The sequence below is a fragment of the Leifsonia sp. C5G2 genome, from assembly GCF_013359685.1.
Classification (GTDB): Bacteria; Actinomycetota; Actinomycetes; order Actinomycetales; family Microbacteriaceae; genus Leifsonia.
This window is the reverse complement of record NZ_JABFMV010000008.1, coordinates 1-53,534: the sequence shown is the minus strand read 5'-3', so window position 1 is coordinate 53,534 and position 53,534 is coordinate 1. Positions and strand designations below refer to the sequence as shown.

Genomic DNA, 53,534 nt, shown 5'->3' with positions numbered 1-53,534 from the left:
TGATAATCCTTTGTCTCTGAGTCTGAAAGTCGTCTACGCGCTTACTGCGCGACCTGGCCGAGCGTGTACGGCTTCGGCTGCTGGGCGGCGTGCGGGTGCTCGCTTCCGGTGTAGACCTTCAGCTTGCGGAGCTGGGCGCGACCGATGGAGTTCTTCGGGAGCATGCCGCGGACGGCCTTCTCGACGGCGCGGATCGGGTTCTTCTCGAGCAGCTCCGAGTAGGTGGTGGCCTTGAGGCCGCCCGGGTAGCCCGAGTGGCGGTAGGCCTTCTTCTGGAGGAGCTTCTGACCGGTCAGGGCGACCTTGTCCGCGTTGATGATGATGACGAAGTCACCGGAGTCCATGTGCGGGGCGAAGGTCGGCTTGTGCTTGCCGCGGAGGAGGGCGGCGGTGTGGCTGGCGAGACGGCCGAGCACGACATCGGTCGCGTCGATGACGACCCAGTCGCGCTGGATCTCGTCTGCCTTCGGGGAATAGGTGCGCGTCACAGTAGTGGCTGCTTTCTGTCTCGAACGGAGGTGTTCGTGAATCCCGCTCCGATGGGGGTTCGTCTCTTGGGAAGAGGGAACCGATGCCGGTGGAGGGCTCACGTTCGCGTGTCACGCCGCAGGAGGCGCGGACACCAAAGATCAATAGTACGGGAGTGCGGTGTACGCGGTCAAACCGGGTGGATTCCACTCATCCGCAGGGCTGAAATCGCGGCCGATCGAGCACGGAGACCCGGCGGTTCACCCTAGCGTGACCGGTATGAGATCGCTCCTGCTCCGCAGCCGCTGGCTGCTCGAACCGGCAATCGCCGTGGTCTTCTTCGTCTTCTGGGCGTTCGCCCTGGTCGGCAGGAATCAGCTGGGGCCGGGCATGCTGCGCGCAGAGGGCCCGTTCTGGGCGGCGCTTCTCCTCCTGGCATGCGCGATCGGCGTGTCCCGTCTCAGCCCGATCGCCGCCATGGCGATAGGAACAGCCGTCCTCATCGGCCAGCTGCTGTTCCCGGTCGGCATCTTCGACGACCCGCTGGTCTACCTCGGCTACGTGATCGTCGCCCTGGTCGTCGCCGCGTCGGTGCGCGGCCGTATGCGCGTGGTCGCGTTCGCCTTCGCGGTGGGCGCCGGAATCTCGGCCGCGGGACTCATGGCATGGGCATTCGGCATCGGGCGCGGGGATCCCGCAGCCAGAGACCTCTTCTTCGTCCTCTGCGCCGCTGCGGGCGCGATGGCCTGGCTGGTCGGGACGCTCACCGGGGTCTGGTCGCACTCTCACCGGAAAGAGCTGGAGCTCGAGCGGGCCACGGGCCGCCTGCGTGTTGCGGAGGCCGAAGCGCTGGTCACGAGCGAGCGTGAGCGCATCGCGCAGGACGTGCACGACATCATGGCGCACTCCCTCTCGGTGATCCTCGCGCAAGCCGATGGCGCCCGCCTGCTCGCCGAGGAGCGGCCGGCGGCGGTCGCGCCGTCCCTCGGAACCATCGCCGACACCGCGCGATCGTCGCTCACGGAGGTGCGCATGCTGATCGAGACGCTTGTCGGCTCCCCGACGGGCATCGAGCATCCCGGTCTCGGCGACCTCGACGACCTCGTCCGGCGGCTGTCCGACTCCGGACTCTCGATCTCGGTGGAACGCTTCGGCGGCGACGGCGACTTGACGCCCGCCCAGCAGCTGGCCGTCTACCGGATCGTGCAGGAGGCGCTGACCAACGCGTTGAAGCACGCGGGCCCCGGCGCCGCCGCCCGGCTGGCGCTGGACATGCGCGAGGACGGCCTCGCACTGTCGGTCGCCTCCCGACCCGCCGACCCCGCCCGCACGCCGCCCGAGCCGAACACTGCAGGCCGAGGACTCGTCGGCATGCGCGAGCGCGCCCGGCTGGCGGGCGGCTGGCTCGACGCCGGACCCGACGACGACATCCCCGGCGGCTACCTCGTCACCGCCTACCTCCCGGCGGCCGGCCGCGCGGCGGTGACCGCATGATCCGGGTCGCGGTCGCCGACGACCAGCCCCTGTTCTGCGCCGGCCTGCAGATGATGATCGAGTCGCAACCCGACCTCGCGTTCGCCGGCGCCGCCCTCGACGGCGCGCACGCCGTCGAGCTGGCACGGGAGGCACATCCCGACGTCATGCTCATGGACATCCGGATGCCGAACGTCGACGGGATCGCCGCCACCCGGGCGATCCGCGACAGCGCCGCAGCCGCCCTCCCCCGCATCGTCGTCCTCACCACCTTCGAGCGCGACGACGCGGTCGCGGCCGCGCTCCGCGCCGGAGCGGACGGCTTCGTGCTCAAGGACGCGACCCCCGACCTCATCCTCTCGACGATCCGTACGGTCCACGAGGGCACGTCCGTCATCGCCCACAAGTCGACGAGCGACCTGTTCCGCAGCATCGCCCAGCGCCGTCCCGAAGCGATCGCCCCGCTCTCCATGCGCGAGAAGGAGGTGTTCCTGCTTGCGGCACGCGGGCTCGGCAACGCGGAGATCGGCCGGACGGCGTTCATCTCCGAGGCGACCGTCAAGACGCACATCCGCAGCATCCTGGCGAAACTGGACCTCGCCACCCGGGTGCAGCTGGTCGCGTTCGCCTACGAGAACGGGCTCGTGCGCTGACCCGCGCCGGAGGCGACGTCAGCGCTGCCCGACGGGGAAGACGACGCCCGCCTGCTGCTCCGACACCTCCCAGACCCGCGCGGCCTCCGCGTCGTCGCGCAGCGGCGCGTACAGGGTCTGCTCCGCAGGCACCCCGCCGAGGTGGCCCGGCCCGCTCGGCCCGTACATTCGGCCCCCGACGGCATCCGGCCCGGTGGCCGCCAGCAGCGCCGGGAGGGCAGCGGTCTCCGGGGTCCCGACGAGCACCCCGCGCGCGGAGAGCCAGCGGATGACGCGTACGGCCCCTGTGTCGGACGAGCGTCCGTACCCGGGCTGCGCGGCGAGCAGGTTCGTGGGGGCGACACCGGGATGCGACAGGTTGCTCACGATGCCCCACCCGTTCGCGGTACTGCGGCGGTCGAGTTCGAGCCCGAACAGGCCGAGCGCGATCTTCGAGGCGCTGTAGGCGCGCTGGGCACGATAGCGGCGCTCGCTCGCGAGGTCGTCCCAGTCGATGGAGCCGCTCCTCGCGGCGACGCTCACCTGCGAGGTGACGCGCGCCCTCCCGTCCCGCAGCAGCGGCAGGAGGGCGCCGACGAGCGCGACGTGGCCGAGGTGGTTGGTGCCCCACTGCAACTCGAAGCCGTCGACCGTGGTGCGGCGTTCGGGGGGTGTCATCAGACCGGCGTTGTTCACGAGCACGTGGATCGGGTCGCCGTCCGCCCGCATCCGGTCACCGAAGGCGGCGACGGACTCGAGCGAGGCCAGGTCGAGGTCGCGGAGCACCAGGGCCGCGTCCGGCGCCGCCGAGCGGATGCGCTGCACGGCCGCCTCGCCCTTCGCGCGGTCCCGGACCGGCAGCACGACCTCCGCGCCCGCGGCAGCCAGCCGCGTCGCGATCACGATCCCCATGCCGTCGCTCGCGCCGGTGACGACCGCGCGGCGTCCGCTCAGCGGCGGGATCTCGATGTCGATGCTGCGTGCCATGCCCGTTCTCCTTCTGTCGGTGGTTCCACCCTGAACCTCGCGGCCGCGCCGTAGCCACGGCCCGACGATCCGTGGCTGCGGAGCACGCGGGGCGGTAGACATGAGGGGTGATCGATCGCATCGGGCTCGCCGGGTTCCTCCGCACGCGGCGCGAGCTGCTGCAGCCGGAGGACGTCGGACTCCCGCGCGGCAGCAGGCGACGCACCTCCGGTCTGCGGCGCGAGGAAGTCGCCGCGCTGTCCCACATGTCGGTCGACTACTACGCGCGGCTGGAGCGCGAGCGCGGTCCGCAGCCGTCGGAGCAGATGCTCGCGTCGATCGCGCAGGGGCTGCACCTCTCCCACGCGGAACGCGATCACCTGTTCCGGCTCGCCGGCCACACGCCTCCGGACCGCGGCTCCGAGAGCGAGCACGTGAGCCCGGGTCTGCTGCGGGTGCTCGACCGCCTCGACGACACCCCGGCGGAGATCGTGACCGAGCTCGGCGCGACGTTGCGGCAGAGCCGGATGGGCGTGGCCCTCACCGGAGACACGGCGTCCCTCCGGGGACCGGAGCGCAGCCTGGGCGTGCGCTGGTTCACCGATCCGGACGCGCGCCGGCTCTACGCGGAGCGAGACCACGACTTCCTCAGCCGGATGTTCGCATCCGGTCTTCGCGAGATCGCCACGACCCGGGGACCGGACTCACGGGCGGCCGCTCTGGCCGAGTACCTGGGCGCACGCAGCGAGGAGTTCCGCCGACTCTGGGCCGCCCACGAGGTCGGGCTGCGCCCGACGGAGGTGAAGCACTTCGTGCATCCCGAGGTCGGAGAGCTGGAGATGCACTGCCAGCAGCTCGTCGACCCCGGTCACGCGCATTCGCTGCTCGTGTACACGGCGGTGCCGGGCAGCGAATCCGCCGACAAGCTGCGGCTGCTGTCGGTCATCGGGGCGCAGACGCTGAGCTGACCGGCCGGGCTACAGCTCGCGGAGGGCCCGGGTTCGCTCCGCGCGCAGGGCCAGCTCCGGACCCTCCGGGTAGCCGACCTCCATGAGCGTGAGCCCGCGGGCCGGCATCACCTTGAACGCGCTCGTGCGGCGCTTCTCGTCGCGCAGGCCCACGAGGTCGCCCGGGCCGAGCTTGCCCTCCCCTACCTCGACGCACGCACCGACCAGCGCGCGCACCATGCTGTGGCAGAACGCGTCCGCGGTCAGGTCGGCGAGCAGCACGCCGTCCGGGTCGCGGCGCCAGGCGAACGCCTGCAGGGTGCGGATGGTCGTCGCCCCCTCACGCGCCTTGCAGTAGCTGGCGAAGTCGTGGAGCCCCAGGAGCCCGTGGGAGGCGATGTCCATCGCGTCGGCGTCGAGATCGGACGACACCCACGCGGTGCGGTGACGCTGCAGCGGGTCGCGCAGGGCGAGGCGGTCGGCGACGCGGTACTGGTATCGCCGCCACAACGCCGAGAAGCGGGCGTCGAAGCCGTCCGGCGCGACGGTCGCGGCGAGCACGACCACGTCGGACACCGGGCCGAGGACGCCGTTGAGCCGTCGGCCCAGCGCCTCCTCCGCCGACAGCGGTGGGCGCTTGCCGTGCGGCTTGCGCAGGATCGCCTCCTGAGCCTCCGTCAGGTCGACGTGGGCGACCTGACCGACCGCGTGCACGCCCGCGTCGGTGCGGCCCGCCACCGTCAGCTGCGGTGGTTCGCCCGCACGCCGGAAGATCGTCGCGAGCGCGTCCTCCAGCGTCCCCTGCACCGTCCGCAGCCCCGGCTGGCGGCCCCAGCCGTTGAAGTCGGTCCCCTGGTAGGCGACGTCGAGGCGGTAGCGGGTGGTCCGTGTCTCAGTAGGCACGGACGAGCCCCAGCTCCTGCTGTGTGGTCGCGAATCCCATCCCGGTGTAGAGCCCGAGGGCGCCGGTCGGATTCTCAGCGTCCACGTCCAGCACGACCTTGTCGAGTCCGCGTGCCGCCGACGCGAGGAGCACGTGGCGCAGCAGGGTCGGCGCGATGCGGCGCCCGCGGAAGGGCCGGATCACCGCGACCGTCGACACGTACGAGCTGGAGAAGCCCTGCCCCGGCCAGTCGCCCTCGGCGACGTCGGTGAGGAGCACTCCGGCCGGCTCGTCGCCGACGAACGCCACGAACGAGAGGTCGGCGACGAAGGAGCCGGAGACCAGCCCGGCGAACTGCTCGTCCGTCAGCGGCTGGCTGCCCCAGTGGTCGCGGAACGCGTCGTTCCTCACCCGGTGCGCCTCGGCCGACAGCTCCGGGCGGTACGGCTCGATCCGTACGTCGCCGACCGGCGTCACCTCCGGAATGGGCTCCGAGAGGTCGCGCTCCATGGTCTGGAAGTACCGCACCACCTCGAAGCCGCTCGCCTCCAGCAGCCGCTTGCGGTCCGGCGCCCGCCCGTCCGCGTATCCGACCAGCCAGCCGGGGAGCGTCTTGTCCGACGCGGCCAGCTTCTGCTCCCCGCGCGCCCGCTGCCACGCCAGCAGCTCCCGGCCGATCCCGCGCCCGCGGAACTCGGGATGGACGCCGCCGTTCAGGAACTCGCGCACCAGCGTCTCCTGCCGGGGCGGCTCCATGACGATGCCCGCCGCGGCGATCCGGCCGTCCGCGGTCAGGGCGAGGAGGGTGTCCGTCTCGAGGTCGATGAAGCTGTAGCCGAGCTCCTCCTCGAGCTCGTCACGGGTGGTCAGGTAGTTCGGATGGTCGGCGGCGTCGATGGCACGGACCACCTCCAGCACCGCATCCAGGTCGGCGAGGGTCGCCGGCCGCCACTCCGCGATCTCGGGATGCGACGGTCGGTGCGTCGGCGGGGCCGTCACGCGCTCCCGGAGCGGGGCGAGGACGGCGTCGTCGGTCGAGGTCATGCCTCCACCATAGAAGAACCGCCGCCGGCGGCGTCGCCGCCTTCCGCAGGACCGAATCGATACGAATCTCCGTCGCGGCTGTCTTCCGTCGGAGATTCAGCACGCCTCTGGCCGAATCTCCGACGGAACGGCGTCAGAGCTGCGGGAACGACGAAGGCCCCGCATCGCTCGGATGCGGGGCCTTCGTGCGTACGGGCGAAGGAGGTTACGCCTTCTCGGCCTCGGCCTCTGCGTCGGTCTCGCCTGCGGCGTCGGCGTCGGCGGTGGCGTCCTCGACGACCTCCGCCTCAGCGGCGGCGGTGTCGGTCGACGTCTCGTCAGCCGACGTCTCGTCAGCGCTGGTCTCCTCGGCGGCCGGCTCCTCGACCGGGGCGGCGGCCTTCGGCGCGGCGGACGACTTGGACGACTTCACCTTCGGGGCGACGGGCTCGAGCACGAGCTCGATCTGCGCCATCGGCGCGTTGTCGCCCTTGCGGTAGCCGAGCTTGGTGATGCGGGTGTAGCCGCCCTCACGCTCGGCGACCAGCGGCGCGATCTGCGTGAACAGCTCGTGCACGACGGTCTTGTCCTGGATCACGGCCAGGACGCGACGGCGGGCGTGCAGGTCGCCGCGCTTCGCGAACGTGATCAGGCGCTCGGCCACGGGACGGAGGCGCTTCGCCTTGGTCTCGGTGGTCTTGATGCTCTTGTGCGTGAAGAGCGCAGCGGCCAGGTTGGCGAGCAGCAGGCGCTCGTGCGCCGGGCCGCCCCCGAGGCGGGGGCCCTTGGTGGGCTTAGGCATGATCGGTTATCTCCAGTGTTGAAAAGGTCTGATGGCGTAGTCGGGGGACGTGCCTCAGATGGTGGTGGACTCGTCCTCGTCGTACCCGCTGTAGAAGTGGGCGCCGTCGAACCCGGGGACCGAGTCCTTCAGCGACAGGCCCATCTCCGTCAGCTTGTCCTTGACCTCATCCACCGACTTCTGACCGAAGTTGCGGATGTTCATGAGCTGCGTCTCCGACAGCGAGACGAGCTCGCTCACGGTGTTGATGCCCTCGCGCTTGAGGCAGTTGTAGGAGCGGACCGACAGGTCCAGGTCCTCGATCGGCATCGACAGCTCGGAGCTGAGGACGGCGTCGACCGGCGCGGGGCCGATCTCGATGCCCTCGGCCGCGCTGTTGAGCTCGCGGGCCAGACCGAACAGCTCGACCAGCGTGCGGCCGGCCGACGCGATCGCGTCGCGCGGGCTGATCGCGGGCTTGGTCTCGACGTCGACCACGAGGCGGTCGAAGTCGGTGCGCTCGCCGGCACGGGTGGCCTCGACGCGGTAGGTGACCTTGAGGACCGGCGAGTAGATCGAGTCGATCGGGATCTGGCCCGCCTCGCTGTACTCGTTGCGGTTCTGCTGGGCCGAGACGTAGCCGCGGCCGCGCTCGATGGTCAGCTCGACCTCGAACTTCGCCTTGTCGTTGAGGGTCGCGATGACCAGCTCGGGGTTGTGGATCTCCACACCGGCCGGAGCCGAGATGTCGGCGGCGGTGACCTGACCGGCGCCGGTCTTGCGGAGGTACGCGGTGATCGGCTCGTCGTGCTCGCTCGAGACCACGAGACCCTTGATGTTCAGGATGATCTCGGTGACATCCTCCTTCACGCCCGGCACGGTGCTGAACTCGTGCAGCACGCCGTCGATGCGGATGCTGGTGACCGCAGCGCCAGGGATGGAGGAGAGGAGGGTGCGACGCAGGGAGTTGCCGAGGGTGTAACCGAAGCCCGGCTCCAGCGGCTCGATGACGAACCGCGAGCGGAACTCGGAGATGTTCTCTTCGGTGAGCGTAGGACGCTGTGCAATGAGCACTGTTGATTCCTTCCGGCTAAGTGTCCGCTATATGACACTTGCTTCTACTGAGGTGGGGGTGTCACGCCGTCAGGCGGCGGCCCGTGGGGACCGCCGCCTGCGGCGGACGTGAAGAGAACTTAGACGCGGCGACGCTTCGGCGGGCGGCAGCCGTTGTGCGCCTGCGGGGTGACGTCGTTGATCGAGCCCACCTCGAGGCCGGCGGCCTGGAGCGAACGGATCGCGGTCTCACGACCCGAGCCCGGGCCCTTGACGAAGACGTCGACCTTCTTCATGCCGTGCTCCTGCGCCTGACGCGCAGCCGACTCGGCCGCGAGCTGTGCCGCGAACGGGGTCGACTTGCGGGAGCCCTTGAACCCGACGCCGCCGGACGAGGCCCAGCTGATCACGGCACCGGTGGTGTCGGTGATCGAGACGATCGTGTTGTTGAACGTGCTCTTGATGTGGGCCTGGCCCACAGCGATGTTCTTCTTTTCCTTCTTGCGCGGCTTACGAGCGGCCGACTTGGGTGCTGCCATTTATCTACTCCTGCAATCCTGGTTGTCGGCCTAGCGAGCCTTCTTCTTACCGGCGACCGTGCGCTTCGGTCCCTTACGGGTGCGCGCGTTCGTCTTGGTGCGCTGGCCGCGGACCGGGAGGCCCTTGCGGTGGCGGATACCCTCGTAGCTGCCGATCTCGACCTTGCGGCGGATGTCGGCGGCGACCTCGCGACGGAGGTCACCCTCCACCTTGAAGTTGCCCTCGATGTAGTCGCGGAGAGCGACGAGCTGGTCGTCGGTCAGGTCCTTGACGCGGATGTCGCCCGAGATCTCGGTCTCGCGCAGAGTCTGGAGGGCGCGGGTGCGACCGACTCCGTAGATGTAGGTGAGTGCGACCTCCACGCGCTTCTCGCGCGGGATGTCGACGCCTGCTAGACGTGCCATGTGTTGGCTTCTCCTGTGATGAGTGGAGGTCTGCAGCGGTCCCGGTGCCCCGGCCTCCTCCGAGGGTGTCCCCCGCTCCGGTCTGGCCGGTTCGGGATCTGGGATCGCCTGTTCTCTATTCGGTTATGACGCTGCGTTCAGCCCTGGCGCTGCTTGTGGCGCGGGTTCTCGCAGATGACCATGACGCGGCCGTTGCGACGGATGACCTTGCACTTGTCGCAGATCCTCTTGACCGAGGGGTTGACCTTCATTGTGATTCTTACCTTCGTTCGCTGTCCTCGTACCTCGCCAGGGGCAACCCGGTGGCGTGGCCGTTACTTACAGCAGACCCTTACTTGTAGCGGTAGACGATCCGGCCGCGGGTCAGATCGTAGGGGCTCAGCTCGACGATCACGCGGTCCTCCGGGAGGATGCGGATGTAGTGCTGACGCATCTTGCCTGAGATGTGGGCAAGAACCTTGTGACCGTTGGTCAACTCGACGCGGAACATCGCGTTGGGGAGAGCCTCGATCACGGATCCTTCGATCTCGATGACACCGTCTTTTTTGGCCATAGCCTCACTGTCGCTAAAAGTCGTGGTTTGCTGGTCGTGCGTTGATCGGCGGAAGGCACGTGGAAAACGTGCCTAAGACACCAAGGATCTATCTTATGCGAAAGGGCGCGTTTTCGCCAATCCGCGTGTATCATCTGCGCCCGCTCTGAGCGAACGGGCTCCCGCCACGAACCCGGTCACGGGATCGGGGTGGGCGTCACGCCGAAGGGCGCGAGGCCGGCGGCCCCGCCGTCGGCGGCGGTGAGCACCCAGATCCCGCCCTCGTGCACGGCGACGCTGTGCTCCCAGTGCGCCGCGGCCGAGCCGTCCTCCGTGGCGACGGTCCAGCCGTCGTCCTTCACGTAGGTCTCCTGGTCGCCGAGCACCACCATCGGCTCGATGGCGACCACCAGCCCGGGACGCACCTCGGGCCCCTTGGCGCGCACGCGGTAGTTGAACACCGGCGGCTCCTCGTGCATCTTCCGGCCGATGCCGTGACCGATGTAGTCGGTGAGGATGCCGTAGTCGCCCTGGGAGAGGATGTGGTCCTCGATCGCCTCGCCCACCTCGTTGAGGTGGCGGGCCGACGCCAGGGTGGCGATCCCTCGCCACAGCGACTGCTCGGTCACGTCGGAGAGACGCTGCCGCTCCTCCACCCGCTCCGGGTGCGCCGGGTCGGGCAGCACGAAGGTGCGGGCCGCATCCCCGTTCCAGCCGCCGAGGATCGCGCCGCTGTCGACCGAGAGGATGTCGCCCGGCTGCAGGATGCGCGCGCCGGGGATCCCGTGCACGACCTCGTCGTTCACCGAGGCGCAGATGGTGTGGTGGTAGCCGGGCTCCAGCTGGAAGTTCGACGCGCCGCCCGCGTCGACGATCGCCCGCTCGGCGAGCGCGTCGAGTTCCAGGGTCGAGATGCCGGGCGCGACGGCGGCGGCCACGGCGTCGAGGGAGGCGGCGGTCGCCAGCCCGGGCGCGACCATGTCGCGCAGCTGGGCGGGCGTCTTGTAGATCGACCTGCGGAGGATCATCGAGCGGCGGCGGCCGTCAGGCCACGGGCTCGCCGGCGGAGGCGCCGGCGACCGGGTGGATGCCGCGCTCGGCCAGAGCCGCCGCGATGCGGTCGGCGACCTCGTCGATTCCGCCGAGTCCGTCGACCGGGACCAGCAGCCCGCGCTCGCGGTACACGTCGATGAGGGGCGACGTCTCGCGGAGGTAGACCTCCTGGCGGTGACGGATCGCGTCCTCGGAGTCGTCCGCACGGCCCTGCTCCTGGGCGCGCTTGGTGAGGCGCTGGACGATCTCCTCCTGATCGGCGGTGAGCTGGACGACGGCGTCGAGCTTCTGGCCCTTGCCGGCGAGCAGTTCATCGAGGTAGTCGACCTGGGCCAGCGTGCGGGGGTAGCCGTCGAGCAGGAAGCCGTTCCTGGCGTCCTCCTCGTCCAGACGGTCGGCCACGAGCTGGTTCGTCAGGCTGTCGGGGACGTAGTCGCCCGCGTCCACGATGGCCTTGACCTGCTTGCCGAGCTCGGTCTCGTTCTTGATGTTGGCCCGGAAGATGTCGCCCGTGGAGATGTCGGGGATCCCGTAGGTGGTGGTGATGCGGGAGGCCTGAGTGCCCTTGCCCGCTCCGGGGGGACCGACGATCAGCATTCGGGTCAACGCAGAAGCCCTTCGTAATGCCGCTGCTGGAGCTGGGAGTCGATCTGCTTGACCGTCTCCAGTCCGACACCGACGATGATCAGGATGGACGTGCCGCCGAACATGAAGTTCTGGCTTGCGCCGATCAACGCGAAGGCGACCAACGGGATCAGCGCGATGATACCGAGATAGAACGAGCCGGGCAGCGTCACGCGGGTGAGCACGTAGTCGAGGTACTCGGCCGTCGGGCGGCCCGCGCGGATGCCGGGGATGAAGCCGCCGTACTTCTTCATGTTGTCCGCGACCTCCTCCGGGTTGAAGGTGATCGCCACGTAGAAGTACGTGAACCCGACGATCAGGAGGAAGTACAGAAGCATGTAGAGCGGGTGGTCGCCCTTGGTCAGGTAGTTCGTGATCCAGGTGACCCACGGCGCCGGGGCCTTGCCCGCGGCCGGCTGGTTGAACTGGGCGATCAGAGCCGGCAGGTACAGCAGCGACGAGGCGAAGATGACGGGCACGACGCCGGCCATGTTCACCTTGATCGGGATGTACGTGTTGTTGCCGCCGTAGGTGCGGCGACCGACCATCCTCTTCGCGTACTGGACCGGGATGCGCCGCTGCGACTGCTCGACGAACACGACGCCCATCACGATGAGCAGTCCGATCGCGATGACGACCAGGAGGATCTCGATGCCCTGCGACTGGCCGACCGCCCACAGCGACGACGGGAACTGCGCCGCGATGGAGGTGAAGATGAGGAGCGACATGCCGTTGCCGATGCCGCGCTCGGTGACGAGCTCGCCCATCCACATGATGAGGCCGGTGCCGGCGGTCATGGTGATGACCATGAGCATGATCGCGTACCAGGAGTCGTCCGTGATCAGCTGCGTGCACTGCGAGACGGCAGTGGTGCCGAACAGCGCGCCGCTGCGGGCGACGGTGATGAGGGTCGTCGACTGGAGGACGCCCAGCGCGATGGTGAGGTAGCGCGTGTACTGCGTCAGCTTGGCCTGGCCGGCCTGGCCCTCCTTGTAGAGGGTCTCGAAGCGCGGGATGACCACGCGCAGCAGCTGCACGATGATCGACGCGGTGATGTACGGCATGATGCCGAGCGCGAAGATCGAGAGTTTGAGCAGGGCGCCGCCGGAGAACAGGTTCACCAGCGAGTAGAGGCCCGAGGTGTCCTGGTTGGCGTTCAGACAGGTCTGGACGTTGCCGAAGTCGACGAACGGCGCAGGGATGAAGGAACCCAGCCGGAAGAGGGCGATGATCGCCAGGGTAAAGAGGATCTTCTTGCGAAGATCCGGGGTGCGGAAGATCCGCGCGACGGCGCTAAACAATCCTGCGTCCTGCTTTCCTAAGAGTCAGTCGGGTGGCCGGTCTCCCGGCCACCCGACTCGACTGCTGTACGGATGGCTACTTGACGGAACCACCAGCGGCGACGATCTTCTGCTCGGCAGAGCCGGAGACCTTGTCGACCGCAACGTTCAGCTTAACCGCAATGTCCCCGTTGCCGAGAACCTTGACCTTTTCGTTCTTGCGAACGGCACCCTTGGCGACCAGGTCGGCGACGGTGACGTCACCGCCGGCCGGGTACAGCTCGGCGAGCTTCTCCAGGTTCACGACCTGGTACTCGACGCGGAACGGGTTCTTGAAGCCGCGCAGCTTCGGCGCACGCATGTGCAGCGGAAGCTGACCGCCCTGGAAGCCGGGACGCACCTGGTAGCGCGCCTTGGTTCCCTTGGTACCGCGGCCGGCCGTCTTGCCCTTGGAGCCCTCACCGCGTCCGACGCGGGTCCGGTCCTTCTTGGCGCCCGCGGCCGGACGGAGGTGGTGCACCTTCAGGACCTGCTCGCGGGGCTCCGCGACGTCCTTCTTGGCGGCCGGCTTCTTGGCCGGCTTCTCGGCGACGGTGGCGTCGGCCGTGTCGGCGGCGGCCTTGTCGGCAGCAGCCTTGGCCGGAGCCTTCTTCGCGGGCGCCTTCTTCTCGGCAGCCGGCTTCTCGGCGGCGGCCGCAGCCGGCGCCTTCTTGGCCGGAGCCTTCTTGGCCGGAGCCTTCTTCTCGACCGCCGAGTCGGCGGCCTCAGTGGTGGCCTTCTCGTCAGCCATTAGTCGATCTCCTCAACCTTCACCAGGTGAGCGACGGTGTTGACGTACCCGCGGTTCTGCGGGTTGTCCTCGCGGACGACGACGTCACCGATGCGCTTCAGTCCCAGACTGCGCAGCGTGTCGCGCTGGTACTGCTTCTCGCTCACTTTCGACTTGATCTGCGTGATCTTCAGACGCGCAGCCATCAGGCACCTGCCTTCGCGGTCGCGGCGGCCTCTGCCAGCGCTGCCTCGGTGCGAAGCAGGCGAGCCGGGGCGACCTGGTCGTAGTCGAGGCCACGGCGGGCAGCGACGGCACGGGGCTCCTCGAGCTGCTTCAGCGCCTCGACGGTCGCGTGCACGATGTTGATCGTGTTCGACGAACCCAGCGACTTGCTCAGGACGTCGTGGATGCCGGCGCACTCGAGCACGGCGCGCACCGGGCCACCGGCGATAACACCGGTACCGGCGGCGGCCGGACGCAGGAGGACGACGCCGGCGGCGGCCTCACCCTGCACCGGGTGCGGGATGGTGTTGCCGACGCGCGGGACGCGGAAGAAGTTCTTCTTCGCCTCCTCGACGCCCTTCGAGATCGCCAGCGGCACCTCGCGGGCCTTGCCGTAGCCGACGCCCACCAGGCCGTTGCCGTCGCCGACGACCACGAGAGCGGTGAAGCTGAAGCGACGACCACCCTTCACGACCTTGGAGACGCGGTTGATGGTGACGACGCGCTCCAGGAACTGGCTCTTGTCGGCGTCACGGCCGCCGCGGTCGCCGCGGCCCTGGTTGCGGTCGCGACCGCCACGGCGGGGCTCGCGCTCACCGCGGCCCGTCGTGTTGTTGTCGGTGGACGCAGCGGTCTCGACCGGCTGCGCGCTGTCCGTTACCTGATCGGTCACGGTCTGCTCCTTGTTGTTCTCGTCGCTCACAGGTTCAGTCCGCCCTCTCGAGCGCCCTCGGCGACAGCGGCGACGCGGCCGGCATACTTGCTGCCTCCACGGTCGAACACGACGGCCTCGACACCGGCGCTCTTCGCGCGCTCGGCCACGAGTTCGCCGACCTTGCGGGCCTTGGCGGTCTTGTCACCGTCGAAGCCGCGGAGGTCCGCCTCCATGGTGGACGCGGAGGCCAGCGTGTGGCCCTTCGCGTCGTCGACGACCTGCACGAAGACGTGGCGGGCCGAACGGGTGACGACCAGGCGCGGACGGACCGCGGTGCCCTCGATCTTCTTGCGAAGGCGGGTGTGACGGCGGTCGCGGGCGGCCGCCTTGCTCTTTCCTCTGGTACCCAGAGCCATGATTACTTACCAGCCTTTCCGGCCTTGCGACGAACGACCTCGCCGGCGTAGCGCACACCCTTGCCCTTGTACGGCTCGGGCTTGCGGATCTTGCGGATGTTCGCGGCGACCTCACCGACGGCCTGCTTGTCGATCCCGGCCACGGTCAGGCGGTTGTTGCCCTCGACCGTGAAGGTGATCCCGGCCGGCGGCTCGACGGTCACCGGGTGCGAGAAGCCGAGCGCGAACTCGACGGCCGCGCCCTTCTGGACCACGCGGTAACCGGTGCCGACGATCTCCAGGCCCTTGGAGTAGCCCTGGGTGACGCCGATGATCTGGTTGTTGATGAGGGTGCGGGTCAGGCCGTGCAGCGAACGAGACTCGCGCTCGTCGTCCGGACGGGTCACCAGGACCTGGTTCTCCTCCAGCTTGACCTCGATCGGGTTCGCGACGGTGAGGCTGAGCTCACCCTTCGGGCCCTTGACGGTGACGGCCTGGCCGTCGATCTTCACATCGACCCCTGCCGGGATGTCGATGGGCAGTCTTCCAATACGCGACATGGCGGGTTACCACACGTAGGCGAGGACTTCCCCACCCACGCCCTTCTTCTCAGCCTGACGGTCCGTGAGCAGACCGGAGGAGGTGGACAGGATGGCGACGCCGAGCCCGCCGAGCACCTTGGGGAGCTCCGTGGACTTCGCGTAGACGCGAAGGCCGGGCTTCGACACGCGCTTGATACCGGCGATGGAACGCTCGCGGTTCGGACCGAACTTGAGCTGCAGCGTCAGGGTCTTGCCGACGCGGGCGTCGGTGACCTCCCAGCCGGAGATGTAGCCCTCGGTGGTGAGGATCTCGGCGATGTGCGCCTTGAGCTTCGAGTGCGGCATCGACACGGTGTCGTGGTGAGCCGAGTTCGCGTTGCGCAGTCTGGTCAGCATGTCTGCGACCGGATCTGTCATGGTCATTTCGGTTTTTCCTTACGGATCACCAGGTTTCGTTCAGCCGTTACACGACTGACGACCTGTGGTGGAAGCGGGCCGGCCGGGTCGGCCGGCCCGCGGGTGGGCCTTAGTTGGCCGCGTCGGAGGAGCGGAACGGGAAGCCGAGCTGCTTGAGCAGCGCGCGGCCCTCGTCGTCGTTCTTCGCGGTGGTCACCACAGTGATGTCCATGCCGCGGACGCGGTCGATGCGGTCCTGGTTGATCTCGTGGAACATCGACTGCTCCGTGAGACCGAACGTGTAGTTGCCGTTGCCGTCGAACTGCTTGTCCGAGAGACCGCGGAAGTCGCGGATACGGGGCAGAGCGAGCGTGAGCAGGCGGTCGAGGAACTCCCACATCCGGTCGCCGCGCAGCGTGACGTGCGCACCGATCGGCTGGCCCTCGCGCAGCTTGAACTGCGCGATGGACTTGCGGGCCTTCGTGACCTGCGGCTTCTGGCCGGTGATCAGGGTGAGGTCGTTGACCGCACCGTCGATCACCTTGCCGTCACGAGCCGCCTCGCCGACACCCATGTTGACGACGATCTTCACGAGACCGGGCACCTGGTGCACGTTCGTGAAACCGAAGTCGCCCTGGAGCTGCTTGGAGATCTCGTTCTTGTACTTCTGCTTGAGGCGGGGCTGGATTTTGCCAGACTCCACTGCAGTGTCGGTCATTACAGGTCCTTACCAGACTTCTTGGCGTAACGAACGCGGACCGTCTTGGTGACGCCGTCCTTCGTGACGCTCTCTTCGCGGAAGCCGACGCGGGTCGGCTTCTTGGTCTCGGGGTCGACCAGGGCCACGTTGGAGACGTGGATCGGGGCCTCGTGGGTCTCGATGCCGCCGGTCTTCGTGCCGCGCTGCGTCTGTCCGACGCGAACGTGCTTGGTCACGAAGTTGACGCCCTCGACGATCACGCGGTTCTGCTCGACGAGAACCTCGATGACCTTGCCCTGCTTGCCACGGTCACCGCCGCGGGCCTGCGAGCGGCCCGAGATGACCTGGACCAGGTCGCCCTTCTTGATGTTCGCCATGGGTTACAGCACCTCCGGTGCGAGCGAGATGATCTTCATGAACTTCTTGTCGCGGAGCTCGCGGCCGACCGGTCCGAAGATGCGGGTGCCGCGGGGGTCACCGTCGTTCTTCAGGATGACCGCGGCGTTCTCGTCGAACTTGATGTAGGAGCCGTCCGGGCGGCGGGTGTTCTTGCGAACACGCACGACGACCGCCTTGACGACGTCGCCCTTCTTGACGTTCCCACCCGGGATCGCGTCCTTGACCGTGGCGACGATGACGTCGCCCAGGCCCGCGTAGCGACGGCTGGAGCCGCCGAGCACGCGGATCGCGAGGAGCTCCTTGGCGCCGGTGTTGTCGGCGACCTTGAGTCGGGATTCCTGCTGGATCACTTCGCCTTCTCCAGAATCTCCACGAGCCTCCAGCGCTTGCTGGCGCTCAGCGGGCGGGTCTCGTTGATGAGAACGAGGTCGCCGATGCCGGCGGTGTTGTTCTCGTCGTGCGCCTTCACCTTGGAGGTGCGGCGGATGACCTTGCCGTACAGCGGGTGCTTCACGCGGTCCTCGACCTCGACGACGATGGTCTTGTCCATCTTGTCGCTGACGACGTAGCCGCGGCGGGCCTTGCGGTACCCGCGGACGATGGCCTCGTCGGCCGTCGACTCCGCGGCCGCGGCCTTGGTGGTCTCAGCCATTACTTGGCCTCCTCATTCGTGGTCTCCTCAGCAGCGGCGTCGGCCTTCTTGCTGCGGGACTTCTTCTCCTTGGCGGGCGCGGCCTCGGCCGGAGCCGGGGTCGCCCGGATCCCGAGCTCGCGCTCACGGATCACGGTGTAGATACGAGCGATGTCGCGCTTCACGGCGCGCAGGCGGCCGTGGCTCTCGAGCTGACCGGTGGCCGACTGGAAGCGCAGGTTGAACAGCTCCTCCTTGGCCTTCTTCAGCTCGTCGACGAGACGCTCGTCTTCAAAGGTGTCGAGCTCGCTCGAGGCAAGCTCCTTGGAACCGATCGCCATTACGCGTCGCCCTCCTCGCGCTTGATGATGCGTGCCTTGAGGGGCAGCTTGTGGATTGCACGGGTCATTGCCTCACGAGCGAGCTGCTCCGAGACACCCGAGACCTCGAAGAGGACACGGCCCGGCTTGACGTTCGCGACCCACCACTCCGGCGAACCCTTACCGGAACCCATGCGGGTCTCGGCCGGCTTCTTCGTGAGCGGACGGTCGGGGTAGATGTTGATCCACACCTTGCCGCCACGCTTGATGTGACGCGTCATGGCGATACGAGCGGACTCGATCTGACGGTTGGTCACGTAAGCGGGCGTCAGGGCCTGGATGCCGAACTCGCCGAAGGAGACCTTCGTGCCACCGGTCGCCTGGCCGCTACGGCCGGGGTGGTGCTGCTTGCGGTGCTTGACTCTGCGTGGGATCAACATGGTTATGCCTCAACTCCTGCTGCGGCCGGCGCGCTCTCGGTGGCGGGAGCGTTGCTCCGGCCACCGCCACGGCGCGGACGGTCACGGTCGTTGCGCTCGCGCGACGGCTTCTGGTTGGCCTGTTCGCGAGCGAGTTCCTTGTTCGTGATGTCGCCCTTGTAGATCCACACCTTGACACCGATGCGACCGAAGGTGGTCTTGGCCTCGTAGAAGCCGTAGTCGATGTTGGCGCGGAGCGTGTGCAGCGGCACACGACCCTCGCGGTAGAACTCGGAGCGGCTCATCTCGGCGCCGCCGAGACGGCCGGAGACCTGGATGCGGACACCCTTGGCGCCGGCGCGCTGCGCGCCCTGCAGGCCCTTGCGCATCGCGCGGCGGAAGGCCACACGGGCGGCGAGCTGCTCGGCGATGCCCTGAGCGACGAGCTGGGCGTCGGCCTCGGGGTTCTTGACCTCGAGGATGTTGAGCTGGATCTGCTTGCCCGAGAGCTTCTCGAGGTCGGCGCGGATGCGCTCGGCCTCGGCGCCACGACGACCGATCACGATGCCCGGACGGGCGGTGTGGATGTCGACGCGGACGCGGTCGCGGGTGCGCTCGATCTCGATGCGGGACACGCCCGCGCGGTCGAGCGAGGTCTTCAGCAGGGTACGGATCTTGACGTCCTCGGCGAGGTAGTCGCTGTACTTCTGCCCCGGCTTCGTGCTGTCCGAGAACCAGCGCGACACGTGGTCGGTGGTGATCCCGAGACGGAAGCCGTACGGGTTGACTTTCTGGCCCATTACTTGCTCGCCTTCTTCGTAGCCTTGGCGTCCTCGACCTCATCCGGCGTCGCGAGGACGATCGTGATGTGGCTGGTGCGCTTGTTGATGCGGAAGGCCCGACCCTGTGCTCGCGGCTGGAACCGCTTGAGGGTGGTGCCCTCGTCGACGAAGGCGCGGCTCACGTAGAGGTCCTGCTCGTCCAGGTAGGTGTTGCTCTGGTCGGCCTTGACCCGCGCGTTGGCGATGGCCGAGGCGACCAGCTTGTACACCGGCTCGCTCGCGCTCTGCGGCGCGAACTTCAGGATGGCCAGGGCCTCCTGGGCCTGCTTGCCGCGGATCAGGTCGACGACGCGGCGGGCCTTCATGGGGGTGACGCGGATGTGTCGCACGCGTGCGATCGACTCCACCATTTCTCTCCTCCTATTCGTCACCGCGTTAGCGGCGACGACCCTTCTTGTCGTCCTTCACGTGTCCACGGAAGGTGCGGGTCGGCGCGAACTCGCCGAGCTTGTGGCCGACCATGGTCTCGGTGACGAACACCGGGATGTGCTTGCGACCGTCGTGCACCGCGATGGTGTGACCCAGCATGGCCGGGACGATCATCGAGCGGCGCGACCAGGTCTTGATCACGTTCTTGCTGTTGGCCTCGTTCGCGGCGACCACCTTGCGAAACAGGTGCTCGTCGACGAAGGGGCCCTTCTTGAGACTGCGTGGCATCTTCTCGAACTCCTACTTGCGCTTCTTGCCGGCGTTACGGCGGCGGACGATGAGCTTGTCGCTTTCCTTGTTGGGGTGGCGCGTACGGCCTTCCTTCTGACCCCACGGGCTGACCGGGTGGCGACCACCGGAGGTCTTGCCCTCACCACCACCGTGCGGGTGGTCGATCGGGTTCATCGCGACACCGCGGACGGTCGGGCGGACGCCCTTCCAGCGCATGCGGCCGGCCTTGCCCCAGTTGATGTTCGACTGCTCGGCGTTGCCGACCTCGCCGATGGTGGCGCGGCAGCGGGCGTCCACGTTGCGGACCTCGCCAGAGGGGAGGCGCAGCTGGGCGTACGGGCCGTCCTTCGCGACGAGACGAACCGAGGCACCGGCGGAGCGGGCCATCTTGGCGCCGCCGCCCGGCTTCAGCTCGATCGCGTGCACGACGGTACCGGTCGGGATGTTGCGCAGCGGCAGGTTGTTGCCCGGCTTGATGTCCGAGCCCGCGCCCGACTCGACGATGTCGCCCTGCTTCAGGCCGGCCGGCGCCAGGATGTAGCGCTTGGTGCCGTCCACGAAGTGCAGCAGCGCGATGCGCGCGGTGCGGTTGGGGTCGTACTCGATGTGGGCGACCTTGGCGTTGACGCCGTCCTTGTCGTTGCGACGGAAGTCGATCACGCGGTACTGGCGCTTGTGGCCACCACCGATGTGACGGGTCGTGATGCGGCCCTGGTTGTTGCGGCCACCGGTCTTCGACAGCGGACGGAGAAGGGACTTCTCCGGCGTCGAGCGGGTGATCTCGGCGAAGTCGGCGACCGAGGAGCCGCGACGACCGGGGGTCGTGGGCTTGTAGTTACGAATAGCCATGTCTGTCTTCCTCTAGTCCTTCGCTCAGCCGACGGCCGTGAAGATGTCGATGGAACCGGACTTCAGCGTGACGATGGCACGCTTGGTGTCCTTGCGCTTGCCGATGCCGAACTTGGTGCGGCGGGTCTTGCCCTGACGGTTCAGGGTGTTGATCGACGCGACCTCGACCTTGAAGATCGACTCGATGGCGAGCTTGATCTCGGTCTTGTTCGAGCGCGGGTCGACGATGAACGTGTACTTGCCCTCGTCGATCAGGCCGTAGCTCTTCTCAGAGACGACCGGGGCGATGATGATGTCGCGCGGGTCCTTGTTGACGGCGGCCATTACGCGTTCACCTCTTCCTTGTTGGACTTGGCAGCGATGAAGCCCTCGAGGGCGGCCTGCGAGAAGACGATGTCGTCGCTCACCAGGACGTCGTAGGCGTTCAGCTGGTCGTAGGTCAGAACGTGCACCGTCGGGATGTTGCGGACGCTCTTGAAGGCCAGCTCGTCGTCGCGCTCGATCACGATCAGGACGTGCTTCGAGGTCGCGATGCCGCTGAGCAGCTCGACGACGGCCTTGGTCGAGGGCGCGTCACCGGAGGTGAAGGCCTGGACGGCGTGGAGGCGGGCGCCGCGGGCGCGGTCCGAGAGGGCGCCGAGCAGAGCAGCGGCGATCATCTTCTTCGGGGTGCGCTGCGCGTAGCTGCGCGGCGTCGGGCCGTGGACGATGCCACCACCGGTCATCTGAGGAGCGCGGATCGAGCCCTGACGAGCGCGGCCGGTGCCCTTCTGCTTGAACGGCTTGCGGCCGGCGCCGGAGACCTCGCCACGACCCTTGGTCTTGTGCGTGCCCTGGCGGGCGGCGGCGAGCTGCGCCGTCACGACCTGGTGGATCAGCGGGATGTTGGTCTGAACGTCGAACAGGGCCTCGGGAAGCTCGATGGAGCCGGCCTTCTTGCCCTTGAGGTCGACGACGTCAATCGAGGTAGCCATCTGATTAGGCCCCCTTCACTGCGTTGCGGACGAAAACGATGCGGCCACGGGCGCCGGGGACGGCTCCCTTGACCAGCAGCAGGCCCTTCTCGGCGTCGACGGCCTGGACCTTGAGGTTCAGGACGGTGACGCGCTCGCCACCCATGCGACCGGCCATGCGCATGCCCTTGAAGACACGGCTCGGAGTCGAGGAGGCGCCGATGGAACCCGGCTTGCGGTGGTTGCGGTGCGCACCGTGCGAAGCGGAGACGCCCTGGAAGTTGTGGCGCTTCATCACACCGGCGAAGCCCTTGCCCTTCGAGGTGCCCACGACGTCGACCAGCTGGCCGGCCTCGAAGGTGCCGTCGACGGTGAGCTCCTGACCGGCCGAGTACTCGGCGGCGTCCGCGGTGCGGACCTCGGTGAGGTGACGGCGCGGCGTGACGCCCGCCTTGTCGAAGTGACCGGCGGACGGCTTGTTGACCTTGCGCGGGTCGATCTGGCCGTAGGCGATCTGGACGGCGTTGTAGCCGTCGGCCTCGGGGGTGCGGACCTGGGTCACGACGTTCGGCGTGATCTCGATGACGGTCACGGGGATGAGCTTGTTGTTCTCGTCCCAGACCTGGGTCATGCCGAGCTTCTTGCCGAGGAGGCCCTTGGAGGTCTTGGTGTCTTTGTTGGACATAGCGGCACTCCCCCTTAGAGCTTGATCTCGATGTTGACGTCCGCCGGCAGGTCGAGACGCATGAGCGAGTCGACGGCCTTCGGGGTCGGGTCGATGATGTCGATCAGCCGCTTGTGCGTACGCATCTCGAAGTGCTCGCGGCTGTCCTTGTACTTGTGGGGCGAACGGATCACGACGACCACGTTCTTCTCGGTGGGAAGCGGCACCGGGCCGACGACGGTCGCGCCTGCACGGGTCACCGTGTCGACGATCTTGCGCGCCGAGGTGTCGATGACTTCGTGGTCATACGACTTAAGCCGAATGCGGATCTTCTGTCCCGCCATGTCTGACTCTCTCTCTTGTTATGGCGTCGTACGAGACGGCTCTCTCGAGTCGTTCTTCGCATTGGACGCGGTGCGACGTACGCGTGGGGAACGCCACTATTCTTCTGTCAACTCTCACGACCGGCCCCCGGCACAGAGATAGCCCCTGGCCTCGGCGTTCGTCGATGTGAGCGTGTCCTGCTGCCTGCGGCCTAACCTCGTCCCGCGGATCGTAAGACCCGTGCGGTGGGCTATGCACTGCCTGGCAGTGATCCGGTCGGTACGCGCACCTGCACACACGTTCCGGAATGTTGAACTAGACAAGTTTGCCAGATCGGAGGCGATGCTGCAACCCGGGCGTGTCGCGCGCGCGTGGCGCGACTGCGCCCCTGCGGAACGAATGCCCCGGCTCGCGCACCCGCAGTCGTTACGGGAGGGCGCAGTCGGCCCAGCGGTGGGTCGGATCGGCCGGCACTCCCGCGGCAGTGAGGGCCGCGACGAGGGGCGTCTCCTGGCGGGCGTCGGCCCACGTCCAGCGTACGACGCGCCAGCCCAGGGCGCGCAGCCGGTCCTCGCGCACCTTCTCGTCGACGACGACCTGCTCGGCCGACCGTCCCGCGCGCAGCTCGGCGTCGAGGTACTTGATCGCCCCGTCCGCCTCGCCGATCACACGGTGGTCGGGCCACGCGAAGTCGGCGAAGCCGATCCTGCCCCGCCCGTCTGAGAAGGGACGCTGCAGCTCGGGCCTCGGCATGCCCGACCGGTACATGACCACCCGGCTGAGCGATTCGAGGGGCGACTCGGCGCGGCCGTCGGCCAACGCGACGGCCTCGAGCGAGCGGCGGTGACCCCGCTGCGGCTGAGCCCGCAGCCAGGCGCCGAGGAGCGCCTCGCGTCCGTCGTCCGCCTCTCCCGGCCCGCGACGGCGATCGCGGAGCACGGCGTCGGCGACGGCGACCGCATCCGGAAGCCTGCCGCCCGCCGCGATGTCGATGACGGTGCGCTCCCGGCTCGTGCACTGCAGGCCGGCCACCTCCACGATGTCCTCGGGCGGGACGTGGACCGAGTGCGCCCGGATACGTCCGCCGGAGCGGCCACCCGCGGTCGGCCCCACGGCGATGTGGATCTCCTCCCCCCTCTCGCCCGCGAAGGGCAACCCGTGGAGTGCGACCGCCGACCAGTGCGAGAACACGGGCGGGACGGCTCGGGTCCGGGCGTACGCACGCAGCCTCAGCACGTCCCTCTCGACAGGAGAGAGCTCGTCCCACGCGTCCCGGTCCACGTAGGCGCCGCGCCCGATCCGCACCTCCCGTCCCCGCCTCGCGGCGCGCGCGTGCTGCTGCCGCGTCTCGGCGCGATCGACCAGGTCGCGCGCCAGCACCATCCGGACAGGGGCGGAGGGAGAATCCATCCCTCGTGTCTATCCCGCCGCGCGCACCGTTCTCGGCCGCTTCCGCTCTCTGTGGATAGCACTCCCGGGCCCGCCCCTGTGGGCACTTTGCGACTGCGGCGCTCTGGAACGTTTGCGGGTGCTCGCGCACCCGCAATCGTGACGGGAGAGCGCAGACGCGGGGCCGGGGGGACGAAATAGGGAGTACCAGGATCGGGGTGCAGTGGTGCACGATTGCGTCCAAGGTCGTCCGACGGGAGGGAGCCGGGGGTATGCGCGAGGATGACGACGGCGTGTGCTCCCCCGATGCACCGGCAGCGGCCGGCCACGACAGCCCTGTCGACTCGTACACGCTCGTCGTGCGGCTGAGCTCGGGGGTCGAGTTGGAGTACGACCTCGACCCGGGCTGGTTCGTCCGTCACATGCGGAAGCCCTCGCCTTAAGCGAGGGAGCGGGGCCGGACAGCTCCGACCCCGCTCTTAGTGGCGCCTCGCGCCGCCACTAGCTGAATGTCACGACCGCTATGCGGCCCCGGAACTTCCGTTGCGAGAACCCGTCAGCGGTGTGGGCTGGTTTGCGAGGCCATGCGTATCCATAGGCGCTCCTCTCGTCGTCGGAACCGTCCGGTTGAAACGGTGCGTCAATTGTGCGCCGGACTGGCCGGGAGGTAAACCCCGGGACGCGAAAAAGGGCCGGACCCGAAGGTCCGACCCTTTCCCGAGTGAAGTCGAAGAGACTTACTTGTTGATCTTGGTCACCGTGCCGGCGCCGACGGTGCGGCCACCCTCACGGATCGCGAAGCCGAGGCCCTCCTCCATGGCGATCGGCTGGATCAGCTCGACCGACATGTCGGTGGTGTCGCCGGGCATGACCATCTCGGTGCCCTCGGGCAGCGAGATGACGCCGGTGACGTCGGTGGTGCGGAAGTAGAACTGCGGGCGGTAGTTCGTGTAGAAGGGGTTGTGACGGCCACCCTCGTCCTTCGAGAGGATGTAGGCAGTGCCCTCGAAGTTGGTGTGCGGGGTAACCGAACCCGGCTTCGCCACGACCTGACCGCGCTCCACGTCCTCGCGCTTGGTGCCGCGGAGGAGCAGACCACAGTTCTCGCCGGCCCAGGCCTCGTCGAGCTGCTTGTGGAACATCTCGATACCGGTGACCGTGGTCTTCTGCGTCGGGCGGATGCCGACGATCTCGACCTCGGAGTTGATGGCGAGGGTGCCGCGCTCGGCGCGACCGGTGACGACGGTGCCACGACCGGTGATCGTGAAGACGTCCTCGATCGGCATCAGGAACGGCTTGTCCTTGTCGCGCACCGGGTCCGGGATGGACTCGTCGACGGCGTCCATGAGGTCCAGAACCGACTGGACCCACTTCTCGTCGCCCTCGAGAGCCTTCAGGCCCGAGACGCGGATGACCGGAGCGTTGTCGCCGTCGAAGTCCTGGCTGGAGAGCAGCTCGCGGACCTCGAGCTCGACGAGCTCCAGGATCTCCTCGTCGTCGACCATGTCGGACTTGTTCAGCGCGACGAGCAGGTACGGAACGCCGACCTGCTTGGCGAGCAGAACGTGCTCACGGGTCTGAGCCATCGGACCGTCGGTGGCGGCGACCACGAGGATCGCGCCGTCCATCTGAGCCGCACCGGTGATCATGTTCTTGATGTAGTCGGCGTGACCCGGGGCGTCGACGTGCGCGTAGTGGCGCTTCGGCGTCTCGTACTCGACGTGCGAGATGTTGATCGTGATACCACGCTGACGCTCTTCCGGAGCCGAGTCGATCGACGCGAAGTCGCGCTGCACGTTGGTCGCCGACGGGTACTTGTCAGCAAGCACCTTGGAGATCGCCGCGGTGAGCGTCGTCTTGCCGTGGTCGACGTGACCGATGGTTCCGATGTTCACGTGCGGCTTAGTCCGCTCGAACTTGGCCTTAGCCACTGTGGTCCTCCTCAGGACTCTCGTGCAGGTCCTCCGGTCGACGGATTTCGACCGGTGGATCTGCGGGATTGGTTTCTTATGTTACGGGATGTTGCCTGGGAGCAGCGACCGAGGTCACTCGCCCTTGCTCTTCTGGACGATCTCGTCGGCAACAGCCTTCGGGACCTCCGCGTAGCTGTCGAACTGCATCGAGTACACCGCACGGCCCGAGGTCTTGGACCGCAGGTCGCCGATGTAGCCGAACATCTCGGACAGCGGGACGTTGGCACGCACCACCTTGACACCGCTGGCGTCCTCCATGGACTGGATCTGCCCGCGACGGGAGTTCAGGTCGCCGATGACGTCGCCCATGTACTCCTCCGGCGTACGCACCTCGACCGCCATGAGCGGCTCGAGGAGCACCGGGTTCGCCTTCCGAGCGGCCTCCTTGTAGGCCATCGAGCCGGCGATCTTGAACGCCATCTCCGAGGAGTCGACGTCGTGCGCTGCACCGTCGAGGAGCGTCGCCTTGACGCCCACCGTCGGGAAGCCGGCGAGCACGCCGACCTGCATCGCATCCTGGATGCCCGCATCCACCGAGGGGATGTACTCGCGCGGAACGCGACCGCCGGTGACGGCGTTCACGAACTCGTACGAGGTCTCCGGGGTGACCTCCATGGGCTCCAGGCTGATCTGCACCTTCGCGAACTGACCGGAACCACCGGTCTGCTTCTTGTGGGTGTAGTCGTACTTCTCCACCGTGCGGCGGAGGGTCTCGCGGTAGGCCACCTGGGGCTTGCCCACGTTGGCCTCGACGTTGAACTCGCGCTTCATGCGGTCGACGAGGATGTCGAGGTGGAGCTCGCCCATGCCCTTGATGACCGTCTGGCCGGTCTCCTGGTTCTGCTCGGTGCGGAACGTCGGGTCCTCTTCGGCCAGCTTCTGGATCGCGGTGCCCAGCTTCTCCTGGTCGGCCTTGGTCTTCGGCTCGATGGCGACCTCGATGACCGGCTCCGGGAACGTCATGGACTCCAGGACGACCTGGTTGTCCGGGTCGCTCAGGGTGTCACCGGTGGTGGTGTCCTTGAGGCCGATCACCGCGTAGATGTTGCCGGCGGTGACGAAGTCGACCGGGTTCTCCTTGTTGGCGTGCATCTGGAAGATCTTGCCGATGCGCTCCTTCTTGCCCTTGGTCGAGTTGACGACCTGGGCACCGGAGTCGATGCGGCCCGAGTAGACGCGCACGTAGGTGAGACGACCGAAGAACGGGTGCACGGCGACCTTGAAGGCCAGCGCCGAGAACGGCTCGGTCGCGTCGGCATGACGCATGATGACCTGCTCCTCGTCACGCGGGTTGTGCGCCTCGATGGCGGGCACGTCCAGCGGCGACGGGAGGTAGTCGATCACGGCGTCGAGCATCGGCTGCACGCCACGGTTCTTGAACGCGGAACCACAGAGGACGGGGTAGATCTCGTTGTTCACGGTGAGCTTGCGGATGGCCGCCTTGATCTCCGGAACGGTGATCTCCTCGCCGCCGAAGAACTTCTCGAGCAGCGCGTCGTCGGTCTCGGCGACGGTCTCGATCAGCTTCGCGCGGTACTCCTCCGCCTTGTCCTTGAGGTCGGCGGGGATCTCCTGGACCTCGTACTTGGCGCCCATGGTCACATCGCCCTTGGCGTCACCCGGCCAGACCAGCGCGCGCATCTCGATGAGGTCGACGACGCCGACGAAGTCGGACTCGGACCCGATCGGGAGCTGCATCACCAGCGGCTTGGCACCGAGGCGGGAGACGATGGTGTCGACCGTGAAGTAGAAGTCGGCGCCCAGCTTGTCCATCTTGTTGACGAAGCAGATGCGCGGGACGTTGTACTTGTCGGCCTGGCGCCACACGGTCTCCGACTGGGGCTCGACGCCCTCCTTCGCGTCGAACACCGCGACCGCGCCGTCGAGGACGCGGAGCGAGCGCTCCACCTCGACGGTGAAGTCGACGTGTCCGGGCGTGTCGATGATGTTGATCTGGTTCTTGTTCCAGAAACAGGTGACCGCCGCGGACGTGATGGTGATTCCGCGCTCCTTCTCCTGCTCCATCCAGTCGGTGGTCGAGGCGCCGTCGTGGGTCTCGCCGATCTTGTGGTTGACGCCCGTGTAGAACAGGATGCGCTCGGTCGTGGTGGTCTTGCCGGCATCGATGTGGGCCATGATGCCGATGTTGCGGACCTTCTTCAGGTCGGTGAGCACGTCCTGTGCCACAGGGTTCCTCCGAAAAGTTTGAAAGTGGAAGGTGTGCCGCCCGGGCGCGGCACTATTCGTATAACGCCCGGGCGGCCAGCCATGTTCCGATGAACGCTGTTACCAGCGGTAGTGCGCGAAGGCCTTGTTCGACTCGGCCATCTTGTGCGTGTCCTCGCGGCGCTTGACCGCGGCGCCGAGACCGTTGGACGCGTCCAGGATCTCGTTCTGGAGACGCTCGGTCATCGTCTTCTCACGACGACCCTTGGCGTAGCTGGTGAGCCAGCGCAGCGCCAGCGTGTTGGCGCGGTGCGGCTTGACCTCGACCGGCACCTGGTAGGTCGAGCCGCCGACGCGGCGGCTGCGGACCTCGAGGGTCGGGCGGATGTTGTCGAGCGCCTTCTTCAGCGTGACGACCGCGTCCTGGCCGGACTTGGTGGCGACACCCTCGAGCGCGTCGTACACGATGCGCTCGGCGAGGCCCTTCTTGCCGTCGAGGAGGATCTTGTTGACGAGCTGGCTGACGACCGGGGCGCCGTACACGGGGTCGGCGACGACGGGGCGCTTCGGAGCGGGACCCTTGCGAGGCATTACTTCTTCTCCATCTTCGCGCCGTAACGGCTGCGAGCCTGCTTGCGGTTCTTGACGGCCTGGGTGTCGAGCGCGCCACGGACGATCTTGTAGCGGACGCCGGGCAGGTCCTTCACACGGCCGCCGCGGACGAGCACCATCGAGTGCTCCTGCAGGTTGTGGCCCTCACCGGGGATGTAAGCGGTGACCTCGGTCCCGTTCGAGAGCTTCACACGGGCGACCTTGCGGAGCGCCGAGTTCGGCTTCTTGGGGGTGGTGGTGTAGACACGGGTGCACACGCCGCGCTGCTGGGGGTTGGCCTTCAGGGCGGGGGCCTTGGTCTTGGTGACCTTCGGCGTCCGTCCCTTGCGGACCAACTGCTGAATGGTTGGCACTGAACTTCTCCTTATATGGACTGCACGGTGACAGTTGTTGCTGGTTCCCAGGAGCCACCGACCCGTCGGACGGGCATGGGGGTTCGTGGGGGATCGGCCCACTGGCGTCGCCGCCGGCCGATATGCCGTGGGGGCTGGGGTCCCGTGCGGTCTCCCTGCCCATCGGATGAGTACGTGCCTGCCCGCTCGACTCCGGCCCGGAAGAGGGCATGAGGCGAGCGCGCGACAGAGCGCACACCCGATAAATACTATCCGGCGGGCCCCCGGGGGTCAAATGAGCGGGGGCCGGTGGAGGCTGTGTCCGCGCACGGCGAAACGACTCACGAACCGAGGACGAACACCGGGCCCAGTGCAACGGTCGTCGCGGCCGAGCCCGCCGCCCGAAGCGGCCATCCCGTTCGGGGCGACCGGGCGAGTTCGATGACGGCCCAGAGCACCGCCGCCAGCGCCAGCAGCCCGGCCGACACCGGGTAGAGCCTCGCTTCGACGGCCGCCGCGGCCAGAAGCGCCGCGACCGGGACGCCGGCCGCGGCTCCCCGAGGGAGCGGATGCGGCGAGCGGCGGAGGGCGGCCGCTGCCCCGACCACCGCTCCGGCCGGCAGCGCCAGGACGAGCCAGCGCGCCATGTGCAGGTACTCGTCACCGGTGAGCCAGGCGACCGCCGTGAACACGACCACCATCCCGGCGAAGGCCACGACCGCCGCGACGATGCCGCCCGCGAGTCGGAGTCGCAGCATCGCGACGGCCAGGAAGACCGCGATCACCCATCCGGCGGGGTAGCCGCCGAGCAGCCGCGAGACGAAGAACAGGATCTCCCCGGCGCCGCTCTCGTCGACGGGGGACGCGAGCAGCGGCACGACGGCCGTCATGACGGCGATGCCGGCCACGAGCGATGCCGCGACGGCCCATCGAAGAGCCGAGGGGCGCGGAAGCGCCTCCTGGTCGCGCGGCTCGGTGACCGCGCTCTCGGTCGAGATCATGAGACTCCCCCATCATGTTGCATTTCTATGCATGATATAGGGAGCGACAGAAAAGGGGCGGCCGTCCTGTCCGGACGACCGCCCCGTTCGTGGCGCTGCGGCGACTCAGCCGCCGATGCCCTTGGCGAGCTCGCTGTCGACGTTCTGCAGGGCGTCCGCCGCCTTGGTGAGGAACTGCGACATCCCGTCGAGGCCGTTCACCGCGTCGGTGGTGCCCTTGGTGAACTGCTCGTAGGAGGTGTGGAAGGCGCCGGACGCCTGGTCGGTGACGAAGCCGCCGTTGACGAGTCCGTTCACCAGGTTCTGGAGCTCGTGCAGCTTCGCGGTGATGTCGTCCTTGCCCGCGGTGAGGCGGTTGGCGGCATCGGTCATCTCGCCGTACGTGACGTTCATGTTGGCCATGGCGGTCCATTTCCCTTCGTTTGTTCGAGAGAGGCCGTACCCCCGGGGCCGACCAGCTACGTCCACCTAACCAGGACCCGGCGGAGGACGGAATGGGGAGCACTCCCCATCCGCTCCGGCGTGACGGCGCAGGGCCAGCGGGATAGCCTGGCAGCCATGCCGTCGTACAGCCCGATGAAGCCGAACAGGAACTCCGCCGCCGCCCGCGCGACGCGGCGCCCCCGCTCCGACCGGGCCGCGACGCCGCCCTCGGCCGTCGGGCGGGCACTGCGCCCGTTCGGCTACCTGCTGATCGCCGTGGTGTGGACGGCCCTCGGCGCGATCACGCTGCTGCTTCCCGCCGCCCTCCCGTTCGGGCTGTGGAGCACCAACCCCGACCGCAGCGCGCAGGATCTCGTGGCCGGCGGCGCCGTGCTGCCCGTGCTGCTGTTCGCGGTGTTCGCCCTGGTCGTCCTGGTGCCGCTGCTCGGGTACGCCTTCGTCGCCCTGCCGCTCGCGTCCATCCCGCTCGCGGTGCTGTCGTGGACGTACGTCGTGCGCAGCCTGTCGCCGCGCTACGCGGGCGAGCGTCTCTCCAGCACGGGATGGTCCCGCAACGTCATCGGACCGCCCTCCATCGGCGCGACGGCGCTCTCGCTGCTCCCGGTGCGGCTGACGCCGTGGACGCGCTTCTGGACCGACCTGATGCTGCTCGGCTGGCGGCCCAGCCGCGCGCTGTTCGTCGCGGGCTACCCGTACGGTCTCGCCACGTTCGCGGCCGCCGGCTGGCTCTACACCCCCGGCCCGGTCGGGACGGCCGTGTGGGGGGTCGTGGTCGCGGCGCTCGTCGTCGCGACCGTCGCGCTGCTCGTGCGCGCCTTCCGGCAGCGGGTCAGCGGCCGGCCGGCTCCGCGAGCGGCCGCCGGAAGCTGATCGAGTCGATCATCGCGTCGAACAGCTCCAGGTAGAGCTCGGCGTCGGCCACCATCGGGGCGTTGATCCTGGCGTGGATGACACGCTCGGCTCCGGGCGCGGCGAACCGGTAGTCCGCGATCAGCTCGGGCGCAGACTCCTCGTCGTAGGTGGTCTGGCGGAGCACGGAGCGGCGCCGCGTCGGGCCGATGGACAGCTCGAGGGCCGTGTCGTCGGGGAAGCAGCGGGCCAGGTGCGTGGCGAGGTCCTCGTCCGGGCCGGGAGTCGTCGGCCACTCCTCGCGCGACAGCACGATGGAGGCGGGGAACGGCACGCCCGGGAGGATCTCGAGCGACAGTGCGAGCGCGAACGCCGTGCTGTCGTCGGCCAGGGCGACCAGCCGCTCCAGCTCGGTCTTCGCCGTGCGCCGGACGCGCGCCAGCCGGTCGGCACGGCCGACCCGGTCGGTCACCAGGCGCTGGATGCGTCGGCGCGCGGCCTCCTCGTCGTGCAGCGGCACCATGACCCAGGTGCCGGGGAAGACGATCGTCAGCTCCTCGTCGAGCGAGGTGAACCGGGCGTCGGTCATGCGAACTCCCCCAACGTGACGCGCAGGGAGTCGGCGATCGCCTGCGTCTCGGCGACCATGTCGGCGAACCCGCCGATGAACGCCGAGCGGAACACGAACTGCACGGCCTGCGCCGAGCCGACCGGGAAGACGGCGAAGACGACGCGCTGCTCGAGCAGGGCGTCTCCCGCGTCCTCGTCAGCGAGGGCTGTGAGGTGGGTGAAGCCGACGAGCTCGCCCGTCGCGTGGGCCGTGCGCCAGGACCGGTAGCCCAGGATCTCGTAGCCAGGCTCGCGGTGGTCGCCCTCCGCGTCGGTCGCGGCGAGGTAGCTCTCGGGGCTGTCGTCCACCTCCAGCTGCAGCAGCTCGTAGGTCTGGAACGCGTTCAGCACCCCGGCCGCCGGCACGGGCACGTAGACGCGGGCGCGGGTGGCGCCGGTCGGGTCCTCCGAGTGGAGCAGCTGCTGCAGCGCGCGGAAGCGCTCCGCCAGCTCCTTCTCGGTCGGCTCCCCGGCCGAGAGCTGCGCCGCCAGCCGCTCCGGCCAGTCGTCGCTGCCGTGGTCGCTCAGGAGCTCCACGTCGAACCAGCCGTCGGGCGCATCGAAGGTGAAGTCGACGATGTCCTGTGGCCGCAGCGTCATGCCCGCTCCCCTCACTTCGACGGCAGATAGATCGGCGCGACCTTGTCGGCGCCGTCGGTGGCCCACTTCTGCAGATCGATGTTCTTGATCTGAGGAAGGTCGGTATGGTTCGGTCCGCCGTCGAACTTGTTGACGATCGAATCGACCTTACCCGGCACGTTGACGAGGTCGATGCCCTTGTTCACCAGCGCAGAGCCCTGGTGATACGCGGCGACCGCGGTCAGCGGGTTGAACTCCTTCGCGCTGAGGTCGTGCGAGACCGCCTTCACCACGTTCTGGTCGATGCCCAGGAGCGCACGCATGGCCTTCGCCTTGTCGGCGCCGTCGGTGACCAGTGCCTTGTACGCCTCGCGCTGCGCCGCGGCCGACTCGCCTGCGCTCTTCCAGACGTTCAGGTCCTTGGCCGGGTTCTTGAACAGGTTCTTCGTCGCCAGCTTCATGGCGCGCTTGCCCATCTGCATCTTCAGGATGGAGTTCGGGCTGGTGCGGACGCCGCCGACGAGCCTCGGCGCGCGGGCAAGCGCCTTGATGCGGGCCGCCTTGCCGAGGAACGAGAAGATCCGTCCGCCGAAGATGCTGAGCACGACGGTGACGGCGGCGCCGAGCACCGAGAGGAAGCTCCCCTCCCCGTTGGCGAACTTCACGACCGCATCCACCAGCTTGACGATGGAGGCGACCAGCGCGATCACGACGAGCACCTGGCCGAGGATGGGCACCCACGCCAGGAAGATGGCGAGCACGCCGGCGATGTCGCCGATCGTGCCGATGACATCCACCACCTTGTCCCACCAGCTCGGGTTCTTGAGGCCGTTGTTGTGGTGGTCGACCACGTCCACGATCGCGCTCACGGCCTTCTCTGCGGCGCGGTTCTTGCGGTCGCGGGCGTCGTACCAGGCCTGGTGGGCGGCCTGCAGGGCCGCGTTCGCCGCGCGGGCGTGGTCGTCGGCCTTGTCGGCCGCCTTTCCCGCGGTGCTCGCGTCCTCCGGCTTGGCCTTCTGCGCGTCGGTGTGCGCGGTGGTCGCCGCGTGGTGGGCCGCGTCCGCGGCCTCCTGCTTCTCGGTGATCTGCGTGATCGCGGCGGTGGCGTCGTCCTGCGCGCCGCGCAGCTCCTTCGCGTAGGCGAGCAGCGCGTCGGCGGTCGTGGTGTAGCGGTCCTTGGCCTTGTCGATGTCGTCGGCGGTGTCCTTCGACATCTCCTTGAGCTTCGACACGGCCTGCGACTTGTAGCCCTCGACGTCGTGGATCTTGTTGAGCTCCTTGACGGAGCGCTGGATGGCCTCGCCGATCGACTTGTAGTGCTGGGCCTTGGCCTCGAGCACTCCGGGGTCGCCGGTCAGCGGCTGGAATTCGCGGTCGCTCACTTCTCCTGCGCTCCCCTACTTCTTCTTCTCATCGAGGGCTTTGGCGAGGTCGCCGTCCACCTTGACGAAGTTGTCGGCGACGGCGGCGATGACCTGCTGCACGTTCTTCACGTTCTCGGTCATGTCCTTGCGCTTCTCGTTCCACTTGTGCGCGAAGTCCCGGACGTGGTCGTGCAGATCATCGTGGCCCGTCGCCTCGGCGACCGAGTCGCTGAAGTCGTCGGCGTTCTGGAACTCGCGCACCACGGCGTCGAGATCGTCGCGCAGCTGCACCAGCTCGTCGAGCTTGAGTACGAGATCGGCCACGGTTCCTCCCCTTCGGTCATCCTGCCGAAAGCAAACGTACCTGTGGGCCAGCGGGGAATCGATGGGGAGGGGTCCCCATCCACCGGAATCGGCTGTTCTGGGTATGGTGCAGAGGTGCGACTGAAACTGACTCTCGCCCGCCCGTCCGGCACGAGCGATGACATCGTCGTCACCGCGGACGCCGCCGCCAGCATCTCCGAGGTCGCGGCGACGATCGCCCGCATCGACCCGCGGCGCACCGGACCGATCGCCGCGCCCGGCGCGCTGACCCTGCGGGCGCAGCTGCCGGGACAGGCCGAGCCGCTCGTGCTGCCGCCCGACGCCCCCGTCGGCGAGGCATGGATCGGCAGCGGTGCGACGGTCGCCCTCGCCGACGCCGGCCTCCACTACGCCTCCCCCGAGCTCGGCGACGTGCCGGTGGTCGCGACGCTGCGGGTGCTCTCCGGCCCGCAGGCGGGCACCGAGTTCCCGCTGCGCGCCGGAAGCACGGTGCTGGGCCGCGACGAGACCTGCGACATCGTGCTGCAGGATCCCCTGATCTCGAAGCGCCACGTGCGGTTCGAGGCGGCCGACGGCGTGGAGGTCGTCGACCTCGGCTCGGCGAACGGCGTCATGGTCGACGGCGGCCTCGTCACGCGGTTCACCGTGCGGCGCTCGGAGACGCTGCTGATCGGCGAGACGGAGGTGGAGCTGGAGGTGAAGGCCGCGTCGGAGCTGCCCGCCGCGACCCCGACCTCCGGCCCGGTGTTCTTCAACCGTTCGCCCCGGGTCGAGCGGCGCTACGCCGGCCAGGTGTTCCAGGCCCCCGACGTGCCGGGCGAGAAGGACGACCCGCCCTTCCCGCTGCTGGCGATGATCACCCCGCTGTTGCTCGGCGGCGCGATGTTCGCGCTCACCCACCAGCCCACGACGCTGCTGTTCGTGCTGCTGTCGCCGGTCATGCTCATCGGCAACTACATCACCGGCCGTACGCGCGGGAAGCGCAAGCTGAAGAAGCAGATCGCGGTGTTCGAGCAGCGCCTGGAGGCGCTCTCCACAAAGCTGCAGGAGGAGCGCCGCACCGAGGTCGAACTGCGCCAGGCCGAGACCCCGACCACCGCCGACGCGCTCTCCGAGGCCGTGCGGCGCGGTCAGCTGCTGTGGACCAGGCGGCCGGAGCACTGGTCGTTCCTCAACCTGCAGCTCGGCCGCGGGTCGATGCGCTCGCGCAACACCGTCCAGACGACCGACCGCGGCGAACTGATCGTGGAGTTCCAGGAACGGCTGGACGCCGTGATCGCCGAGAACGAGCGCGTCGACGACGTCCCGGTGCTCGACAACCTGTACGAGTCGGGCGCGCTGGGCATCGCCGGTCCTCCCGACCTCATCGCCGGCTCCGTGAACTCCGTTCTGGTGCAGCTGACCTCCCTGCACTCCCCCGCTGAACTGGCCGTCGCCGCGCTGGTGTCGCCGCGCTGGTCGCGCGAGCTCACCTGGCTCAAGTGGATGCCGCACACCTCCTCGCCGCACAGCCCACTGCCCGGCGGCCACCTGGCCGACTCCGCCTCGAGCGCCGCAGGCGTGCTCAGTGCGCTGGAGGGGCTCGTGGAGGAGCGGCTCGCGGCCGCGAAGGGCGGCCCGCAGCGCCGCGGCGCGATGGAGCAGGAGCGCGCCGCCCTGGAGCGCGGTGCCGACGTCGGCCGCTCGCAGACCACCGACGGCACCCCCTCGCCCGTGCCTGCGGTCGTCGTCATCATCTCCGACGACGTCGCCGTCGACCGCGCCCGCCTGGTGCAGCTGGCCGAGGCGGCCGCGGATGCCGGCGTCTTCCCGGTCTGGATCTCGGAGGACGTGCACCGGCTCCCCGCCGTGTGCCGCACCTTCCTGCAGCACACCGACCAGCCGCACCGCGCCCGCGCCGGGTTCGTGCGGATCGGCGAGACGGTGGAGGACGTCGTCACCGAGCCCGTCTCGGCGGCCACCGCCCTCGACTACGCGAAGCGGATGGCGCCGGTCATCGACGCCGGAGCGCTCGTCGCCGACGCGAGCGACCTGCCCCGCTCCGTGTCGCTCGTCACCCTGCTCGGGCACGAACTGGCCGAGACTTCGAGCGCCGTCGTCGACCGCTGGCGGCAGAACGCGTCCATCCACGACCGCACGCCGGGCGCTAAGCCCGCACGGCGGCGTCCGGGCACGCTGCGCGCGACCATCGGCTCCGCCGGCGTCGACGCCATGCACCTCGACCTGCGCACCCAGGGCCCGCACGCGCTCGTCGGCGGCACCACCGGCGCGGGAAAGAGCGAGTTCCTGCAGGCGTGGGTGCTCGGGATGGCGGCGGAGTACAGCCCCGACCGGGTCACCTTCCTGTTCGTGGACTACAAGGGCGGTTCGGCCTTCGCGGACTGCGTCAGCCTCCCGCACTGCGTGGGCCTGGTGACCGACCTCAGTCCGCACCTCGTCCGCCGGGCGCTCACCAGCCTCCGAGCCGAGCTGCACCACCGGGAGCACCTGCTCAACCGCAAGAAGGCGAAGGACCTGCTGGAGCTGGAGAAGCGCGGCGACCCGGACAGCCCGCCCGCCCTGGTGCTCGTGATCGACGAGTTCGCGGCGCTCGTCGGCGAGGTGCCCGAGTTCGTGGACGGCGTGGTCGACATCGCGCAGCGCGGACGCTCTCTCGGCATCCACCTGATCATGGCCACCCAGCGCCCGGCCGGCGTGATCAAGGACAACCTGCGCGCCAACACCAACCTGCGCATCGCTCTGCGGATGGCCGACGAGTCGGACAGCCAGGACGTCGTCGGGGTGTCCGACGCGGCGCACTTCGACCCGTCCATCCCCGGACGCGGGATGGCGAAGACCGGGCCAGCCCGCCTGGTCCGGTTCCAGTCGGCCTACGCCGGCGGCTGGACCACGCGCGAGCCGGAGCGCGCGGGCGTCGAGATCGCCGAGCTGCGGTTCGGCGGCGAGGTGCGCTGGGAGGAGGAGCGCCCGGCCGAGGAGCCGGAGCGCGACCTCGGGCCGACCGACCAGCAGCGGCTGGTCGCGTCCATCGTCCGCGCCCAGACGGCCGCGCACATCCCCGCGCCGCGCCGGCCGTGGCTCGACGAGCTGGCCACCGCCTACGACCTCGGGCTGCTGCGGCAGCGCACCGACGCCGAACTGCTGCTCGGAGTCTCCGACATCCCGGACCGCCAGGAGCAGCGGCCCGTGTACTTCCAGCCGGACGTCGACGGCAACCTGGCCGTCTACGGCACCGGCGGTTCGGGCAAGTCGACCGTGCTGCGCACGCTCGCCTCGGCCGCGGCGATCACCCCGCGCGGCGGCCCCGTGCACGTCTACGGACTCGACTTCGGCGCGGGCAGCCTCCGGATGCTGGAGAAGCTGCCGCACGTCGGCTCGATCATCCCGGGCGACGACCCGGAGCGGATCATCCGCCTCTTCCGGATGCTCAAGGAGACGCTGGAGGACCGCGGCCCGCGCTTCGCCGAGGCGAACGCGTCGAACATCACCGAGTACCGGTCGCTGACCGGGCGGCTCGACGAGCCGCGCATCCTGCTGCTCGTCGACGGGTTCCCCAGCTTCCGCGAGGACTTCGAGATCCCGGCCGGGCGGTCGCAGTGGTACGACGTGTTCCGCGACCTCCTCGCCGACGGCCGCCGCCTCGGCATGCACGTCGCCCTCACCGGCGACCGCGCGGGCGCGGTGCCGACCGCGATCGGGTCGCTCGTGCAGCGCCGAGTCGTGCTGCGCCTCGCCGACGACGGGTACGGGATGCTCGACGTGCCGAGCGACATCCTCTCGCCCGCCTCCCCGCCCGGCCGCGCCATCGTCGACGGCTACGAGACGCAGGTCGCGGTGCTGGGCGGCTCGCGCGCCGTCGCCGACCAGTCGGAGGCGATCCGCCGGCTCGCCGAGGCGATGGAGCGCGCCGGCATCCCGCACGCGCCGGTCGTCGGCTCCATGCCGAAGGAGCTGGACCCGGCGTCGCTGCCCGACAGCATCGGCGGGAAGCCGGTGCTCGGCATCGGGGACAGCGACCTCGGGCCGCAGGGCTTCGACCCGACCGGCACGCTGCTGCTCGCCGGTCCGCCCGCGAGCGGCCGGACCACGGCCCTCGCGGCGATCGCCGACGCCGTCGCCCGGTTCGACGCCGAGACGCGCCTCTACTACGTCGGGTCGGCCCGCTCGCCGCTCGCCGGCTCCGGACTGTGGACCGACCGCGCGCTGACGCCCGCCGACGCCGCCGAGCTCGCCAAGGACCTGACCGCCGCCATCGCCGACCCGGACACCGAGGGCCGGATCGCGGTGTTCGTGGAGAGCATCGGGGACTTCCTGCAGACCCCCGCCGACTCCCCCATCGTGGAGCTCGTGCGTGCGGTGCGCCGCAGCGACCACCTGCTCGTCGCCGAGGCGGAGACGAGCGCGTGGGGCACGTCGTGGCCGCTGCTCGGCGAGGTGAAGAACGGCCGCCGCGGCCTGCTGCTGCAGCCGGATTCGATCGAGGGCGACCTGCTGCTGAAGACCCCGCTGCCCCGGCTGAACCGGTCCGAGTTCCCTCCCGGCCGCGGCGTCCTCATCCAGAAGGGCGGGTTCACTCGCGTGCAGGTGCCGCTGGTGGACGCGTCCCTCCCCACCCGCGTGCGGGTCTGACTGCTGCCGTTCGGAACGTCTGCGGCCGCGCGCGCACCCACAGACGTTCCGTCAGGCCGCAGTCGGGCTACTCGTCGTCGTCGCGCTCCCACGGCCAGCGCGGGCGCCCGCGTTGGCGGAAGCGGCCGACCAGCACCAGCTGGAAGAGCAGCGTGACGACGAACGCGGCGATCCCCGCCGTGATCGCGGGCCAGCCGCCGAGCTGCGCGAACGCGAACAGGACGTAGCGCAGCGGGCCGCCCGGGTCGGCCAGGGAGCCGGCGACGGCTCCCGCCGCCGCGTAGACGGCGTAGCAGGCGACGCCGACACCGAGGGCGACGCCCGGGGAGACGCGCTGCCGGTCCGCGGGGACCCGCGTCCCGAGCACGATGAGGAAGACGAGCAGCATCAGGGTGGCCGCGCCGACCATGACCGGCCCGACAAGTGGACCCATGGCAGGGTCCGCCACCACCTCCGTGTCGGTCGCGAGCGAGACCAGCCCGAACGCGGCGACGATCAGCGCCAGGTAGAGCCCCGCCGCGAAGAACGCGATGACGGTGGCGTACGTCCGGTCGTCACGCATGCGGCGGACCGCCGCTCAGTAGCCCTGCTGCGCGTAAGCGGTGACGGCCTGGTTCTGGGCGTCGGCGAGCTGCTGCTCGTAGTCCGCCTGCGCCTCCGCGTTGCGGGCCTTCAGCTTGCGGCCGCGAGCCGCGAGCCAGGCGCCCGTCCAGATCGAGATCTCGCGGGCGATCACGCCGGCGAGCACCGCGAACGGGTTCACCCAGGTGGCGCGCAGCAGGATCGCGAACTCGTTGGGCGTGCGCAGCCAGTACTGCCCCTCGATCAGGCTCGCGCCGATGTAGACGAAGTACACGAACACGGCCACGAACAGCCCGCCGAGGATGTAGGCCCACCAGCGGGCGCGGTTCAGGATCTGGACGAGGACGACCATCCCGATGAAGAACGCCAGCACGGGCGCCCAGCCGCGAAGCCCGACCGCGTTGCCGCCGGTGAAGAACTCGCGGAGCGCCGGACCGAACTCGTTGCTCGGCGTCAGCAGCGAGCCGACGACGAGCACGGCGGCGACCCACAGCACGGCGAAGGCCACCGTGCCGACGAGGGCAATCAGGATGCCGACGCCGCGGTTGCTCTTCTTCTTCGGCGGCTCGGGGCGCTGCAGGTAGATGGGGGCGACCGGCTGGGGCGCGGGGGCCGCGGCGGTCACGGCGGCGGTGGCGGCGGCCGCCGGGGCGGTGCCGTAGGCGGCGGTGGCGGTGTCCGGGACACCGGCGGTGTCCGCCTGGCGGACGTTCGCGGCCTCCGCGGCGACGATCACCGGCGTGGCCGACTCGACCGGGGAGGCGGTGTCGACCGTGGCGTCACCGGCGGCGGTCGCCCCCGGCTGCGCACTGTTGCGGGCGATCGCGGCGGCCACCTCGTCGTCGCTGGCCGTGACCGGCTCCGGCTCGGCGATGGCGGCGGGACGAGCCGGCTCGGCGGGAGCAGCGGGCGCGGCCTGCGGCTCGCCGTCCTCGGCCGGCCGGTTCACGTGGCCGCGGGCGGAGACAGGGTTCGACGGCGGCTCGACGGTCTGCGCGCCGGTGTCCGTGGCCGGCTCGGCGGCCGCCGACTCGGCGGGGGCCGTCGCCGGAGCGACCTGCTCGGCGGCAGGCTGCTCGGACTCCGGTCCGGGCTCGTACGTCGACCGCTTCGGCGCGGAATCCGGCGTGTCGCTCATCAGTGGCACCTCCATGGACCCGGCGGGTCCCGTCGTCGCCCACTGTAGCAACGGGACGGCCGGTGTCCAGGGAGGCGTACCGCTGGGGGTCTCAGCTCGTCCGGGCGTTCATTTGGAGGCCTCTGCAGTCGAGCCGCTGCTCGATGGCGCTCCCGTGCCGGAGACCGACGCAGCCGCGGGTGCGGTCAGCGAATAGATGTAGCCGGCGATCTTGCCGTCGAGCGACCCGGGCGCCGCGTCCGTCCCCGTCGTCGGCGCGGTGCTGAGAGCCGTCACCAGGAACAGCCGCGGCCCGGTCTGCAGGCCGTTCACGAAGTTCAGGATGTCGGCGTACTGACCGCGGACGGTGATCGTCACGGGCTGAGCGGCGAAGTTCTGGGAGGTGATGAGGGCGTTCGCGACCGGCGGGACGCCCGCCGGCGCGGCCGTCGGCACAGCGGGCGTCGGCGTCGGAGTGGCCGTCGGCGCCGGGGTCGACGACCCGGAGGGAGCGGCGGGGGCCGCGGCGGCCGGGACGACCGGCTTATATGCCACCGCGTCCGCGAAGGCCTGGTCGACGCAGATGACGTGACTGCTGGTGTAGAGCGCGTTCAACTGGTCGGTGAAGGTGGGGATGCTGGACCCGTCCGGAACCGACGCGGCGAGTTCGGCGAGTCTGGACTTGAGCTTCGGCAGATCGGCGGAGTCCTTCTTGAGCTGCTCGAGCACCCGGAGGTTGCGCGCGTTCGTCTGATCGACGGCAGCCCTCTGAACATCCGCGTCGGCGATCGCGCCGAGCTGAGGCTGGATGCCCACCACCCAGCCTCCCGTGAGGATCAGGGCCATGACGAGAACGCTGCCGATCACCCAGAGCCGGTTCCTGTCCATGATCACTTCCCCTTCGGATCGAAGCGCTTGTCGTACGCCGCGTCGTTGATGTGCATCGTGATGGTGACCGTATAGAGCTTCGTGGTCTCGTCCAGGGTCACCGACCCCGGCGTCGCGTCGGCGAATCCGGGCAGCGTGGCGAGCGAGGTGAGCCACGCGGGCACGACCGGGAGCACCGGGCTCGTCGCCTGGAACGTGAGGGTCGCGACGCGCGCTCCCTGCAGGGGCGCCGTGGGCTGCTCGTAGGTCGCGAGCGGCGTCGCGGAATCGACCGTGACCGACGTCATGGTCGCGTCGGCGGGAAGGGTCGCCTGGACCTTCTGGAGGTAGTCCTTCCAATCGATCTCCGTCGAGGCGCCGACCTGCTGGGCCGCCTGGGTGAGGGCCACCTGGTCCTGCACCTTCCTCACCTCGATGAACGTGTGCTGTTCCGCGAGCAGCTCCGTCGTCTGCGCTTGAGCGGAGGCCAGCCCGAGCTGCGCCTGCAGTCCCAGCGCGGCCGTGCCACCGATTCCGGCGATGGTGACGGCGACGACGCCGAGCACTCCCCACAGGAGCGAGCGCCGCATCGCTTTGGCCCGCCGACCCGCCACGACCTCCGGCGGGATGAGGGAGACGCGGGGCTCGAAGCCGACCACGATGCGCTCTGCCGTCATCGCCCGGGCGGTCTCCTCGGGAGCCGTCTCCGCGGCCTTCTGCTTCTTCTTGCCGATCATGCCGCCCGTCCCATCGTCAATCCGAGCGCGACGGCGAGGCTGGATCGCTTCGCCCGCAGTTCGTCGGCGTCGAGGGAACGCGAGAGGCCGAGACCGAGGAAGGGATCGCCTGTCGTGACCGGAAGCCGCGTCATCTCCGCCAGGGCGTCGGGCAGCCCTCGGAGGGAGGCGCCGCCGCCCGTCAGCACCACGCCGTCGATGCGGGCGTCCGCGCGCGTGTTGACGAAATAGTTGACCGTGTTGCGCAGGCTGGTGAGGAGTTCGTTCGCGTGCAGGTAGATGATCTCCACCGCCCGCTGCTCGTCCGGACCGGAGACCTGCGTCGCGAGGCCGAGGGAGCGCTTGATCGCCTCCGCCTCGTGGGGCGCGATCTCCAATCCCCCGTACAGGGCTTCGGTCAGGTCGGCACCTCCGGTCGGGATGATCCGGACGAAGTGCGGGACGCCGTCCACCGAGATCACCACCGTCGTCGTGCTGCTCCCGATCTGGATCAGCGCGATACTGCCGGCCAGCCGCGGGCGGGTGACCAGCACCCGGTTGAGTGCGAACGGGATCAGATCGACGTCGACGGGGGTGAGGCCGGCCAGCTCGGCGGCGCGCACATTGGCGAGCACCGCGTCCTTGACGGCGGCCACCAGGAGACCGTTCACGACGGGACCCGACTCGCCCTGGCCGTGGGACACCGGATAGAAGTCGAGCAGGGCCTCGGCGACCGGCACCGGAAGCATGTCCTGGACGTGGAAGGGAAGCGACTCCTTGATGCGCTCCAGTGACATCGCCGGCATCGAGAGGTCACGAGCGAGGACCCGCTGGTTCCCCATCCCGAGGATCACGTTCTTGGACTTGAAGCCGCCGATGCTCCACAGCTGGCGCAGCGCGGCTGCGACGGTGTTGGGTTCGAGGACCTCGCCGCGGCTGGCCGCCCCCTCCGGCAGCGCGACCTCCGCGTGCCGGAGGAGCGTCGGCCGGGGCTTGGCCGCGTCCGCCACCTCCACCGCACGGAGTACCCCGTTGCCGATATCGACGCCCACGATGCTCGTCGCCATCATTCCTCCTTCTCCCGGCGCTCAGCCGAGACCGATCAGTGCGAGATAGCCGGACCACAGGGGGCCGCCGAACAGGATCCCGAGCCACGCGCCGGCGAGCATCCAGGGCCCGAACGGTATCCCGCTGGAGCGCGTGGCCCTGCGGGTGATCAACAGCACGACGCCGAACAGCCCGCCGAGCACGAATGCGGCGAACGCACCGATGGCCAGCTGCGGCCACCCGAGCGCACCGAGGTAGAGCCCCAGAACACCGGCGAGCTTGACGTCGCCGTACCCCATCCCGTCCGGTCGCACCAGCGCGAGGACCAGGTAGAAGGCGAAGAGCGCTGCCCCTCCGACCGCGGCCGAGATGAGGTGGTCGAGGTCGCCGCGGAGCACCAGTGCACCCCCGAGCAGAATCGAGGCGACCGGATACGACGGGAGGACGATGGCGTTGGGCAGGGTCCTCGTGTCGATGTCGATGAGGGCCAGCGTCACGCTGATGGCGGCGAGGTAGAGGAACGCGAGGAGGCCGAGCACGCCCGCGATGGAGCCGACGACGGAGTGCGAGCCGACGATAGGAGGAACGAACACCACGGCGACGACGACGAAGAGGATCGCGGTCAGTGCCTCGACAGCCGGGTAACGCGCGCTGATGGGCCGACGGCAGTCGCGACACCGTCCTCGGAGGAGGAGCCAGGAGAGCACCGGGATGTTGTCGTACGACCGGATGGCGGCCCCGCAGTCGGGGCATGAGCTCGCCGGTGCGACCAGGGAGCCGCCGGCGGGCAACCGGTAGACCACCACATTGAGGAAGGAACCCACCGCCAGGCCGACCACTCCGCCCAGCACGAGGAGGGACCAGAGCACCGCGCTGTCCTGTGACCAGATCATCCTGCGCTCCCGTCGGGTTTGAATGCCTTCGGGACCTCGACCAGGGTGCTCACGCCGTAGGTCGTCGAGACGGGAGACAGGAACTTGGGCGGCGCGGTGTACTTGAAACGCGGGTCGTAGTTGTAGTTCTTGATGTATCCGTTGCCGGCTGCAGTTCCCACGGTTCCGCGGTACTCCTGGGCGATCGCCCCGTAGATGTTGAGGCTGCCGCGGGCCGGCCCGATGTCGTAGTTCTGCACCATGAAGGTGTGCCCGACGGAGAGGATGGCCGCATAGATGGTGCGGTCGGTTCCGAGCAGAGGCGTCGAGGAGTCCTTGAACGGGTTCCACACCCATACGGCGTTGTTCCCGACCAGACCGAGCATGTCCTTCGTGTTGTCCTGATAGGTGAGGTTCCCGGTGATGTAGACGTAGTTCTGGGCCGCGACGGTCACCTGGCCGTGCACCGTCCCCTGGACGAAGACGTCGCCGTTCCGGCACCCGTAGTGGGCCGGGTTGGCGCTCGGCACCGTCTCTCCCGTCATGGGGTACGCCGTGCCGCCGAAGGTCCAGCCGTTGCCGGAGGTGTTGCAGGTGAAGTTCGCCGGCCACGTCCCGGAGGCCGTGTAGTTCTTGTCGTCGGAACCGGGGACGTTCTGGACGTAGATGAGGTTCTGCGGGATGACGTCGATGGTCGCTCCCCCGGTCGAACCGAGCTGGTTGGCACCGGTCCCGACCGCGCCGCACATGGGCGCGGCGGTGCCGCCGGTCGCCGGATCGCCGACGACCTGCGTCAGCTTGGTGAACGGCGATTTGACGTTCATCTTCCCGTCGCCGGTGAAGGTGATCACCGTCGGACCGGTGTAGAGGCATCCCGGCCGCTTGACCGAGTCCGGGAGGTCGGTGCGCGTCTCGGTCTTCATCTGCAGGTTCGTCTGCGGCATCCCGATCGACGAATCGGGCGTGGGGACGCCCTGCTTGAACGTCGGGTTGGAGCATCCCGACGCCTTCTTGTAGTACGGCGACTTCGTGTTCGCCGTCGTCACCTTTCCGTTGAAGGTCGAGCCGCAGATGAGCAGGGTGTCGTTGGAGTGCAGGGGCCCGTTGATCACGTCGTTCGGCCCGAACTGGATCTCCGTGCAGTTGCTGTCGTGGGTGTTGGTCGAGTAGAACCACGCGTAATTCGGCTTGCCGCTCGAGGTCGCACAGCTGGCCTTCGACTGCGCCGGGTCCTTGACCTCGAAGTCGGTGAAGTAGAGGAAGTCGATGAATCCTGTCTGCTTCACGTTGACCACGATGGAGCGCACCTCCGAGCCGACCTTTCCCGTCGACCGCAGACGCACGATGCCCGAGCTGGCGTACTGGGAATTGTCGACCTCGTACCGGAAGTACGCGCGAGACGGGGAGCCCGAGTCGCCGGGCACCTGCGCCCAGCTGTTGCTGCCCGTTCCGAGGCCGAAGGCGGGGTTGGTGGTCGGCGGGAGGGTCCCGGAGCCGGCGGCGCTGAAGGTCGAGGCCGGGTTGCGGTACTGGACGTACGTCGTGTCGTTGGCCAGCCGGGCCTTGTAGTCCTCCAGGCCGGCGTAGGCCGCAGCCATCGCGCCGTTCCAGTCGTCGTCGGTGCGCGACTTCACCGCGCCGCTGCTTGCGAACGCCGCGGCCGTCGCGACCAGCATCACCAGGACGGTGCCGAAGATCACCACGGTCACGAGCGCCATCCCGCGGGAGCGGCTCTCCCTTACAGCGCGGAGCCGGCGCGTCACGATGGCGATCACGAGATGGTCCTGTCCAGGCCGAGGTTGGGGAGCCCGACGGTGTTCTGCAGAGTCACCGAGTGGTCCGTCACACCGAGCCGCGAGAGCACGGTGACGGTCAGCTGGACCGCGGCGATCGACGCGAGCGTCGCAGGCACGTTGGCGACTCCCCCCGTCGTCCCCGCCCCGGTGGCGATCGGGGTGTTCGTCGCGTCGAGGTAGGTGAAGGTCCAGGGCGTCGTCGCCGTCTTCGGCGCGATGACGTCGGCGAGGGTGCGCGTGCGCTGGGGAAGCGTCGTCTCCGCCGGGAAGGACCAGTAGCCGTTGCCGAGATCGGTCGCCGGCCAGATGTCCTCCAGCAGGCGTCGCGACGCGGCATCGACACGCAGCCGGACCTGGATGGGCTGCTGCGCCGTCCCCGTCAGGTTGACGAACGCGTAGAACAGCACCGACTCGTTGCGGGCGTAGACGAACGCCGGGTTGTTCGGCGGTGGCGCACCGAACCCGGTACTCGCGACGGGGTTGTCGGTTCCTGCCCGCAGCATCCTGGCCATCTCGTTCATGGCGTTGGAGGCCGAGCGCGTGTTCTGGTTCGTGTTCTGTGCGGTATCCATCGCCCGGTTCGTGCTGACGTAGAGGTTGGCGATGAGGGTGATGACGATGCCGAAGACGAACATGGCCACGAGCCACTCGACGAGGCTGATGCCCGCCTGCTCCTCGCGCAGACGCTGCAGGGCGGTCACGGGGGCCATCACTGCACCACCCGGGGATCGAGGGTGACCGTGCCGGTGCCCGCCGTTCCGACCGTGATCCCGGTGACTCCCGTCGGGGCCGAGATCCAGGTCGCCGGGACCGCGGTGACCGGAGTCGAGGTCGTTCCGTAGGTGAGCTTCCACGCTCCGAACGGGAGCTGGATGGTCACCTTGCTCCCCGCGGACTTCCCCAGCAGAGCACCGCTGAAGTCGACCGTCTGCGTGAGTCCGGTTCCGAAGCAGCCCGGGTCGCCCGCGACCCACGATGCTGCGCTCGTGGCTCGCAGATAGAGGTTGGCGCTGGTCCCGCTCACATTCGTGATCGTCACGGTCTTGAGAGGGAGGGTCCCGATGCTGGCCGAGCCGCCCGGTGCGAAGGCTGCCGTGGGCGCCGCAACGGGGACCAGCTGCTTGCCGCCGCCGGCCGGTGTCGTTCCCCAGTCCGCCGGGTTCGGCGAGAGGCAGCCGGTGCTGGAGTCCGTCTTCGCCGAGTAGGCTCCGGCGACGATGGTGTACTCGGTCGAGGGGAACAGAGTGGCCGAGCCGGGCGAGCTGGCCGCGGTCCTGTAGACGCCGTAGGTGCTGAGAGCGCTGACAGCGAGGTTGGTCGGCTTGGCCGTGCCGCCGGAGGGGTAGCTCCAGCTCGCCGTGCCGTACTGGTCGTAGGTGAAACCGGCGGATGCGCTCTGACCCGCTTTGACCGTGACCGTGGTGGACGGCGCCGCGTTCTGGAAGGGGTCGAGGAAGTTCGACTTCGAGACGGTCACGGTGTAGGTCCCCGGTGGGACCTTCAGCACGTAGCTGCACCCCATGGAGTCGGTCGCGGACGGAACCGAGCCAGGATCCGGCGAGACGGCGACGCCCACACCGGAGACGGGGGTTCCACCGGACGAGCGGGTGGACACCAGGATCGTTCCGAGGGTGTCGACGCTGATCTTGGTCGACGGCGCGATCACGGTGTCGGCCACGACGGCCTGCCCGATCATCTTCGGCCAGGAGACGGCGATGTGGATGCGCTTGTAGAGCAGCGAGCTGGGGGCGGAGGCGTTGCAGTTCACATCGCTTCCGCTGTTGTAGACGAGGCTGACGGTGCGGGCGATCGAGTAGGTGACGCCGGTCCCGGCGGGGACCTGCACCAGTTTGGGGCTGCCCGCCGGGGTGGACTGGAGGCCGAAGAAGTCCCCGGACGATCGATCGAGGTCGACCTCCTGGGCGGCGAGGTTGGTGGCGACGGCGCGGGCACGTGAGTCGCCGGTGATGGTGAACGCCGAAAGCAGCGAGTAGGCGACGCCGACGGAGATGATGGCGAAGATCATCATCGCGACGATCACCTCGATCAGGCTGACTCCGGACTCCGCGGTGCGGAGCCGGTCGAAAAGAGCTTTCATTGTTCACCTCCCGTGTCGGGTGTTGGGGGTGGTGTCGGTCGGGGCAGACCCCCTGCGAGGAGAAAGGGGCGCCGCCGATGCGGCACCCCTTCTCGTGGAAGTGCTTACGAACAGGTGCCTTCGGCGACGCCGGCGGAGTCCGTGATCTTGAAGTGCTTGGCGCCCGAGCTCTTGCTGACGCCCTCGAGGCAGAACCCGGTCGCCGTCGCGTTCGGTGTGATCGACGTGGTGTTGTCGCTGAACGTCGCGCCGTACTTCGACTGGTCGGCCGTGGGCGGCGCGGCGGTCGGTACGACCACGACGGCGTCCGTGTAGGCCTTGCCGGGGTTGTCGTTCATCCACGCGACGATGGCGGTCTTGGCGTTGGTGAGGTCCGACTTCGTGCCGGAGTCCTTCGCGCTGTCCTGGATGCCCAGGTAGACCGGGATGGCGATCGCGGCCAGGATGCCGATGATGATGACCACCACGAGGAGCTCGATCAGGGTGAAGCCCTTCTCGTCCTGCTCCAGCAGGCCCTTGCGGCGGGCGTTGAGCTTGCCCATGAGGCGGAAGTACATTGCAGTTTCCAATCGGTCGGGAGATGCGGACGCCGATCGGTGCGAGTCCCCGTCCGGCTGTTTGGATGGTATTTGTTGCGAAATTCCCGAGAGAATCCCACAAATGGGGGCAATTAGTGTGATAATCCGCCCCAGTTGTGGGGATTCCCCGAATGAGTGACAGCGGCTGTGTTACCGGTCACTTGACCAGGCTGGAGATCTGGAAGATCGGCATGTAGAGGGCGATCACCATGCCGCCGATCACAACGCCGAGGAAGGCGATCATCAGCGGCTCGATCATGGCGGTCAGCTGCTCGGTCGCCGACGCGACCTCCTGGTCGTAGAAATCGGCGATCTTGTTCAGCATGGTCTCCAGCGACCCGGAGTCCTCGCCGACCGCGATCATCTGCACGACCATCGAGGGGAACACCGGCTGCTCCGCCAGCGGTCCCGCGATCGACTCGCCCTGACGCACCGACTCGGCGACCTTCACAAGGGCGTTCTCGATCACCCAGTTCCCGCTGGTCTCGCCCACGATCTTCAGCGCCTGCAGGATCGGGACGCCGGCGCCGATCATGTTCGCGAAATTGCGGCTGAACCGGGCGACGGCGATCTTCTTCAGCAGCGTGCCGAAGACGGGCACCCGCAGCTTGATCGGGTCCACGCGTCTTCGCACGTTCTCCGTGTTCTTGTTGCGCGACCACCAGATGGCGCCGACGATCGTCGCGATCAGCAACACGGGCGCGACCCACACCATCTGGTGCGACATCTCGACGAGGATCATGGTCGGAAGCGGCAGCTGGCCGCCGAGGCCTTTGAACATGTTCTCGAAGACGGGAACGATGAACAGCAGCATCGCGACGACCGCCACCAGCGACATCACCAGCACGATGACGGGGTAGGTCAGCGCCGACTTGATGGTTCCGCGGAGCTTGACCTCCTTCTCGAAGTTCTCGGCTACCGATTCGAGAGAGGCGTCGAGGAAGCCGCCGGTCTCGCCCGCACGGATCATGTTCACCATGAGCGGCGGGAAGACATCCCCGTGCCTCCTCATCGCGTCGGAGATCGCGATACCGGACTCGACGTCGTCGCGGACGTGTCCCATGATCCCGGCCAGCTTCTTGTTCTCGGTCTGCTCCGCGACGATGTTGAGCGTGCGCAGGATGGACAGACCGGAACCGATCATCGTCGCCATCTGACGGCTCATGATCGCGAGGTCCTTGAGCTTGACCCCGGAACCGAATCCCAGGTTGATCTCACGATTGAGCCCTGTCGCCTCCGGCGCCTCCTCGATGGAGATGGGCGACAGTCCCATCGTGCGCAGTCGTGACGCGACGGCCGACTCCCCGGGCGCATCGATGCGGCCCTTGACGACCTTGCCCTCCGCATCCCGGCCTCGATAGGCGTAGGTGCCCGTTCCGGCCATCAGCGCACCTGCCCCGAGAAGGTGTCGCCGAAGTCGGGCTCACTCGCGGCGAATGCTGCCGCTGAGGCGTCCGTTGGCGAGTCGGCCCTCTGGATGAGGCGGTTGATGCTTTCCAGGTCGTGCGCCTTCTCCAGCGCCGCGGTGCGCGTGATGACGCCGCTGTCGACGAGGTCGGCGAGGTGCTGGTCCATCGTGTGCATCCCGTCCCCGCGCCCGGCCTGCATCGCCGACGCGATCTGGTAGGTCTTGCCCTCGCGGATGAGGTTCGCGATCGCCGGGGTCATCATGAGCACCTCGGTGGCGACGGCGCGGCCTCGTCCCGACGCCCGCTTGACGAGCGTCTGGCAGACGACGCCCTGCAGCGTCGCGGCGAGCTGGGCGCGCACCTGGCCCTGCTGGTGGGGCGGGAAGACGTCGATGACGCGGTCGATGGTCTGCGGGGCGTCCTGCGTGTGCAGCGTGGCGAAGACCAGGTGGCCGGTCTCGGCGGCGGTCAGCGCGACGGAGATCGTCTCCAGGTCGCGGAGCTCTCCGATCAGGATGACGTCGGGGTCCTGGCGCAGCACGTGCTTCAGCGCGTTGTTGAAGCTGTGGGTGTCGTGCCCGACTTCGCGCTGGTTGACGATCGACTTCTTGTGGGTGTGCATGAACTCGATCGGGTCCTCGACCGTCACGATGTGGTCGGCGCGGGTCGAGTTCACGAGGTCGACGAGGGCCGCCAGGGTGGTCGACTTGCCGGAACCGGTGGGACCCGTCACGAGCACGAGACCGCGCGGGAGCGTGGCGAACCGCGCGATCTGCTCCGGGACACCGAGCTCGCGCAGCTGCTTGATCTCCGTCGGGATGAGGCGGAAGGCCGCGCCGACCGAACCGCGCTGCTGATACAGGTTCACACGGAAGCGGGAGTTGGCCGAGATCGTGAAGGCGAAGTCGAGTTCGAGTTCGCGCCGGAAGAGTTCCTTCTGGCGGTCCGTGAGGAGACTCATCAGGGCCTCCAGAGTGCGCTCGGTCCCCCACGGCGCTCCGGCCACGGCAGGCGTGAGCGCGCCGTCGATCCGGACCATCGGCGGGGCGCCCACCGTGACGTGGAGGTCGGACGCCCTCTGCAGCACCACCTCGCGGAGCGCGGCCACCAGCTCCGGGTCGGCGCGGTCGAGCGCTTCGCGTTCCGCCGGCGTGAGCGTCGACGTGTCCTCGTCGAACGTGCGGGGTTCCGCCGCTCCAGCCGCGACGGTGGCCTCCTGCAGCTGGGCCGCTCGCCGCCCGCCCGGCACGAGCCGAGCGACGGGGGTGTGATCGGACAGGTCCCAGACCGGCGCGGCAGCGGCGGGTGCGGGAGCGGGGGCTGCAGGGGACGCGGGCTGAGGCGGAGCCTGCTGCTCGGGGACGACGGGCGCGGCCGGCGCCGCGTCCGCAGGCGCCGCAGACGCCGCCGGCGCCGACCACACCGGCGGGGCGCCGAGTGGGGCGCCCGCCCCCGGCGCCCAGCCCGCGGCGGTCGCGCCAGGGGGTGTCACCGGGATCTCGTAGACCGGCTTGTCGGTCGGCGGCGGGAAGCCTCCCCAGCTCTCGTCGTTCGTCATGTGCCCTCCTAGGCGACCACTCTCAGGATCTCTTCGACGGATGTCAGGCCGAGCTTGACCTTCTCCCAGCCGTCCTCGCGGAGCGTCAGCATGCCCTGCTCCCGCGCGGTACGGCCGATCTCGGCACTGGAGGCGCGCTCGACGGCGAGGCGCTCGATGTCCTCGGTCACGGCCATCACCTCGTGCACGGCGATGCGGCCGCGGTAGCCGGTGTTGGAGCAGGCGGGGCAGCCGACGGGGACGAACATCGTCGGCACCTCGTCCGCGACGGGGAAGCGGAGTCGGCGCAGGTCGTCGGCCGCGAACGAACCGGGCTGCTTGCACCGGTCGCAGAGGCGGCGGGCGAGGCGCTGGGCGACCACGCAGTCCAGCGCCGAGCCGACGAGGAACGGCTCGATGTCCATCTCGGTGAGGCGGGTGACGGCGCTGGGGGCGTCGTTCGTGTGCAGGGTCGACAGCACGAGGTGGCCGGTCAGCGAGGCCTCGATCGCGATCTGCGCGGTCTCGTGGTCGCGGATCTCGCCCAGCAGCACGACGTCGGGGTCGGAGCGCAGGATGCTGCGGAGCGCGCTCGCGAAGGTGAGGCCGGCCTTCGGGTTCACCTGCACCTGGTTGATGCCCGGCATCCGGTACTCGACCGGGTCCTCCACCGTGATGACGTTGATCTCGGGCCGCGCGACGGCGTTCAGGGTGGTGTAGAGGGTCGTCGACTTGCCCGAGCCGGTCGGCCCGGTGACCAGGATCATGCCGTACGGCTTCGAGTACGAGGCGCGGTAGGTCTCGAAGTTGCGCTCCAGCAGGTTGAGGTCGCCCAGCGTCATCCCGGTGTTGGTGTTGTCCAGGATGCGCATGACGACCTTCTCGCCCCACACCGTCGGCAGCGTGGCGACGCGGAGGTCGATCTGGCGGCCGCCGTGCACGACCGACATGCGGCCGTCCTGCGGTTTGCGACGCTCGGCGATGTCGATGTCGGACATGATCTTGAGCCGCGAGATGACGCCGTTCTGGATGCTCTTCGGCGCCGACTGCATGGCGTGCAGCACTCCGTCGATGCGGTACCGCACACGGACGTCGTGCTCCGCCGGCTCGATGTGGATGTCGGAGGCGTGGTCCTGGATGGCCTGGCTGACGAGCAGGTTCACGAACCGCACGATGGGAGCGTCATCGTCGGACGACTCCGCGACGGCGGTGTCCTCGATGCCCGCCGTCTCCTCCTCCAGGGTCGAGGTGAGGTCGCTGAGCTCGTCGTCGGCGCGGATGTAGCGGTCGATCGCCGCGCGCAGGTCAGCCTCCTCCGCGACCGCCGCAGCCACGTTCAGCCGGGACGCGGCGCGCACGTCGTCGATCGCGAAGACGTTGCCGGGGTCGGCCATGGCGAGCACGATCATCCCCTCGGCGATGCCGATCGGGAGCACGGTGTGCCTGCGGCAGAGGGCACCGGGGACGGCGGCGACGGCGGAGCGGTCGACCGGGTAGTCGGCCAGCTCGACGAACGGGATGCCGGCCTGAGCGGCCCGGGCACGGGCGAGCTGCGAGGACGTGATGGCGCCCCGCGATATCAGTTCGCGCACGACGGCCTCATCCGCCGTCGGCTCGGTCGCCACGCGGTCGAGGTACTCGATCGGCAGGTGGCCGTGGAGGATCAGGATCTCGGTCATGGACGCCACGGGGACCTCCTACGGAAAGCGGCTGCCGACGGGGTCGGGTGAACGGCAGACCCGACCGGTCGGGGGCGAGACTCCACGGTCGGCAGGGCGTGCTCACCCTATGCAGCGACCTCGCACCACCGACAGACCCGCGAGAGGGTGCCACACCGGTGGGGGGCACTCGCTCGCGGGACATGCATCCATGCTCCGGGAGGCCGCCCTCAGCCGCCAGAGCGCCGACGCGCGATAATGCCGGCCCGCGTAGTGCGGGTCAGCGCAGCTTGCCGCGACGGCTCGCCAGGTACACCAGCAGGCCGGCGACGACGGCCGACCCCATGGTGGTCAGCCAGTACGGGAGGGTGGCGGCGCCGTGCCCGGAGGACGCCTGGACGATGCCGACGACGAAGCTGACGACGGCCACGACCAGAAGCACGGCCGCGAAACCGACCATCGCCCGGCCGACCGTGTCCGTGTATTCCAGAAGCTGCCGCCACATGCTCCCATCCTCCCAGATCGCGCCCGCACCGATTCGTGCCGAATGAGCGCTATTCGTGACGAATCGCGCTCATTCGGCA

At 68.9% G+C, this 53,534-nt stretch carries 64 protein-coding genes; 6 read left to right on the top strand and 58 right to left on the bottom strand.

Annotated elements, in window-relative coordinates:
- Positions 1–41: 41 nt before the first annotated feature.
- Positions 42–488 carry a 50S ribosomal protein L13 gene (gene rplM, locus HNO83_RS11865; protein ID WP_175337729.1) on the bottom strand — a complete coding sequence of 149 codons (447 nt, stop codon included), beginning with the start codon at positions 486–488 and terminating at the stop codon, positions 42–44.
- A 259-nt stretch (positions 489–747) separates the two neighbouring features.
- Here rplM and HNO83_RS11860 point away from each other — a divergent pair, with 259 nt between their 5' ends.
- Both HNO83_RS11860 and HNO83_RS11855 read left to right on the top strand, forming a co-directional pair.
- Positions 748–1,962 carry a sensor histidine kinase gene (locus HNO83_RS11860; protein ID WP_175337728.1) on the top strand — a complete coding sequence of 405 codons (1,215 nt, stop codon included), beginning with the start codon at positions 748–750 and terminating at the stop codon, positions 1,960–1,962.
- Positions 1,959–2,594, top strand: a complete 636-nt coding sequence (locus HNO83_RS11855; protein WP_175337727.1) for a response regulator transcription factor — start codon at positions 1,959–1,961, stop codon at positions 2,592–2,594. Before HNO83_RS11860 ends, HNO83_RS11855 begins: the two co-directional genes overlap by 4 nt.
- An 18-nt stretch (positions 2,595–2,612) precedes the next feature.
- On the opposite strand, the gene HNO83_RS11850 is transcribed toward HNO83_RS11855, so the two are convergent.
- Positions 2,613–3,560: an SDR family oxidoreductase gene (locus HNO83_RS11850; protein WP_175337726.1), complete on the bottom strand. Its 948-nt coding sequence runs from the start codon at positions 3,558–3,560 to the stop codon at positions 2,613–2,615.
- A 107-nt stretch (positions 3,561–3,667) separates the two neighbouring features.
- Here HNO83_RS11850 and HNO83_RS11845 point away from each other — a divergent pair, with 107 nt between their 5' ends.
- Positions 3,668–4,507 carry a helix-turn-helix transcriptional regulator gene (locus tag HNO83_RS11845; protein ID WP_175337725.1) on the top strand — a complete coding sequence of 280 codons (840 nt, stop codon included), beginning with the start codon at positions 3,668–3,670 and terminating at the stop codon, positions 4,505–4,507.
- 9 nt (positions 4,508–4,516) lie between these two features.
- Here the strand turns inward: HNO83_RS11845 and truA are convergent, their stop codons facing one another.
- From truA to HNO83_RS11685, 32 genes are all read right to left on the bottom strand, one after another.
- Positions 4,517–5,389: a tRNA pseudouridine(38-40) synthase TruA gene (gene truA / locus HNO83_RS11840; protein WP_175337724.1), complete on the bottom strand. Its 873-nt coding sequence runs from the start codon at positions 5,387–5,389 to the stop codon at positions 4,517–4,519.
- Positions 5,379–6,413 (bottom strand): GNAT family N-acetyltransferase, encoded by a 1,035-nt coding sequence (locus tag HNO83_RS11835; protein WP_175337723.1) that lies wholly within the window; start codon positions 6,411–6,413, stop codon positions 5,379–5,381. Before HNO83_RS11835 ends, truA begins: the two co-directional genes overlap by 11 nt.
- 205 nt (positions 6,414–6,618) lie before the next feature.
- Complete coding sequence (gene rplQ / locus HNO83_RS11830; protein ID WP_175337722.1) at positions 6,619–7,194, bottom strand: 50S ribosomal protein L17; 576 nt, start codon at positions 7,192–7,194, stop codon at positions 6,619–6,621.
- Positions 7,195–7,248: 54 nt separating this feature from the next.
- Positions 7,249–8,247, bottom strand: coding sequence for a DNA-directed RNA polymerase subunit alpha (locus HNO83_RS11825; RefSeq protein WP_018191943.1), 999 nt, complete (start codon positions 8,245–8,247; stop codon positions 7,249–7,251).
- Positions 8,248–8,366: 119 nt separating this feature from the next.
- Complete coding sequence (gene rpsK, locus HNO83_RS11820) at positions 8,367–8,765, bottom strand: 30S ribosomal protein S11 (RefSeq protein ID WP_018191944.1); 399 nt, start codon at positions 8,763–8,765, stop codon at positions 8,367–8,369.
- Between the two features lie 30 nt (positions 8,766–8,795).
- The gene (gene rpsM / locus HNO83_RS11815) at positions 8,796–9,170 is read right to left on the bottom strand and encodes a 30S ribosomal protein S13 (RefSeq protein WP_055914002.1); all 375 of its coding nucleotides are present in this window, start codon (positions 9,168–9,170) and stop codon (positions 8,796–8,798) included.
- A 137-nt stretch (positions 9,171–9,307) separates the two neighbouring features.
- Positions 9,308–9,421, bottom strand: a complete 114-nt coding sequence (gene rpmJ, locus HNO83_RS11810; protein ID WP_018191946.1) for a 50S ribosomal protein L36 — start codon at positions 9,419–9,421, stop codon at positions 9,308–9,310.
- Between the two features lie 80 nt (positions 9,422–9,501).
- Positions 9,502–9,723, bottom strand: coding sequence for a translation initiation factor IF-1 (gene infA, locus HNO83_RS11805; RefSeq protein WP_011186713.1), 222 nt, complete (start codon positions 9,721–9,723; stop codon positions 9,502–9,504).
- Positions 9,724–9,899: 176 nt separating this feature from the next.
- Positions 9,900–10,730 carry a type I methionyl aminopeptidase gene (gene map, locus HNO83_RS11800; protein WP_175337721.1) on the bottom strand — a complete coding sequence of 277 codons (831 nt, stop codon included), beginning with the start codon at positions 10,728–10,730 and terminating at the stop codon, positions 9,900–9,902.
- 16 nt (positions 10,731–10,746) lie between these two features.
- Positions 10,747–11,361: an adenylate kinase gene (locus HNO83_RS11795; RefSeq protein WP_175337720.1), complete on the bottom strand. Its 615-nt coding sequence runs from the start codon at positions 11,359–11,361 to the stop codon at positions 10,747–10,749.
- On the bottom strand, positions 11,358–12,680 hold the full coding sequence (gene secY, locus HNO83_RS11790; protein WP_064109768.1) for a preprotein translocase subunit SecY: 1,323 nt from the start codon (positions 12,678–12,680) through the stop codon (positions 11,358–11,360). The genes HNO83_RS11795 and secY overlap by 4 nt, the downstream gene beginning before the upstream one ends.
- Positions 12,681–12,756: 76 nt before the next feature.
- Positions 12,757–13,449 carry a 50S ribosomal protein L15 gene (rplO, locus tag HNO83_RS20120; RefSeq protein WP_217498967.1) on the bottom strand — a complete coding sequence of 231 codons (693 nt, stop codon included), beginning with the start codon at positions 13,447–13,449 and terminating at the stop codon, positions 12,757–12,759.
- Positions 13,449–13,634, bottom strand: a complete 186-nt coding sequence (gene rpmD / locus HNO83_RS11780) for a 50S ribosomal protein L30 (RefSeq protein ID WP_018191951.1) — start codon at positions 13,632–13,634, stop codon at positions 13,449–13,451. Before rpmD ends, rplO begins: the two co-directional genes overlap by 1 nt.
- Complete coding sequence (rpsE, locus tag HNO83_RS11775; RefSeq protein ID WP_175337719.1) at positions 13,634–14,356, bottom strand: 30S ribosomal protein S5; 723 nt, start codon at positions 14,354–14,356, stop codon at positions 13,634–13,636. The genes rpmD and rpsE overlap by 1 nt, the downstream gene beginning before the upstream one ends.
- Entirely contained in the window at positions 14,353–14,724 is a 372-nt protein-coding gene (gene rplR, locus HNO83_RS11770; RefSeq protein WP_175337718.1) for a 50S ribosomal protein L18, read from the bottom strand. Before rplR ends, rpsE begins: the two co-directional genes overlap by 4 nt.
- A 2-nt stretch (positions 14,725–14,726) precedes the next feature.
- Positions 14,727–15,263 carry a 50S ribosomal protein L6 gene (gene rplF / locus HNO83_RS11765; RefSeq protein WP_175337717.1) on the bottom strand — a complete coding sequence of 179 codons (537 nt, stop codon included), beginning with the start codon at positions 15,261–15,263 and terminating at the stop codon, positions 14,727–14,729.
- A gap of 6 nt (positions 15,264–15,269) precedes the next feature.
- Complete coding sequence (gene rpsH / locus HNO83_RS11760) at positions 15,270–15,668, bottom strand: 30S ribosomal protein S8 (protein ID WP_175337716.1); 399 nt, start codon at positions 15,666–15,668, stop codon at positions 15,270–15,272.
- 103 nt (positions 15,669–15,771) lie between these two features.
- Complete coding sequence (rplE, locus tag HNO83_RS11755) at positions 15,772–16,359, bottom strand: 50S ribosomal protein L5 (RefSeq protein ID WP_175337715.1); 588 nt, start codon at positions 16,357–16,359, stop codon at positions 15,772–15,774.
- On the bottom strand, positions 16,359–16,718 hold the full coding sequence (rplX, locus tag HNO83_RS11750) for a 50S ribosomal protein L24 (protein ID WP_115697813.1): 360 nt from the start codon (positions 16,716–16,718) through the stop codon (positions 16,359–16,361). The genes rplE and rplX overlap by 1 nt, the downstream gene beginning before the upstream one ends.
- A gap of 3 nt (positions 16,719–16,721) precedes the next feature.
- Entirely contained in the window at positions 16,722–17,090 is a 369-nt protein-coding gene (gene rplN, locus HNO83_RS11745) for a 50S ribosomal protein L14 (RefSeq protein ID WP_018191958.1), read from the bottom strand.
- Entirely contained in the window at positions 17,087–17,392 is a 306-nt protein-coding gene (gene rpsQ / locus HNO83_RS11740) for a 30S ribosomal protein S17 (protein ID WP_064109777.1), read from the bottom strand. Before rpsQ ends, rplN begins: the two co-directional genes overlap by 4 nt.
- The gene (gene rpmC / locus HNO83_RS11735) at positions 17,392–17,712 is read right to left on the bottom strand and encodes a 50S ribosomal protein L29 (RefSeq protein ID WP_175337714.1); all 321 of its coding nucleotides are present in this window, start codon (positions 17,710–17,712) and stop codon (positions 17,392–17,394) included. The genes rpsQ and rpmC overlap by 1 nt, the downstream gene beginning before the upstream one ends.
- The gene (rplP, locus tag HNO83_RS11730; protein WP_018191961.1) at positions 17,712–18,131 is read right to left on the bottom strand and encodes a 50S ribosomal protein L16; all 420 of its coding nucleotides are present in this window, start codon (positions 18,129–18,131) and stop codon (positions 17,712–17,714) included. The genes rpmC and rplP overlap by 1 nt, the downstream gene beginning before the upstream one ends.
- A gap of 2 nt (positions 18,132–18,133) precedes the next feature.
- Positions 18,134–18,910 (bottom strand): 30S ribosomal protein S3, encoded by a 777-nt coding sequence (rpsC, locus tag HNO83_RS11725; RefSeq protein ID WP_175337713.1) that lies wholly within the window; start codon positions 18,908–18,910, stop codon positions 18,134–18,136.
- Positions 18,910–19,302, bottom strand: coding sequence for a 50S ribosomal protein L22 (rplV, locus tag HNO83_RS11720; protein WP_175337712.1), 393 nt, complete (start codon positions 19,300–19,302; stop codon positions 18,910–18,912). The genes rpsC and rplV overlap by 1 nt, the downstream gene beginning before the upstream one ends.
- A 25-nt stretch (positions 19,303–19,327) precedes the next feature.
- Positions 19,328–19,609: a 30S ribosomal protein S19 gene (gene rpsS, locus HNO83_RS11715; RefSeq protein ID WP_018191964.1), complete on the bottom strand. Its 282-nt coding sequence runs from the start codon at positions 19,607–19,609 to the stop codon at positions 19,328–19,330.
- Between the two features lie 12 nt (positions 19,610–19,621).
- Positions 19,622–20,461: a 50S ribosomal protein L2 gene (gene rplB / locus HNO83_RS11710; protein ID WP_175337711.1), complete on the bottom strand. Its 840-nt coding sequence runs from the start codon at positions 20,459–20,461 to the stop codon at positions 19,622–19,624.
- A 24-nt stretch (positions 20,462–20,485) separates the two neighbouring features.
- Positions 20,486–20,785, bottom strand: coding sequence for a 50S ribosomal protein L23 (gene rplW, locus HNO83_RS11705; protein ID WP_175337710.1), 300 nt, complete (start codon positions 20,783–20,785; stop codon positions 20,486–20,488).
- Positions 20,785–21,435: a 50S ribosomal protein L4 gene (rplD, locus tag HNO83_RS11700; protein WP_175337709.1), complete on the bottom strand. Its 651-nt coding sequence runs from the start codon at positions 21,433–21,435 to the stop codon at positions 20,785–20,787. The genes rplW and rplD overlap by 1 nt, the downstream gene beginning before the upstream one ends.
- Positions 21,436–21,439: 4 nt before the next feature.
- Positions 21,440–22,099 (bottom strand): 50S ribosomal protein L3, encoded by a 660-nt coding sequence (gene rplC, locus HNO83_RS11695; RefSeq protein WP_175337708.1) that lies wholly within the window; start codon positions 22,097–22,099, stop codon positions 21,440–21,442.
- A gap of 14 nt (positions 22,100–22,113) precedes the next feature.
- Positions 22,114–22,422 carry a 30S ribosomal protein S10 gene (rpsJ, locus tag HNO83_RS11690; RefSeq protein ID WP_018191969.1) on the bottom strand — a complete coding sequence of 103 codons (309 nt, stop codon included), beginning with the start codon at positions 22,420–22,422 and terminating at the stop codon, positions 22,114–22,116.
- Between the two features lie 406 nt (positions 22,423–22,828).
- Positions 22,829–23,812 carry a hypothetical protein gene (locus tag HNO83_RS11685; protein ID WP_175337707.1) on the bottom strand — a complete coding sequence of 328 codons (984 nt, stop codon included), beginning with the start codon at positions 23,810–23,812 and terminating at the stop codon, positions 22,829–22,831.
- Between the two features lie 251 nt (positions 23,813–24,063).
- Between HNO83_RS11685 and HNO83_RS11680 the strand changes: the two genes are divergently transcribed.
- The gene (locus tag HNO83_RS11680; protein WP_175337706.1) at positions 24,064–24,234 is read left to right on the top strand and encodes a hypothetical protein; all 171 of its coding nucleotides are present in this window, start codon (positions 24,064–24,066) and stop codon (positions 24,232–24,234) included.
- A 294-nt stretch (positions 24,235–24,528) separates the two neighbouring features.
- On the opposite strand, the gene tuf is transcribed toward HNO83_RS11680, so the two are convergent.
- The 6 genes from tuf to HNO83_RS11650 form a co-directional block, all read right to left on the bottom strand.
- Positions 24,529–25,722, bottom strand: coding sequence for an elongation factor Tu (gene tuf, locus HNO83_RS11675; protein ID WP_175337705.1), 1,194 nt, complete (start codon positions 25,720–25,722; stop codon positions 24,529–24,531).
- Positions 25,723–25,836: 114 nt separating this feature from the next.
- Entirely contained in the window at positions 25,837–27,951 is a 2,115-nt protein-coding gene (gene fusA, locus HNO83_RS11670) for an elongation factor G (RefSeq protein ID WP_175337704.1), read from the bottom strand.
- Positions 27,952–28,050: 99 nt separating this feature from the next.
- On the bottom strand, positions 28,051–28,521 hold the full coding sequence (gene rpsG / locus HNO83_RS11665; protein ID WP_175337703.1) for a 30S ribosomal protein S7: 471 nt from the start codon (positions 28,519–28,521) through the stop codon (positions 28,051–28,053).
- Positions 28,521–28,895 carry a 30S ribosomal protein S12 gene (gene rpsL / locus HNO83_RS11660; RefSeq protein ID WP_011186743.1) on the bottom strand — a complete coding sequence of 125 codons (375 nt, stop codon included), beginning with the start codon at positions 28,893–28,895 and terminating at the stop codon, positions 28,521–28,523. Before rpsL ends, rpsG begins: the two co-directional genes overlap by 1 nt.
- Before the next feature lie 320 nt (positions 28,896–29,215).
- Positions 29,216–29,875 carry a DUF6518 family protein gene (locus tag HNO83_RS11655; RefSeq protein WP_175337702.1) on the bottom strand — a complete coding sequence of 220 codons (660 nt, stop codon included), beginning with the start codon at positions 29,873–29,875 and terminating at the stop codon, positions 29,216–29,218.
- Positions 29,876–29,980: 105 nt separating this feature from the next.
- Positions 29,981–30,277, bottom strand: a complete 297-nt coding sequence (locus HNO83_RS11650) for a WXG100 family type VII secretion target (RefSeq protein WP_175337701.1) — start codon at positions 30,275–30,277, stop codon at positions 29,981–29,983.
- A 156-nt stretch (positions 30,278–30,433) separates the two neighbouring features.
- Here HNO83_RS11650 and HNO83_RS11645 point away from each other — a divergent pair, with 156 nt between their 5' ends.
- A complete protein-coding gene (locus HNO83_RS11645; protein ID WP_175337700.1) occupies positions 30,434–31,189 on the top strand; it encodes a hypothetical protein in 756 nt (251 codons plus the stop codon).
- Here HNO83_RS11645 and HNO83_RS11640 read toward each other — a convergent pair.
- From HNO83_RS11640 to HNO83_RS11625, 4 genes are read right to left on the bottom strand one after another with little or no spacing between them, the layout of a single operon-like run.
- Complete coding sequence (locus HNO83_RS11640) at positions 31,149–31,757, bottom strand: hypothetical protein (protein ID WP_175337699.1); 609 nt, start codon at positions 31,755–31,757, stop codon at positions 31,149–31,151. The genes HNO83_RS11645 and HNO83_RS11640 overlap by 41 nt on opposite strands.
- Positions 31,754–32,377 (bottom strand): hypothetical protein, encoded by a 624-nt coding sequence (locus tag HNO83_RS11635; protein ID WP_175337698.1) that lies wholly within the window; start codon positions 32,375–32,377, stop codon positions 31,754–31,756. Before HNO83_RS11635 ends, HNO83_RS11640 begins: the two co-directional genes overlap by 4 nt.
- An 11-nt stretch (positions 32,378–32,388) precedes the next feature.
- On the bottom strand, positions 32,389–33,738 hold the full coding sequence (locus HNO83_RS11630; RefSeq protein WP_175337697.1) for a putative T7SS-secreted protein: 1,350 nt from the start codon (positions 33,736–33,738) through the stop codon (positions 32,389–32,391).
- Between the two features lie 15 nt (positions 33,739–33,753).
- A complete protein-coding gene (locus tag HNO83_RS11625) occupies positions 33,754–34,044 on the bottom strand; it encodes a hypothetical protein (protein WP_175337696.1) in 291 nt (96 codons plus the stop codon).
- Positions 34,045–34,158: 114 nt separating this feature from the next.
- Here HNO83_RS11625 and HNO83_RS11620 point away from each other — a divergent pair, with 114 nt between their 5' ends.
- The gene (locus tag HNO83_RS11620; protein WP_175337695.1) at positions 34,159–38,673 is read left to right on the top strand and encodes a type VII secretion EssC family protein; all 4,515 of its coding nucleotides are present in this window, start codon (positions 34,159–34,161) and stop codon (positions 38,671–38,673) included.
- Positions 38,674–38,740: 67 nt separating this feature from the next.
- Here the strand turns inward: HNO83_RS11620 and HNO83_RS11615 are convergent, their stop codons facing one another.
- The 14 genes from HNO83_RS11615 to HNO83_RS11550 all read right to left on the bottom strand — a co-directional run bounded on the left by HNO83_RS11615 (position 38,741) and on the right by HNO83_RS11550 (position 53,455).
- Positions 38,741–39,235, bottom strand: a complete 495-nt coding sequence (locus HNO83_RS11615) for a DUF6121 family protein (RefSeq protein ID WP_175337694.1) — start codon at positions 39,233–39,235, stop codon at positions 38,741–38,743.
- A 15-nt stretch (positions 39,236–39,250) separates the two neighbouring features.
- Positions 39,251–40,393: a hypothetical protein gene (locus HNO83_RS11610; RefSeq protein WP_175337693.1), complete on the bottom strand. Its 1,143-nt coding sequence runs from the start codon at positions 40,391–40,393 to the stop codon at positions 39,251–39,253.
- A gap of 108 nt (positions 40,394–40,501) precedes the next feature.
- Positions 40,502–41,260 (bottom strand): hypothetical protein, encoded by a 759-nt coding sequence (locus HNO83_RS11605; protein ID WP_175337692.1) that lies wholly within the window; start codon positions 41,258–41,260, stop codon positions 40,502–40,504.
- A 2-nt stretch (positions 41,261–41,262) separates the two neighbouring features.
- A complete protein-coding gene (locus HNO83_RS11600; RefSeq protein WP_175337691.1) occupies positions 41,263–41,976 on the bottom strand; it encodes a hypothetical protein in 714 nt (237 codons plus the stop codon).
- Positions 41,973–43,022 carry a type IV pilus assembly protein PilM gene (gene pilM / locus HNO83_RS11595; protein ID WP_175337690.1) on the bottom strand — a complete coding sequence of 350 codons (1,050 nt, stop codon included), beginning with the start codon at positions 43,020–43,022 and terminating at the stop codon, positions 41,973–41,975. Before pilM ends, HNO83_RS11600 begins: the two co-directional genes overlap by 4 nt.
- 21 nt (positions 43,023–43,043) lie before the next feature.
- Positions 43,044–43,895 (bottom strand): prepilin peptidase, encoded by an 852-nt coding sequence (locus HNO83_RS11590; RefSeq protein WP_175337689.1) that lies wholly within the window; start codon positions 43,893–43,895, stop codon positions 43,044–43,046.
- A complete protein-coding gene (locus HNO83_RS11585) occupies positions 43,892–45,649 on the bottom strand; it encodes a hypothetical protein (protein ID WP_349627160.1) in 1,758 nt (585 codons plus the stop codon). The genes HNO83_RS11590 and HNO83_RS11585 overlap by 4 nt, the downstream gene beginning before the upstream one ends.
- On the bottom strand, positions 45,646–46,371 hold the full coding sequence (locus HNO83_RS11580) for a PilW family protein (protein WP_175337688.1): 726 nt from the start codon (positions 46,369–46,371) through the stop codon (positions 45,646–45,648). The genes HNO83_RS11585 and HNO83_RS11580 overlap by 4 nt, the downstream gene beginning before the upstream one ends.
- Positions 46,372–46,379: 8 nt before the next feature.
- Positions 46,380–47,768, bottom strand: a complete 1,389-nt coding sequence (locus HNO83_RS11575; protein ID WP_175337687.1) for a type IV pilus modification PilV family protein — start codon at positions 47,766–47,768, stop codon at positions 46,380–46,382.
- Positions 47,769–47,872: 104 nt separating this feature from the next.
- Entirely contained in the window at positions 47,873–48,325 is a 453-nt protein-coding gene (locus HNO83_RS20605; protein ID WP_283810092.1) for a type II secretion system protein, read from the bottom strand.
- Positions 48,326–48,503: 178 nt separating this feature from the next.
- Positions 48,504–49,730 (bottom strand): type II secretion system F family protein, encoded by a 1,227-nt coding sequence (locus HNO83_RS11565; protein ID WP_175337686.1) that lies wholly within the window; start codon positions 49,728–49,730, stop codon positions 48,504–48,506.
- On the bottom strand, positions 49,730–51,313 hold the full coding sequence (locus tag HNO83_RS11560; RefSeq protein WP_283810091.1) for a type IV pilus twitching motility protein PilT: 1,584 nt from the start codon (positions 51,311–51,313) through the stop codon (positions 49,730–49,732). Before HNO83_RS11560 ends, HNO83_RS11565 begins: the two co-directional genes overlap by 1 nt.
- 8 nt (positions 51,314–51,321) lie before the next feature.
- Complete coding sequence (locus HNO83_RS11555; protein WP_175337685.1) at positions 51,322–52,980, bottom strand: GspE/PulE family protein; 1,659 nt, start codon at positions 52,978–52,980, stop codon at positions 51,322–51,324.
- 250 nt (positions 52,981–53,230) lie between these two features.
- Positions 53,231–53,455, bottom strand: a complete 225-nt coding sequence (locus HNO83_RS11550) for a hypothetical protein (RefSeq protein ID WP_175337684.1) — start codon at positions 53,453–53,455, stop codon at positions 53,231–53,233.
- Between the last annotated feature and the right edge of the window lie 79 nt (positions 53,456–53,534).

Coding starts and splice junctions, on each gene's coding strand:
- HNO83_RS11860 (WP_175337728.1), top strand. CDS start 748: ATGAGATCGCTCCTGCTCCGCAGCCGCTGGCTGCTCGAACCGGCAATC.
- HNO83_RS11855 (WP_175337727.1), top strand. CDS start 1,959: ATGATCCGGGTCGCGGTCGCCGACGACCAGCCCCTGTTCTGCGCCGGC.
- HNO83_RS11850 (WP_175337726.1), bottom strand. CDS start 3,560: ATGGCACGCAGCATCGACATCGAGATCCCGCCGCTGAGCGGACGCCGC.
- HNO83_RS11835 (WP_175337723.1), bottom strand. CDS start 6,413: ATGACCTCGACCGACGACGCCGTCCTCGCCCCGCTCCGGGAGCGCGTG.
- rplQ (WP_175337722.1), bottom strand. CDS start 7,194: ATGCCTAAGCCCACCAAGGGCCCCCGCCTCGGGGGCGGCCCGGCGCAC.
- rpsK (WP_018191944.1), bottom strand. CDS start 8,765: ATGGCAGCACCCAAGTCGGCCGCTCGTAAGCCGCGCAAGAAGGAAAAG.
- rpsM (WP_055914002.1), bottom strand. CDS start 9,170: ATGGCACGTCTAGCAGGCGTCGACATCCCGCGCGAGAAGCGCGTGGAG.
- rpmJ (WP_018191946.1), bottom strand. CDS start 9,421: ATGAAGGTCAACCCCTCGGTCAAGAGGATCTGCGACAAGTGCAAGGTC.
- infA (WP_011186713.1), bottom strand. CDS start 9,723: ATGGCCAAAAAAGACGGTGTCATCGAGATCGAAGGATCCGTGATCGAG.
- map (WP_175337721.1), bottom strand. CDS start 10,730: ATGATCCTCCGCAGGTCGATCTACAAGACGCCCGCCCAGCTGCGCGAC.
- rplO (WP_217498967.1), bottom strand. CDS start 13,449: ATGGCTGACGAGAAGGCCACCACTGAGGCCGCCGACTCGGCGGTCGAG.
- rpmD (WP_018191951.1), bottom strand. CDS start 13,634: ATGGCTGCGCGTCTGAAGATCACGCAGATCAAGTCGAAAGTGAGCGAG.
- rplR (WP_175337718.1), bottom strand. CDS start 14,724: ATGGCTCTGGGTACCAGAGGAAAGAGCAAGGCGGCCGCCCGCGACCGC.
- rplF (WP_175337717.1), bottom strand. CDS start 15,263: ATGTCGCGTATTGGAAGACTGCCCATCGACATCCCGGCAGGGGTCGAT.
- rpsH (WP_175337716.1), bottom strand. CDS start 15,668: ATGACCATGACAGATCCGGTCGCAGACATGCTGACCAGACTGCGCAAC.
- rplE (WP_175337715.1), bottom strand. CDS start 16,359: ATGACCGACACTGCAGTGGAGTCTGGCAAAATCCAGCCCCGCCTCAAG.
- rplX (WP_115697813.1), bottom strand. CDS start 16,718: ATGGCGAACATCAAGAAGGGCGACCTGGTCCAGGTCATCTCGGGCCGC.
- rpsQ (WP_064109777.1), bottom strand. CDS start 17,392: ATGGCTGAGACCACCAAGGCCGCGGCCGCGGAGTCGACGGCCGACGAG.
- rpmC (WP_175337714.1), bottom strand. CDS start 17,712: ATGGCGATCGGTTCCAAGGAGCTTGCCTCGAGCGAGCTCGACACCTTT.
- rplP (WP_018191961.1), bottom strand. CDS start 18,131: ATGTTGATCCCACGCAGAGTCAAGCACCGCAAGCAGCACCACCCCGGC.
- rpsC (WP_175337713.1), bottom strand. CDS start 18,910: ATGGGCCAGAAAGTCAACCCGTACGGCTTCCGTCTCGGGATCACCACC.
- rplV (WP_175337712.1), bottom strand. CDS start 19,302: ATGGTGGAGTCGATCGCACGCGTGCGACACATCCGCGTCACCCCCATG.
- rpsS (WP_018191964.1), bottom strand. CDS start 19,609: ATGCCACGCAGTCTCAAGAAGGGCCCCTTCGTCGACGAGCACCTGTTT.
- rplB (WP_175337711.1), bottom strand. CDS start 20,461: ATGGCTATTCGTAACTACAAGCCCACGACCCCCGGTCGTCGCGGCTCC.
- rplW (WP_175337710.1), bottom strand. CDS start 20,785: ATGGCCGCCGTCAACAAGGACCCGCGCGACATCATCATCGCCCCGGTC.
- rplD (WP_175337709.1), bottom strand. CDS start 21,435: ATGGCTACCTCGATTGACGTCGTCGACCTCAAGGGCAAGAAGGCCGGC.
- rplC (WP_175337708.1), bottom strand. CDS start 22,099: ATGTCCAACAAAGACACCAAGACCTCCAAGGGCCTCCTCGGCAAGAAG.
- rpsJ (WP_018191969.1), bottom strand. CDS start 22,422: ATGGCGGGACAGAAGATCCGCATTCGGCTTAAGTCGTATGACCACGAA.
- HNO83_RS11685 (WP_175337707.1), bottom strand. CDS start 23,812: ATGGATTCTCCCTCCGCCCCTGTCCGGATGGTGCTGGCGCGCGACCTG.
- HNO83_RS11680 (WP_175337706.1), top strand. CDS start 24,064: ATGCGCGAGGATGACGACGGCGTGTGCTCCCCCGATGCACCGGCAGCG.
- rpsG (WP_175337703.1), bottom strand. CDS start 28,521: ATGCCTCGCAAGGGTCCCGCTCCGAAGCGCCCCGTCGTCGCCGACCCC.
- HNO83_RS11655 (WP_175337702.1), bottom strand. CDS start 29,875: ATGATCTCGACCGAGAGCGCGGTCACCGAGCCGCGCGACCAGGAGGCG.
- HNO83_RS11650 (WP_175337701.1), bottom strand. CDS start 30,277: ATGGCCAACATGAACGTCACGTACGGCGAGATGACCGATGCCGCCAAC.
- HNO83_RS11645 (WP_175337700.1), top strand. CDS start 30,434: ATGCCGTCGTACAGCCCGATGAAGCCGAACAGGAACTCCGCCGCCGCC.
- HNO83_RS11640 (WP_175337699.1), bottom strand. CDS start 31,757: ATGACCGACGCCCGGTTCACCTCGCTCGACGAGGAGCTGACGATCGTC.
- HNO83_RS11635 (WP_175337698.1), bottom strand. CDS start 32,377: ATGACGCTGCGGCCACAGGACATCGTCGACTTCACCTTCGATGCGCCC.
- HNO83_RS11615 (WP_175337694.1), bottom strand. CDS start 39,235: ATGCGTGACGACCGGACGTACGCCACCGTCATCGCGTTCTTCGCGGCG.
- HNO83_RS11610 (WP_175337693.1), bottom strand. CDS start 40,393: ATGAGCGACACGCCGGATTCCGCGCCGAAGCGGTCGACGTACGAGCCC.
- HNO83_RS11605 (WP_175337692.1), bottom strand. CDS start 41,260: ATGGACAGGAACCGGCTCTGGGTGATCGGCAGCGTTCTCGTCATGGCC.
- HNO83_RS11600 (WP_175337691.1), bottom strand. CDS start 41,976: ATGATCGGCAAGAAGAAGCAGAAGGCCGCGGAGACGGCTCCCGAGGAG.
- pilM (WP_175337690.1), bottom strand. CDS start 43,022: ATGGCGACGAGCATCGTGGGCGTCGATATCGGCAACGGGGTACTCCGT.
- HNO83_RS11590 (WP_175337689.1), bottom strand. CDS start 43,895: ATGATCTGGTCACAGGACAGCGCGGTGCTCTGGTCCCTCCTCGTGCTG.
- HNO83_RS11575 (WP_175337687.1), bottom strand. CDS start 47,768: ATGAAAGCTCTTTTCGACCGGCTCCGCACCGCGGAGTCCGGAGTCAGC.
- HNO83_RS20605 (WP_283810092.1), bottom strand. CDS start 48,325: ATGTACTTCCGCCTCATGGGCAAGCTCAACGCCCGCCGCAAGGGCCTG.
- HNO83_RS11565 (WP_175337686.1), bottom strand. CDS start 49,730: ATGGCCGGAACGGGCACCTACGCCTATCGAGGCCGGGATGCGGAGGGC.
- HNO83_RS11560 (WP_283810091.1), bottom strand. CDS start 51,313: ATGACGAACGACGAGAGCTGGGGAGGCTTCCCGCCGCCGACCGACAAG.
- HNO83_RS11550 (WP_175337684.1), bottom strand. CDS start 53,455: ATGTGGCGGCAGCTTCTGGAATACACGGACACGGTCGGCCGGGCGATG.